Here is a 55,415-nt window from a genome sequence, read left to right as displayed (position 1 = left end):
TTCAGCCTGGCCGCCGGCTCCTATCGCTTCGTCCTGGCCGACCCTTCCACCAGCACCGAGCAGATCCTCGCCGCCCATGCCGCGCGCAGCTCCGGCGATGGCTCCTCGCCCCGCAGCATCTCCTTCGAGCTGCGGGATTAGTCGCTCCAGTTCAGGGCGGATTCCGGCAAGCCGCTGGAGGGGCCCCAGGCAGCCGCGATACGGCGCGCGTGGTCGAGCACTTCCCTGTCGGCATGGAGTTTCACCGGCCCCCGGCCGCGCTCGCGCACTTCCCTTCGAGCTTCGCGCAGCAAGGCGCGGGCGCGGTAAGCGGGCGCCGGCAACCGACCGGCCAGGCAACTCGTGCAAGGAAGGGTGAAGGCCTCGGTCACTGAGGGCCCGCGGCGCTGGCGGGTGATCTGCCCGAGGCAGAACTCGGTCAAAGGCAGCAGGCGATGGCGCGCCCGGTCGGCGGCCAGGGCCTCAGCCAGAGCCTGACTGACCGCATGACGCGATGCCGCCAGTCGCATGTCGATGAAGTCGATCACGATCAGGCCGGCGAGATTGCGCAGGACGATCTCCCGTGCGGCAGCGCGAGCGGCCTCCAGGTTGGTGCGCAGCGCGGTCTGCTCCAGGTCGCCCTGGTCCATGTCGTGTCCCGAGTTGACGTCGACGGTCACCATCGCCTCGGTGCGCTGGATCACCAGTCTCCCGCCGCCGGGGAGTTCGGCCTGGCTCTCCAGGCAGTGGGCCAGGGCACGGTCGAGGCCGAAAGCCTCCACTGCAGGAACAGGGCCCTCGTGCAAGCGCAACACCGGCGCCTTGCCCACCGGCTCGGAGGCGAGAAAAGCCTTGATCGTCGCCAGGGCATCCTCGTCATCGGCGATGATCTCCATCTCGCCTCCGGCCAGGCGATCCCGGACGAAGCGCAACACGCGGTCTTCTCCCGGCTCCACCAGGGCGGGGCAGCCGAGGCTCTCGGCGCGCCGGCCCAACCGCTCCCATTTCTCGACCAGGTGCTGCAGCGCCTCGGCGATCTCCTCCCGGCTCGCCCCACCCGCTGCCGTGCGCAGGATCACTCCATGCTCGGCGGGAGCCACCTCCTCGAGCACCGCCCTCAGCCGCTCCCGCTCCGCGGCGTCCAGGCGGCGACTGATCCCGCGGTGACGCCCACCAGGCGCGAGGATGGCCAGGGTGCCGGCCAGGGAGATCTCGACGGTGGCCCGGTGTCCCTTGCCCGCCGCCGCCTCGCGAACGAGCTGGACCAGCACACCCTGTCCCACCCTGGGCAGCGGGGTCACCTCCCCCCGCGTCGTCGGTGCCACCAGGAGCAGATCCCGGGCCAGACCCACGTCGACGAAGACGGCGTTCATTCCCGAAGCGCTTCGAACCACGCGCCCCTTGAAGATCGCCCCCCCCAGGCTGTCGTCGCCCAGGGGCGCGACCCGCACTTCCGCCACATGGTCGTCCTCGAGGCGAGCGAGCCAGCGCTCTCCCAAGTCGGTAGCCACCACCAGGCGGGAGCGGTGACAGGAGTCTTCTCTCACCGCCCACCTCCTCTCAGGCCGAGCGGGGCAGGCCCTGGCGGCCCGCGACCAGCGGTGAAACATCCAGGTGCCCCACGCGAGCCACCTGGCGGGTACGCAGGATCTCCGCCTCCTCGAGCGCATCTTCACCGACAATGGCGGCGATCACCTCGCGGGGGCGGGCCGATCCCCGCTCGGTGAACCGAATCTCGAACTCCAGCTCGCCGGCGGCGCCGACCCCGGCCCAGGCCACCAGCGGCCGCAAATCGATCCGGCGCAGCTTGCCCTTGCGCAGCCGCTCGACGACGACGGTCTGGCGACCGAGAAAGGCTGCCACCCGGCGCCGAACCTCCTCGCCGCCGATTCCCGGCAGAAAGGCCCGGTAGCCGGCCCGAACGATGTCCTCCTGCAGCGAACGCGATCCGGGGGCCAGGCCCACCAGGGCCCGAATCGTCAGCCCCTCGGAAAGGTGGCGATTGATCCAGGCGAGGGATTCGCCGCCGGCCAGCGGCGTGTGGGTTTCCAGGTCGGCGTACTCTGCCACCGAAGCTATGCCCAGGGCCAGGGCCGGGCCGAGAGAGATCTTCGGCCGGGGCTTGAACCCCTGGGAGTAGGCCAGCTGAATGCCGGCGCGGCGCAGACCGTGAAGCAGGGCCCGCACCAGGTCCAGGTGACCGAGAAAACGGGCCCGGGAGAGCTTCTCGAAGTGGATCCGGTAGCGATAGACGGGCCGCGGCGGTGGCTCCTCCTCACCTTCGGCAGCACCGGATCCCGCGGCAGGCTCTCGCGCCACCACAGCCCGCGGCGCCACCTCGAGCCCATTCCAGTGCTGTTCGGCGACGATGCCCTTGATGCACTCCCGGGCGAAGGGGCCGCAGGCCGTGCAGGCGGTGGACGAGCAGGGCACGACGGTGGCCACCCGGCAGGCCTTCTCGTATTCCCGCTCGAGCCAGCGGCGACGGATCAGCGGATCGACAACCTCCCAGGGCAACTCGGCCTTCAACGGCAACTCCCTGGTGGCCAGATGGTCCGCGTCGATCCCCTGGCCGGCGAAGGCTTCGCGCCAGACCTCCACCCGAAAATGCTCCGTCCAGCCATCGAGCACCGCACCCCGCCTCCAGGCCTCGTAGATCGCGGGGGCCACGGAGCGATCGGCCCGGGAGAGCACGCCCTCGAGCCAGGATTCTCCGTGATGGTGATGGCGGAACTGCACGCCCCGGGGCACCCGGCGACGGATCAGTTCCTGCTTGGCCATGAACGCTTTTTCGCTCTGCATGCCAAACCACTGAAAAGGTGTGAACACCTTGGGCACGAACGTGGAGGCCGAGAGAGTGACCTTGACCCGCTTGCCGCCGATGCGCCTTCCCTGCTCGAGGATGCGCTCGGCCAAGTCCACCTGGGCTTCCACGTCCTCGGTGGTCTCGGTAGGCAAGCCGATCATGAAATAGAGCTTGATGGTGGTCCATCCCGCTTCGAAGGCCAGTCGCGTCGCCTCGAGAATCTGGGCTTCGGTGAGGTTCTTGTTGATCACGTCCCGCAGGCGCTGGGAACCTGCCTCGGGGGCGATGGTGAAGCCCGTCTTGCGCACCCGGCGGACCTGGGCGGCAAGGTTCTCGGTCATGGTCGACGCGTGTAACGAAGAAAGGCCGACGGAGACCGAGCGCGGCTCCATCTCGTCCATCAACTGCGTCAGCAGCGGCTCGATCGCCCCGTACTCACCCGTGTTCAGTGAAGTCAGGGAGAACTCGTCGTAGCCGGTGGCCTCGATGGAACGCCGTACGCCCTCGCGCACCTGGGCCGGATCTCTCTCCCGCGTCGGTCGATAGATATATCCAGCCTGGCAGAAACGACAGCCCACCGGACAACCCCGCTGGATCTCCCAGGACACCCGATCGTGCACGATATCGCCGTGGGGCACGACGATCTTCTCCGGAAAGGGCACGGAGTTGAGATCGTAGAGAATGCGTCGGCGCACCTTTTCCGGCGCGCCGCCGCCCGGCCGGGGTCGCGGGATGAGCTGCCCGGTCAGCGGCTCCGGCTCGAGGTCGTAGAGGGCCGGAACATACCACCCCTCGAGATCTGCGATAGCCGAAAGGATCTCCCCGCGGCTGCGTCCTTCGGCCCGCAGTCTACGATAGAGAGTGATCATCTCGCCGAAAGCCTCCTCCCCCTCTCCAATCAGGATCAGGTCGAAGAAGTCGGCGAAGGGCTCCGGGTTGACCAGCACCGGCCCGCCCCCCAGCACCAGGGGATGGCTTTCCTCCCGGTCGGCGGACCGGGGGGGTATGCCGCCCAGATCGAGCATCGTCAGCACGTTGGTGATGGTCAGCTCGTATTGCATGGAAAAGCCCACCAGGTCGAAGCGTCCCAGGGGCTTGCGGCTCTCGAGAGTGGTCAGGGGAAGGTCCCGCCGGCGAAGCTCGGTGAGCATGTCGATCCAGGGCATGAAAGCCCGCTCGGCGGCCACCCCCGGCATGGCGTTGAGCAGCGCGTAGAGAATACGGAACCCCAGGTGGGACATGCCGATCTCGTAGAGGTCGGGAAAGGCCAGCACCACGGACACGTCCACTTCCGCGGCCGGCTTGACTACCGAATTCCACTCTCCGCCGATGTAGCGGGTGGGCTTTTCGACCCGCGTCAGCAGGGCGTCGAGGCGGCGCAACAGATCGCTGCGCCCCCCATCGGGTCCATCCATCGGCTTACCTCCAGTGCCGAGTGAAGCATATCCGCCCTCCCCCCGTGGCTCAAACGCCCGCCCGGCGGGCACTTCGCCGGCCCGACCGAAACCACGCCCGGAGGGCTACAATGGCCGGAGACGCTGAACGCCGGAGATCGACGATGAAGGCCATGGTGCTCGAACAACCGGGACTGCCCCTGGCCCTCCGCGAGGTGGACGATCCCCATCCCGGACCGGGCCAGGTGCTGCTGCGGGTGAGAGCCTGTGCGGTCTGCCGCACGGACCTGCATATCGTCGACGGTGATCTCGAGGCGCCCTCCGGTCCCCGGATCCCCGGTCACGAGATCGTCGGTGAGGTCATCGCCTGCGGTAGCGGGGTCAGGGACCTTCGGCCCGGCCAGCGGGCGGGCGTCGGCTGGCTGGGCTGGACCTGCGGGAGCTGCGCGTTTTGCAGCCGCGGGCAGGAGAACCTCTGCGATGAAGCCCGCTACACCGGCTACCACCTCCAGGGGGGCTACGCGGAGTTGGCAGTGGCCGACGCCCGCTACTGTTTTCCGATCCCCGACGCCTACTCCGACGTGGAAGCCGCGCCCCTGCTCTGCGCGGGACTGATCGGTTACCGCTGTCTGACGATGACCGGCGACGCCCGGCGGCTGGGACTCTACGGCTTCGGCGCCGCGGCCCACATCGTCGCCCAGATCGCCCGCTACCAGGGTCGTTCCGTGCTGGCTTTCACCCGGCCCGGAGACCGGCAGGCCCAGGACTTCGCCCGTAGCCTGGGCGCCGAGTGGGCCGGCGACTCGGATCGATCGCCTCCCGCCCCCCTGGACGCAGCGATCCTCTTCGCCCCCGTGGGCGACCTGGTGCCGCTGGCCCTCGGAGCGGTACGCAAGGGCGGTGTGGTGGTCTGCGGGGGCATCCACATGAGCGATGTCCCCTCGTTTTCCTACACCCTGCTCTGGGGAGAACGCATCCTGCGCTCGGTGGCCAACCTGACCCGCACCGACGGACACGGCCTGCTCGCGCTGGCTGCCGAGGCGAAGGTCCGAACCCGCACCACCGTATTTCGGCTCGAGCAGGCCAACGAGGCCCTCGACAGCCTCCGCGCGGGTCGCCATGAAGGCGCGGCGGTTCTCGCGCCGACGGCGGACTGAGAGGCTCCCGCCGGCCCGGCCCCGGCGAAGCCCCGAACCGCGTCACGGCAGGCAACCGCCGGAAGGCCCAGGCTCTGTCCATCCCGGCGTCGCCGCCGGGGAGAGGAGAACGACGATGAAGACCAACGTAGGCACCCTCGATCGCATCCTCCGCGTGCTCATCGGCCTCGGCCTGGGCTCGCTCTTCTTCCTGCTCGAGGGCCCGATCCACTTCGTCGGGCTGATCGGCATCGTCCCGCTGGGAACGGCGGTTCTCGGCTCCTGCCCGCTCTACGCGCTGTTGGGCCTGAGCACCTGCCCGCTCGACAAGCAGTAGCCCCAAACCTCAGAGAGCGTCGAGGGCCTGGCCCAGGTCGTGCTCGAGATCCGCCGTCGACTCGCAACCCACCGCCAGGCGCACCAGGGCCGGGCTGATGCCGGTGGCTTCCAATTCGGCCTCCGAGAGCCCGGCGTGCGTCATCGAGGCCGGGTGTTCGATCAGGGTCTCCACACCACCGAGGGAGACCGCCAGCGTCGCCAGGCGCACGCGGGTCATCAACGCCTTGCCCGCCTCGTAGCCCCCGGTCAGTTCGAAGGCGATCATGCTGCCGGGACCTTCCATCTGGCGGGAAGCCAGCACCCGCTGGGGATGGCTGGCCAGCCCGGGGTAGATCACCCGCGAGACGGCCGGGTGGTCTTCGAGCAGGCGCGCCAGGCGCTGGGCGCTGTCCTGGGCGGCCCGCACCCGCAGGGGAAGGGTTTTCAACCCACGCAGAACCAGCCAGGACTGGTGCGGATCCATCGAGGCGCCGAAGTAGATCCGCGCATGCAACAGCTTCTCGTGCAGTTCGGGAGTCCGGGTCACGATCACCCCCCCGACCACGTCGCCATGCCCGTTGATGTACTTGGTGGTGGAGTGCATCACGATATCGGCACCCAACGCGATGGGCCGCTGCAGCACCGGCGAGGCGAAGGTGTTGTCCACCACCATCAGCGCCCCCGCCCGGTGGCAGGCCTCGGCGCAGGCGGCCAGATCGCTCAGCCGGAGAGTGGGGTTGGTCGGTGTCTCGATGAACACCAGCCGCGTGTGGGGCCGCATGGCCCGGGCCAGGTTTTCGGTCTCGCTGGTATCCGCGAAAGTCGCCTCGACACCGAAACGAGCCAGGTCGTGCTCGAGCAAGAGTCGGCTCGGCCCGTAGACCGTATCGGTCATCACCACGTGATCGCCCCGGCCGAGCAAACCGAGGAAGATCGTCGAGACGGCTCCCATGCCGCTGGCCACGGCGATGCCCCCATGCCCGCCTTCGAGGGACGCCACGCAGTCCTCGAGCATCTTCGTCGTGGGATTCGCCAGGCGGGAATAGATGTAGCCCTCCTCCTCCCCGGCGAAACGCCGCGCCCCCTGTTCGGGGGACGAAAACGCAAAAGTGGAAGTCTGGTAGATCGGCGGCGCGACGGCCCCATATACCGGATCCGGCGCCTGGCCGGCATGAATCGCCCGCGTCTCGATGCCACTGTTCCGGGGAAGGTGCGCAGAATCCTTGTGCTCGGCGTCTTGGGACATTGGGTCTGGGGCTCCTGGGCGGCATTTCCGCGGAGAACGCGGCGGGGGGGAAGGGGCTGTGCCTACCGGCAGTATAACCCGGGCGGACCGACGCGGCTTGACACCCGGTAGAGGATGACGGAGCCTTCGTTCCCCACGGATTTCCCCCCCCCAGCCGGAGCCCAGCATCATGCGCCAAGCCGTCGTCCTGATCACCGGAGCCGCGGGTGAGATCGGCCACGCCCTGATCACCCGGATCGCCGAGCAGAAGGCGGAAATTCTGACCCTCGATCTGCAGGCCCTGCCCCCGGCACTCGAAGAACGGGTGACCCAGCACTTCGTCGGTTCGATCCTCGACGACGAGGTGCTCGACCGGATCCTCGCCCGCTACGAGGTGGACACGGTCTTTCACCTCGCCGCCCTGCTCTCCACGCGCAGCGAGTTCACACCGCTCACCGCGCACCAGGTCAACGTGGAAGGTACGATCCGCCTGTTGCGCTTCGCCCAGGCCCAAGGCCTGAGTCACGGTCGAACGGTACGGTTCTTCTACCCCAGCTCGATCGCCGCCTACGGTCTGCCCGACCTGGCCGCCAAGGCCGCGGCCGGCGCCGTGCGCGAAGAGGACTGGGGGCGGCCGATCACCATGTACGGCATCAACAAGCTCTATTGCGAGCAGCTCGGCCGCTACTTTCAATGGCATTACAAGCAGCTCGACGCGGAGCCCCAGGCCCGGCGTATCGATTTTCGGGGCATCCGCTTCCCCGGGCTGATCAGTGCCGAGACGGTGCCTTCGGGAGGCACCAGCGACTTCGTCCCCGAGATGATCCACGCCGCAGCCCAGGGGCGGCCCTACGCCTGCTTCGTCCGCGAAGACGCGCGCATTCCCTTCATGACCATGCCCGACGCTGTCGATGCCATCTTCGCCCTGATGGGCGCCGATGCCGCGCGGCTGCGCAAGAACGTCTACAACATCGCCGCCTTCAACCCCTCGGCGGGAGAGGTGAGCGAAATCGTCACCCGCCACTTCCCGGCCGCCGAGATCCGCTTCGAACCGGATCTCAAGCGCCAGGCCATCGTCGATTCCTGGCCCGCCGCCGTGGACGACGGGGCAGCCCGGGAAGACTGGGGCTTCGATCCCCGCCACGACCTGGAAACGGCTTTCGAGGCCTACCTGCTCCCGCGCATCCGCCAGCGCTACAGTTGAGTCAGGCGTTGACCAGGCGCCGGAGACGGACGGAGGCGACCAGGCCGAAGGCCAGGAAAGTCGCCACCAGGGACGACCCGCCGAAAGAGAGAATCGGCAGCGGTACGCCGATGGTGGGCAGGATCCCGGTCACCATACCCACGTTGATGAAGATCTGCCCCGCCCAGATGCTGGCGATACCCACGCACAGGAAGGTGCCCAGGGCGTCCTGGGCGATGGCCGCCGTCCGCAGGGTGCGCAACAGCAGCGCGAGGTAGAGAGAGAGCACGGTGATCACGCCGATCCACCCCACCTCCTCGGCCACCACCGCGAGAATGAAGTCGGTCTGGCGGGCCGGCAGGAAATTCAACCGCGACTGGCTGCCGCGAAACAGCCCCTTGCCGGCCACCCCGCCCGAACCGACGGCGATGCGGGACTGGATCACCTGGTAGCCGGTGCCGGAAGGATCCCGGCCAGGATCGAAGACCGTCAGAATCCGCTCCTTCTGGTAAGGCTTGAGGACCACGAACCAGACGATGGGAGCGGCCAGCGCGGCGATCAGGGCCAGGCTGACCAGCACGCGGGGGCGAATACCGGCGAGCCAGGAGACTCCGAGGAAAAGCGGGACGAAGGTCAGCGCCGTGCCCATGTCCGGCTGAATGGCGATCAGGGTCATGGGCGCGCCCACCACCACCCCCAGGAGCAGCAGCCTCGAAAGGCTGAGCTTGCCCCGGCTCCCGCAAGCGAAGGCCGCCACGGCCAGGGCGACTACGGGCTTCATCGGCTCCGAAGGTTGCAAGCGCACCGGCCCCAGTTCCAGCCAGGAGCGGGCCCCGGAGATGGGACGTGCCACCAGCGGCAGGGCCGCGAGCAGCAGCAGCCCGGCACCGTAGAAGAACGGCCACAACTCGGCCCAGTCGTGATAGTCCACCCGCTGCACCAGCAGGAAGACGGCCACGCCCACCACCAGGTAGAGCACCTGGCGGGTGGCGGCGGGAGTCCAGAGAGCCGCCTCGTCGCCGTGGGTCGCCGAGGCCACGGCGATCACGGAAATCAGACCCAGCAGTACGAGCTGGAGCAGGGTGGTGGTGTCGGTGCGCTCTTCAAAGGCCGCCATCGCCCCCCCTCCGGACGACCCGACGCGGCTGCGCCGGTGCCCATTCCCCCCTGCGCTGGAGGTATCCGCGTACCACCTCCCGCACGATGGGAGCCGACAGCTCACCTCCATGCCCACCGTGTTCGACGACCACCGCCCAGGCCAGTTCGGGATCGGGCACGGGACCAAAACCGATGAACAGGGCATGGTCCCCGGGATCATGCTCCGCGTCGAGGGCGACCACCTGGGCGGTGCCGGTCTTGCCGGCCAGCACGACTCCCGGAATCTGCGCCTTGCGGGCGGTCCCCCCCGCACCCTGTACCACCGCCACCATCGCCCGGGTCAACTCCCGGATCACCGCCGGCGAGAGTCCCGTGGGCTCGGGGGCGGCACCTTCGCGCCGACGCAGGAAGGGCCGCACCCGCCATCCCCCGTTGGCGATCACCGCCGCCTGTACCGCCAACTGGATCGGCGTGACATTGAGAGGTCCCTGGCCGATCGCCACCGAAATGGTCTCGCCCGGGAACCAGGACTCGCCCCGGGTACGCAGCTTCCACTCCTCCGACGGCACCAACCCGCTGACCTCCCCCCCCAGGTCCAGGCCCGTGACCGTCCCCAGGCCGAAGCGTCGCGCCCACTTCTCGATGGCTTCGATGCCCAGCCGTTGGCCGAGAGTATAGAAAAAGATGTTGCACGACCGCTCGATGGCCTCCTGCAAGCCGATCTCGCCGTGCCCCCAGCGGCGATGGCAGTGGCGCACCTGGCCGTAGAAACGTGCCTGTCCCCCGCAGAAGATCTTCTCTCCGGGCGCGAGCACGCCTTCTTCGAGAGCCGCCGCCGCGACGATCAGCTTGAAAGTCGAGCCCGGCGAGTAGACACCGGCCACGGCGCGATTCTGGAGGGGACGACGAGGGTCCTCCCGCAGCGCCTTCCAGGTGGCGGCCGACACACGACCGGCGAAGAGGTTCGGGTCATAGGCCGGGGCGGAGTAGAGGGCACGCACCGCGCCGTTACGGGGGTCGATGAACACCGCCGCGCCGGCATGGTCTCCGAACGCTCGGGCCAGGTCGGCCTGCATCGCCGCGTCGAGAGTGGTGGTCAGGGTCTGGCCGTGCCGGGCGGGCCGTTTGGTGGCCACCACCATCAGGGGGCGCCCGCTGGCGTTGACTTCCTCGAGCACCAGGCCGTGACGACCACGGAGGAAGTCGTCCCAGGCCCGCTCGACACCGATCCGCCCCACCCGGTCTCCAGGCAGCAGTTCCAGTGTGTGCCGCCTGACCTCGTCTCGCGTGGCCTCCCCTGTGTAGCCCAGCACATGGGCCGCCGCCGCGCCGAGAGGATAGTAGCGCTTGGCCTCCACCACGACCTCCACGGCGGGAAGCTCCACGCTTCGGGCCTCGATGCGCGCGGCCGTCTCGAGCCCCACGTCCGGCATCAGCAACACGGGGAGAAAGCGGGGCCGGTCCTTCTGCCGCTCATAGAGTTCGAGGATCGGTCCGGGATCGACGCCGAGTCGATCCGCCAGGCGTTCGATCACCGCGACGGGGTCCGCGCAACGCTGACGGTCGAGTCTCACCGAGAAAGAAGGACGGTTGGTCGCCAGCAGTACGCCGTGGCTGTCGCGGATCGTTCCGCGCACGGGACGCAGGATCTGCTGGCGCAGGCGATTCTCTTCGGCCTTGCGACGGTACTCCCCCCCCTGAACCACCTGCAGGTACCAGAAAACACTGCCGTAAAGGACGAATCCGGCCACGATCAGCAGCTTGAGCACGAGCAGGCGACGGCCGAGCATCCGCGAGTACTGGTAGTCGCGGTAAGGCTTGAGATGGCGGTAGTCGAGCCTCAAGTCTCGAACCCTTTCCATCGGATCGCCAGGGCCCGCGCCAGCAGCCCGAGCGCCGTGTTGAGCAGGATCGCAACGATCCACATCCCCACCCCCGGGATCTGGGCGGCAGGCCGATCGAAGGCCGCGGCGAGACCGAGTTGGAGTCCCCAGCTCGCCGCCGTGGCGGCGGCCAGGGCCAGCATGGTGGAAAAAGGCTGCACCAGGTCCACCCAGCCGGCGAGCAGGGAGAGGAAGAACACCACCACCAGGTAGATGAAGGCGAATTCGCCGTACCAGCGTCCAAGCCAGGCGTCCTGAAGGACGCCGGCGAAGAGGGCCGCGCCCAGCGCCCTGTCCATTCTCCCCGGCAAGGCGGCGAGCACGGCCAGCACCAGCATCGGATCACCCGCCAGGGCCGGAGTCGGCCACAGGCCGAGTCCCGCGCGCAACACCACGCCGCCACCCGCCAGCACCAGCAGGGCCTTGAGCCTCATCGGGCTCCTCCCTCGACCGCCTCGCCGGATCGAGCCTCACGTCCGGCGGCGCCGACGGGAGGCAGCAGCAGAACTTCCTCGAGCCGCGACGCGTCGAAAGCGGGCTCCACCGCCACGCTCCAGGTCAACGGGGAACTCTCCTCGAGGCTCCGAACCCACCCCACCAGCAAACCGGGGGGATAGAGGCCATCGAGGCCGGAGGTGACCACCTCGTCCCCCACGGCGATGGGCTTGTCCTTGGGCACGTACTCGAGGGGCAACCAGTGAGCCGGCCCCCGGTTGCCGCCTCGCAGAATGCCGGCAAAGCGCTCGTCCTGGTGCCGGACGGCGACGCCGCTGTCCGGGTCGGAGATCAGCATCAGTTCGGAGAGACGGCTGCCGGCATGGACGATCCGCCCCACCACTGCGGGGCCCTGAAGAGCGATCCAGTCTTCGCTGACGCCCCACCGGCGCCCGCGGTCGACCACCACGGCCCGGCTGAGGGGGCCTTCGCTGACGTAGGAGACGACACGGGCCACCACACCACCCCGGAAAGGGTCGACCTGTCGCAGATCCAGCAGGGCCTGGAGCCGACGGATCCGCCTCGCCTGGTCTTCCCGACGGGCCAGCCGGGCGCGGAGCAGGGCTATTTCCCGTCGCAGTCGACGGTTTTCTTCCTCCGCCCCCCGCAAGGCCACATAGCCCCGCCAGGCGCCGGACAGGGAACTACCGGTCCAGGCGACGGCGCCGACCACCGGCGCGGTCAGGGCGCGCACGACGTTGCCCAGCGCGCTGCGGGAATCCTCTCTCTGCACCTGGGCCGCCATCAGCGCCAGCAGGACCAGTGCCGTGGCGAGATAGAGGAGGGTGACCTGCCGCTGGGTCATACATGCCGCTCAATCGATGCAGACTTTCCGGAGAAGATCGAAGTCGGTGAGCATCCGCCCGATGCCCAGGGCCACCGAGGCCAGGGGTTCCTCGGCCAGGCTGACCGGCAGCCCGGTTTCTTCCCGCAGCCTCTTGTCCAGGTTACGCAGCAGCGCCCCGCCTCCCGCGAGGATGATACCCCGGTCTCCGATGTCCGCCGAGAGTTCCGGCGGAATCTGCTCGAGGGCCACGCGGGTGGCGTCCACGATCACGGAAGCGGTGTCCGCCAGAGCCTCGCGAATTTCCTCGTCGCTGATGGCGAGAGTCTTGGGGATCCCTTCGACCAGGTCCCGCCCGCGGATCTCCATGCTCATCTCCTCGTCGAGGGGGAAGGCCGAACCGATCTTGATCTTGATCTCTTCGGCGGTCCGCTCCCCGATCAGGAGATTGTGCTTCTTGCGGATGTACTGAATGATCGCCTCGTCCATCTCGTTGCCGGCAACCCGTACGGAGCGGCTGTAGACGATCCCCGCCATGGAGATCACCGCGATGTCCGTGGTGCCGCCGCCGATGTCGATGATCATGTTGCCGGTGGGCTCGGTGATGGGCAGGCCCGCACCGATGGCGGCCATCATCGCCTGTTCGACCAGGTAGACCTCGGTGGCCTTGGCCTTGTAGGCCGAATCACGCACCGCCCGCTTCTCGACCTGGGTGATCTCGGAGGGCACGCCGATGACGATCCGGGGCCGGACGCCCAGTCGGCGGTTGTGGGCCCGGCGAATGAAGTACTCGAGCATCCTCTCGGTGTGCTCGAAATCGGCGATCACGCCGTCCTTCATCGGCCGAATGGCCATGATGTTGCCCGGCGTCCTGCCGAGCATCTCCTTCGCCTCGCGCCCGACGGCCTCGACCCGGCCCGTCTTCTGGTTGACGGCGACGATGGAGGGTTCATTGACGACGATTCCCTTGCCCCGGGCGAACACGATGGTGTTGGCCGTGCCGAGATCGATCGCCAGATCGTTGGAAAACAAGGAAAGCAACGAACGAGGCCAGAATGCCAACCCGGTTCCTCCCCGGAAAGCCCCGCCCGGGCGGGGAAAGGAGCCCTTAGCGGGCCCAAGCGAGTGTCCTGGACGGGTCCTGCCCCATCGGGTGGAAGCGCCCGGGCGCCATCGAAGGTCGCCACCGCGCCGGCTCCCGGGCCAGCAGAGACCGGATACAGCGGCACATCGCGGCCTCCAGCGAACAAATGCTAGCGGCAGCGACGTTTCGGCACAACATGATCAGGTGGGGACGAGCACGGTTTTCCCGCTTTCACCGGCCACGTGCACTCCATCCTTGCCTGAATTCTTCACGTGGTACATGGCTGCATCGGCAGCCGCCAGCAGAGTGGCCGCCGTCGGGCCGTTTTCGGGCCAGGAGCCCACGCCGATGCTCGCCGAGAGCCTCACCTCCAGGTCCATCTCCCTCAGGAAGACCTTCTGCCGGATCTTCTCGCAAATTCTGTCGGCCATGACGCGCGCCCCGGCGGCGTCGGTTTCGGGCAACACCACGGTGAACTCGTCGCCCCCCCAGCGGGCCACCACGTCGATCTCCCTGACGTTTTCCCGCAGCACCTGGCCCACTTCCACCAGGGTCCGGGATCCGGCCATGTGACCATGGATGTCGTTGACCTGCTTGAATCCGTCCAGATCGAGGAAGAGCATCGCCACCGGGTGGCCGTAGCGGGCAGCCCGCTTGGTTTCCCGGCGCAGGTAGTTCTCCATGAAGCGGGCGTTGTAGAGCCCTGTCAGGTCGTCGGTTACCGTCCGCTCCTCGAGCTTGCGGAAGAGTTGGGCGTTGTCCAGGGCGATCGCCGCCGGCTCCATCAGGGTCTGCACCAGTTCCACCGAGTAGGGCAGAAAGCGACCCTCGGCCGGGTCGGCGAACTCGGCCACGCCGATCACCCGCCCCCGGCTCGAAAGAGGCGCGGCCAGGACCCGGTGAGGCAGCTCCCCCGGCCACTCCCGGGCCCATTCGCCGGCCGGGCAGGGTCCCGGAGGCCGGAATTCGAGAACTCTCCGGGAGCGGGCGGCCCGGGAAGCCAGGCCCTGGTCGAAGCTGCACTCCGCAGCCGGAGCCGGCCGCGAGGGGTCGTCACGCCAGGCATCGAGGCGTAGCAGGGATCCCCCCTCGTCGACGCGATAGAGCCGCCAGCGCTCGCTCCCCACCCGCTCGGCGGCCCGTTCCATGATGTAAGACGAGACCATCGAGGGGTCGAGCAACGAACCGGCGGCCTGGATCGTGTCGGAAAGCAGGACGAGCCGCTCTTCGAGCCGTTCGATCCGCCCCGCGTCACGGGCCGCCCCGCGGCGCAGGCGGATCCGCTCGGCAGCCTGTCCGGAGAGCAGGGCCAGCACCCCCCGGCCCAGGGGAGCTTCGACCTGGGGCAGGTCCGCGGACCGCCGGGTCCACTGCCGGCCCGCCGAGGCGTCCGCGGGCACGACGACCCACTGCCGCTCCCGGTAGCGCCGCCGGAGAGCCGTGAGCCGTCGGAGATGGTCGGCCGTGGGTTCTCCGGCCACCAGGACGAGAGGCGCGGCGGGCAGCGCAGGCAGGGCACCTTCCGCGGAGAGCCGAACCTGGACCACCTGCCGCGCCGCCGCGCGGGAAAGCGCGGCGAAAGCACGACCCGGCCCCCTGAGGAGCACGGCGAGAGGACGGCTGGTGGTTTCAGTAGACATCGACGTAGGCGTACCCCACCCGATTCGTCTCGTTGCCGGCCGCATCCTGGGCCTGGAAGCGGATCCGATTCTCTCCATCGTGGTGCAGCTTGATCACCCAGGTGAAGCGACCGTCGTCATCCACATCCACGCGCTCGCCGGAGATCCAGACCAGGGCGCCGGGCTCGGAGCGCCCCGAAATGATCGCGTTGCTGCCCACTACGAGGATCTCCGACACCTCGAGGGGCGGCGGCTGGGTGTCGTCGGGGTCCTGGAACTTCTCGCCGAGCACCCGAAACTTGCGCGTATCGGACCACCGACCCGGGTCACCATCGCCGTCGACGGCCGCAATGCGCCAGTAAAAGGTCCCTTCGGGCAAGGCAGGCAGGTCGCAACGGGCTTCGACGACCTGCTTTTCCTGCAGGATCGTGCCGAAAGCCGGGTGCCGGGAGAGCTGCACGCGGTAGCTCTCGGCTCCATCGACGGCGAACCAGTCGAGTTGGATGCGCCGGCTCTGCGGAGCGAGGAAGGTCCGCGCATCCGGCGGGTTCTTCGGCAGAGGGGGCTCGAGGATCTTCTTGCTGTCCACGATGCGTCCCTGCTGGATCGAGACCCGGGTCAGGGGGGCGAGCGGGACCTGTTGATCACCGGCCCGCAGACTCACCTCGCCGTCGAGAGCCACGAACTCGGAGGTGCCCTTCTCACGGTCATGGGCCACCCGGAATTCAGACTCGGTCCGAGCCTCGAGGGCAGCGCTGGCGGTGGACACCTCGTGCACCGAGTCGACCCCTTCACTTTCGTGGGTCGAACCATGAACCCGGCCCCAGGCGAGACGCTCGGAAACCCGCTGCACCCCCTGGGATTCGTCCCGGAACAGTTCCCGGATCTCGAGCAAGGTGCCCGGCTGGACGGTGAGCAGGGTGCCGTCGAAGAAGACGAGCCGGGCCCGGCCACGGGTACCGGTGCGAATCTGGTCCCCCATGGCGAGCAGTGCCCGTTCGCTGGCGGACTCCCACATGAACTGCCCGGCCCGCTTGATCCGCACGTCCCCGTCCACGCGGGTGATCCGGACCCCCGGCTGCCCCCCCTCTTCCGCCGGCCCGAGAATCTGCACCGCCAGATCCCGCGCCGTACCCGCCTCGGTCAGGGCCTCCCCGTACACCTCGTCGACCAGCGCCCGGCGCGCCAGGTCCAGGTGGCGCTGGGCCCGGGTCAGCAACTCGCCCCCGGAGACCTTTTCCCGGGCCTGGCCGACGGCCTCCTCGGCGACGGCCACGGCTCGAGCCGCCCGCTGGGCCAGGGGCAGGCCGTCGCGCCCGAACCACCACCAGGCCCCGCCCCCCCCCGCGGCCAGCACGACGAGCACCAGGGCGATCAGCGTCCGGGTCCGTACGTAGACCCAATCCACCGCCACGCGGGGGGTTGCCCGGCCAGGATCGGGAATCGACGTCATGGGCTTCCTCTCCGCGGGTCGCCGAACACGATGGCCCGGATCCGTTCCCCATCGTGCGAAAACGCCTGCCGCGCGCCGGCACGCCGGCGCATCGGGGACCGCCGGCGCCCGGGCCCGTCCCGGGCGCCTCGAAGTTAACTTGGTTCCGCAGGCCAGGGCGCGCAAATCCGCTCAGATCAAGGCAAGTTGCCGCTGCCCGAGGGGTGCGGTAGGCTTCGCGGCGGCCAAGGGCTCGCCCGGCCGGAACGGGGATTCTTACTGTGCTCAACATCTTCAGGTCGAAATTCAGCCGGCTGAAATGGGTTCTTTGGCTGGTAGTCATTTCTTTCGTGCTCTTCTTCGGAGTGTCCTGGTGGCAGCCGGCGGACCCGCGCACCCAGCGATGGGTCGCCACTGTCAACGGCGAGGAAATCTCGCCCCAGCTCTGGTACGACCAGGCCCAGAGCCTCGAACGCCAGTACCGGCAGATGTTCGGCGCCCGCTACGAGGAGGTCGCGAAAAACTTCAACGTCCGCGCCCAGGTCGCCGAGCAACTGATCCAGCGTCGGCTGGTGGTCCAGGATGCACAGCGGATGGGCCTGGCCGTCTCCCAGGCGGAGTTGGCCAGCGTGATCCGTTCGACTCCGGTCTTTCAGAACGAAGACGGCGTCTTCGTCGGCAAAGAAGAGTACGAGCGCCGGGTGCGGCGTATCTCCTCCTACAAGACGGCCGCGGAATACGAGGCCTTCCTGCGGGAGGAACTGCTGGTTCGCAAATGGCGCAACCTGCTGCTGGCTTCCATCGACGTCTCGCCCGAGGAAATCGAAAAGGAATACCGCCGTCGTCACGAGCGGGTGGGCTTCGACTTCGTCGCCCTCGACTACTCCCGCTACGAGAAAGATCTCAACCCCTCCCCCGCAGAGCTGGCCGCCTGGTACGAGGCCCATCGTGACCGGTACAGCCAGGGCGAGGGGCGGCGGGCGGTCTATCTCCTCTTCGACGACAGCGTCGTCGGGGACACCGTCTCGGTCAGCGACGAAGAGATCCGGAAATACTACGAAGAGAACCCCCAGCTCTTCACCCGTCCCGAGGAGCGGCGGGCGTCCCACATCCTGATCAAGGTCGAGCCGGACGCCGACGAAGCCACCGTGGAGAAGGCCCGCGCCCAGGCGGAAAGCCTGGCCGCCCGGGCCCGCTCCGGGGAGAGCTTCGCGACCCTGGCCGCGGCCCACTCCGACGATCCGGGGAGCAAGGCCCAGGGAGGCGATCTGGGGTGGTTCGCCCGGGGGCGGATGGTTCCCGAGTTCGACGACGCCGTCTTCGGCATGGAGAAGGGCGCCATCGAAGGCCCGGTCCGTACGGCCTTCGGCTTCCACGTGATCCAGCTCGTCGATGTGCGCGAGCCGGGTACGCGCCCCCTGGAAGAGGTCCGCGAGCAGATCGCCGCCCAACTGCGTTTCCCCCTGCTGCGGGAAGCCGAGAAAAAAGCCGCCGGGGAGTTCGCCGCGGCCGCCACGGATCTCGAGACCTTCCGCCGCGCGGCCGAGGCCAAGGGCCTCGAACTGCGGGACACCGGCGTGATCTCCCGCAGCGGCACGATCCCGGGCATGGGGCCGGTGCCGGAGATGGTCAAGGCCCTGTTCGCGCTCGAACCCGGGCAGGTCAGCGAGGTTCTCTCGCTGCCCCGCGGCGAGGTGATCCTGGCCCTCCAGGACGTGGTCGACGACTACGTGCCGCCCCTCGAGTCCCAGCGCGAGCGGATCCTGGCCGACTTTCGGCGGGACAAGGGCCGCGCCCTGGCGATCGAGGCCCTGCGTCGGGCCGCCGAGAGATCCGGGGGGGATCTGGCCGGGGTGGCCCGTCGACTGAAGGTGGAGCTGCAGAAGATCGATCCGCCCATGATCCGGGGAGCGGAGATGCCCGTCTTGGGACGGGACGACCAGGTCGAGAGCGCCGCCTTCAATGCTCCCGAAGGCGAGATCACCGGCCCGGTGGAAGGCTCGAAGGCTGCCGTGCTGCTGCGGGTGACCCGGCGGGAAGAGCCGGACATGGCCAAGCTGGCCGACGAGCGGGACGCGATTCGCGCCTCGCTGATGACCCCCCTCGGAGAGCGGCTGATCCAGCAGCGCATCGTCGCCCTGCGGGAGGGCGCGGACGTGCAGCAGAACCCCGCCATCTTCCGCTCCGAGGGCTGAATCCCGCTCCCGTCGGGGATCCCCGCAGAGCGCCGGCCCGGGCTTACGATTCCGAAACCACGCTTGCGAAACAAGGCGTGGAGCCTGGCCCGTCGCAGGTCTAGATTGGGTGTCGGGAGGAATCCATGGCCGAACACCCGAGTTTCGATACCCTGCAGCGCGCCACCCGGGCCTGGACCAGCGGCCGGCGCAAGGAAGCCCTGGCCCTGGCCGAGGCCGCCTGGCACATGGTCCAGGAGATCCCCGGCGCCCCACCCCAGGCCGCCCTCGTGGAATCCTGGTACGGCTACCTGCAGGCTCGGGTGGAAGGCAAGACGGCGGAGGGGCTGGAGCGGGTGCGCCAGGCGGCCAAGACGGCCTTCTGGGAGCCCCAGACCTTCGTCCACCTGGCGGAACTGGAGCTGCTGGCGGGATCGCGGCGGCGCAGCCTGGCCGCCATCCGCCGCGGCCTGGCCCTTTCCCCGGACAACAAGGACCTGGTCCGCCTGCGCAAGGGCCTCGGCTTACGCCGCCGCCCCCCGCTGGGCTTTCTCGACCGGGCCCACCCGCTCAACCGCCTTCTCGGCCAGCTCCGCCATCGGGGAGAGATCTCCGCCGGCTGACGCGCACCGGCCGTCAGGGCAGGGTATGATCACCGGTCCCGCAACCGGACCGAGCCGACCCACCCGGTCGAGGAGCATCCCTGGCCATGGCATTCCAGACTTGGGAGAGCGTACTGGTCGCCCTGCTGGTGCTGATCGCGGCGACGTCTTTCCTCCGCGATCTGTGGGGCAAGCTGGCCCTGATCCGCAAGGGCGACTCGGATCGGCCCCGCACGGACCACCTCGGAAGCCGCCTGGCCCGGGTGTTCAAGGAAGTGCTGCTGCAAAGCCGGGTGATCGGCGGCCGCCCCGTGGTGGGAGCGATGCACGCCGCGGTCTTCGGCGGCTTTCTCTTCTTCGGTCTCGAAACCCTGGACCACTTCCTCGAGCCCTTCGGCCTGCACCTGCTCGACACGCTGCTGGGCCCGGCGGTTCCCGCATTCAAGGCCCTGCTCTCGCTGTGGGCGGTGGTCGTGATCGCGGGCATCACGGGCCTGGCCTTGCGCCGTTTCGTCTTCGTCCGCTTCTCCCCCGATCCCAAGTCCTATTCCTCCGGCCTGGTGGCCGCCCTGATCGTCCTGCTGATGGCCACCTTCCTCTATGGACAGACGGACCCGGGCGAAAGCGCGGCAAAGGCCAACTGGTGGGCCCACGCCCTGGGCATCCTGGTCTTTCCCGGGCTGATCCTGCGCTCCAAGCACTTCCACATCGTCATGGCTCCCTTCTGCGTCTTCTTCCGCACCGAGCGCCTGGCGGAGATCCTGCCCCTCGACCTGGACATGGAAGCACTCGAGGAATCCGGCGAAGCCTTCAGCCTGGGGCTCGAGACGCTCGGCGACCTGAGCTGGAAGCAGCGCATGGACTTCCTGACCTGCGTCGAGTGTCGCCGCTGCACCGATCACTGCCCGGCGGCCCTGGCCGGCCAGGCCCTCGATCCGCGGGGCTTCATCCTCCAGGGCCGGCAAGCCATCTCGGCCGGGGACGACGGCCAGCCGGTGATCGGTCCGGTGATCAGCGAGACCGCCCTGGGGCAGTGCACCTCCTGCGGCGCCTGCGAGAGCATCTGCCCGGTGGGGGTCGAGCACCTGCAAGTCCTGACGGGAGCCAAACGGGCCCAGGCCCTGGCCAGCGGCACGGGCATGGTGGCCGCCGAGTTTCTCAACGAGGTGGAGCGGACGGGCAACGCCCTGGGGGCCCCACGATCCGACCGGCGGCGCCTGCTCGAGGAGGAACGCCTGCCGGTCTACGAGCCCCGCCGCAGCGAGGTCCTGCTCTGGATGGGCTGCATCTGGAATTACAACCCCCAGGCCAAGAGCGCCGTGCGGGCCATGGCCAAGGTGCTCGACGCCGCCGGGGTGCGCTGGGGCGTGCTGGAGAGCGAAAAGTGCTCGGGCCATCACAGCCGCCGCCAGGGGGAGGAGATGCAGTTCCAGACCCTCGCCGGCGAAAACATCGAGGCCATCCGCAGCGCCGGCGTCCGGCACATCGTCGCCCCCTGCCCCCACTGCGTACACACCCTCTCCCGGGAATACCCTCAGCTCGACGAGGGCTTCCAGCCCCGCGTCCAGCACCACAGCCAGTTCCTCAGGGAACTGGTCGACCAGCGCCGTCTGCGTCTCGACCCGGCCGCCGGGGCCGCCCGCCGGGCGACCTACCACGACCCCTGCTTCCTCGGGCGCTACGAGGGGGTCTTCGAAGCGCCTCGCCAGTTGATCCACGCCACGGGGCTGGACCTGGTCGAGATGGAGCGTCACCGCTCGCGGGCCGTGTGCTGTGGCGGCGGCAACGCGGGTTTCGTGCGGGAGCAATCGGTGGAGACGCGCATCGACCAGGTGCGCGCCCGGCACGTGGCGGACACCGGTGCCGAGCTGCTGGTCACCTCCTGCCCCGAATGCATGATGATGCTCTCTCCGGCCACCCGGGAAAACCTGGACCTGGTGGAAGTCGTCGCCTCGGCCCTGATCCAGGAGTCCTGACGCCCGAGACCGCCCGCCGCCTGGCCCGACGGGTCATCAGTCCTCGATGCAGGGCGACACTCCCACCACCCCGAAAGGGTCGGCAGCCAGGCAGATGCGACAGCCCACACAGCGCTCGGCCTCGATCACCACGCCCTGGCCGGACGGGGCGGGGCGGAACACGTCGGCGGGACAGAAGGACAGGCAAGGCGCCGGCCGGTCGCGGGTGCAGTACCGGCGGCACTGCTCGGCATCGATCAACCAGGCTCGCGCCGCGGCGCCGCCGGCGCGAACGCTGAAGGTCTCTTCCCGGGGCAGCTCCGGCACCGCCACGGGGAAGTCCGCGCCCCCCAGCCGCGGATCCCGCCGGGGGGTCAGGGGCTCGAGCAGCCTGGCCGTCGCCAGGGCCATCGCACCGCGGGCGGCGAGGGGAGCGAAACGGCGGCCGGCGAAGAGTTGCTGTCCCACCACCGAGTCCTTGACCTGGCGGTCGTAGGCCATCAGCCGCGCCGCCGCGCACTCCCCCTCCGCCACGGCTCCCCTCAGGGTACGGCCCGCCCGCGCGCCGGAGAGCAGGGCCAGGTCGGCCCCTTCCAGCGTCCAGGGGTCGAAGAGTCCCCCCGCCGAACCGGCCAGGACGGCGCCCGCTGCGGCCAACCGGGGCAGGCTCCAGTAGCCGCCAAGGGGCAGCAAACCGGCACGGCGGGCCAGCAGTTCGGCGCCCTCGAGCCGACCGGCGACCACCGGATGACGGCGCCAGCGGCCATGGAGCGCCCAGGGATCGATCCCCGCGGCTCGCGGCCCGACTTCCACGAGGAAGCGGACGGTCACCCGGTCGGCGCCCTCGATGACGACGCCCCCTCCGAAAAGACCCCGGGGCGCCGGCCAGCCGAAGCTCCGCAGCACCTGGCCGGAGCCGGGCTGACGCTCCGACCGGCGCCAGGTTTCCTCGATCAGGCCACCCCAGGTCGGCGCGCCCTTGCCCTCGCCGAGCCGAGCCGCGTCGAACAAGGCCCGGGAGAGTGAGCCGGCGCTGCCGTCGGCGATACAGGTCCCGGCAGCCCGGAGGGGGTCGCGCCGAAGGCCGGCGGCGGACCCCACCACCGCCCCCACGACCCGCTCGCCACGGAAGAGCAACGACAGGGCGCGGGCCCCGGGATGCGTTTCCACCCCCTGCTCCCGGGCGGTCGCCTCCAGGGCGGCGAGCAACCGGTCACGATCGTAGACGCGGTGGTCGCGCCGCGGGCCGCTGCCCTTCCAGGGCAGCCGGCGCCAGCGCCGCGGGCCGGCCCACAGGGCCTGGTCCGATTCCACGGCCCATCCGTCGGGCATCCTGTCGCCCAGCAATCCGCGGGCCTCCCGCTGCGCTTCGGGAGAGAACAGGACCAGGGGGCCCGGCGCGCCCCCCCTCCCGCCACCGACCAGGTGCACCCTCAGGCGGCGTTCTCCCGGCCTGGAGGAACAGGCGACGGCGGCGGCCAGGCCTGCCAGGCCGCCGCCGATCACCAGGATGTCCGCCTCGACGGCGGTGCTGCGCCTTTTCCTCTTGCCCAAGCCCGGCACCTCCTCCCGCGGGGCGCGATCATCCGCGTATTCGACTCTCCCCGTCAACGACACCCCGACCGGCGAGTTGCGCCCCGGCCTCGGGGCGGCGACAATCCGGCCGCGCGAGCAACCGGCCGCAGGGCCGGGCGCGGCCGCGAAGAGCGAGGCTCGAGTCGACGATGAAGCGCTCCCTGATGATCCTGGCGGCAACCCTGCCGGTGACACTGGCCCTGCTGACGGCGGGCTGCAACGACGACGTCCTCGTCGATCCCGGCGAACAGCGCATCGTGGTGGGCATCACCCCGACCCAGGTCTGCCCGGATCCCGAAACCCAACTCGGCCAGGCCACCGCCGTGGCCACGATCTTCGCCGACGACGGCCAGGTGGTGGGCAACGCCGCGGTGACCTTCTCCTCCGACAGCGGCGGTTCCTTCGACCCCGCCACGGCCGTCACCGCCGAGATCAGCGGCCAGGCGACCTCGGTCTTCTCCGTCGAGCGCCTGGACGGACGGGCCATCGTCGTCACGGGAACGCTCGACGCGACGGGTGAGTCGGATACCGCCGAGCTGCTGGTACCCGGCCCGACCTTCGCCCGCTTCGCCCGCATCGTCCTGGTGGACCCGCCCCAGATCGATCCCCCCCTGGTGGCTCCACGCTCGGCGAGCCTGGCCCTCGAGGTCTCGCCCTCGTGCAACCTCGCGGAGATGGAGTTCACCCTGAGCTGGGATCCGGCCATCGCCGCCCTGTCCACCTTTCCCCCCGGACACGCCCAGGAAGGCGAGCCCTACATCCTGACGGACTCACTCTTCGACCAGGCGGACTTCAGCACGCCGGAGAAGGAAACGACCCTCGAAGTCACCTCCTCTCCCGGCCAGGTCCACGTGCGCTACTACCGCAGCGACACGCCCCAGACCGGATTGACCTTCGGAGGCGCCCGGCAGTACCTGATCCTGGTTTTCGACGGCCTCGCCGAAGGCACAGCCGACATCCGTCTCGACTCGTTGAGGCTGGCGCCCTCCTTCGGGCCCGACTATCCATTGCCCGCCGACATCAGCGTCGATCCCCTGGTCTTCGTCGACAGGCCATGAAGACCGGGCCCGGCCGACAAGATCCGGCCCGTGGCCGCAGCCTGGCAGATCGCGGTTCGCTCTCGCCACGGGAGGACCTGAGCGCCGCCGAGATCCTCCGCCAGCCCCTGCCCTACGGGCACCGGCCGCTGGGTCGCGTTCTCGCCCGCCTGGTGCTGGCCTCGTTCCGCGAGCGGATCCTCCACGTCGAAGGCCTCGAACACCTGGCCCCGCACCAGGATCCCCTGATCCTGGTGCTCAACCACAGCCAGCGCGTGGAGGCGGTGCTGATCCCCACGCTGCTGATCGTCGCGCGGGCGGGGAAACTGGTGCACTTCCTGGCAGACTGGAACTTCCGCCTCTACCCCGGGTTGAACCTGATCTTCCGCCTGTCCGAGACGATCACGGTGGTCCGCAAGGACGCGCGCCCCCGCTTCCTCAACCTGCTCAAGCCCCTCTACCGGCCGGACCACCCCCCCCTGGTGGAGGCCCGCCGGCGGTTGGAGGCGGGCGCGGCGGTGGGCATCTTTCCGGAAGGAACGGTCAACCGCGATCCGGGCCGGCTGCTCGCCGGACACCCCGGCGCCGCCCGCCTCTCCCTCGAGACCGGGGTCAAGGTGGTCCCGGCCGGCATCCGTTTTCCGGAACATCCACCGGACCGGCCGATCTCCGACAAGGCCCGGCTGGCGCTCCATGTGGGCGCCCCCCTTCATCCTCCCACCGAACACGTGGGGCGGCGGGCACCGGCAGCGGCGGTCAGATCATGGCATCATCGGCTGATGTCCGAGCTGGCCCGACTCTCCGGCAAGACCTGGCAGCCTCGGGCCACGGGAGGCGCGTGATGGCACTCAAGGATCGGATCGCGGTTTTTCGCGTGGAGTCCGCCGAACAGCGGGAGCAGGCCCTCGAGGTGCTGGCCTCGACCTACCGCGACGAGAAGCGTTGGGTCGGCGACGAACACACCCAACTCCCCGAAGCCGACCTGAGCCGAGACGACATTTCCTGGTTCACCGTCACGGTCGATCGACGCCCGGTAGGGGTGCTGCGCGTCCTCTACGATCCGCCGCTCGAACTCTACGCCAAGTACGGCTTCGAATTGATCGGCAAGGACCTGGACGTGGAGCAGTTCGTCCGTGATCACCGGATCGCCGAGATCGGCCGTTTCGCCGTCCTTCCCGAGTACCGCAAGTTCATCATCGTCGTCGCGGCCCTGATGAAGGCGGCGAGCACGGAGACGGTGACCAAGGGCTACACCCATTACATCACCGATGTCTTCGAGGACGACCCCCACAGCCCCTACCAGTTCCACACCCGGGTGATGGGCTTCGAACCCGTCGCCACCCACGAAGTGGGCGAACTCAACTCCCGTTCCCGCCGCATCACCCTCGTGCTCGATCTGAAAGCCTCCTACATGCGGCTGAAGAAGCGTGGCGGGTGGATCTTCCGGCTGTTCACCGGCGATTGGGACGAGACGCTGCACAGCCAGATGACGTCCTGAACCGGCGCGGCAGCCGGCCGGAAAGCGGGGAGGCGCCTTGAGCCGCAGCCTGACCAGCCTGGCCGACACCCTCGCGATCGCCTGGACCTGGGCCCGCCGTATTTTCATCTTCGCCCTGGTGGCCGGCCTGTCGGTCTTCGTCCTCGAATGGCTGCATCTCCACGCCTTGCTGGCAGGCATCCACCCCGCCCTGGCGTGGAGCGTGACGGGCCTGCTGATGGCGGCGACGGTCGTTCTCGCCGGCTCCCTGGCCTGGCGCTGGTGGTCGGTGCCCCGGGTGTTGATGCCCCCCGAACTGCCTCCGCCCGCGGAAGGCTGGACTCCCCGCCAGGCCAGGGCCTACCTCCGCTTCGCCCGCCAGTACCTGGAACGACAAAGCGCCAACCCCGCCCTGGACCCTCAAGCGGCGACCGGGATCGGACCGGCCCTCGACCGGATCGCCGCCCTCGATGCGGACCTTCCGGCCGGGGAACTGGTCCAGGCCGTGGAAAACCAGGTCGACCTGGCACTCGAGCCCCTCGACCGCAAGGCCCGCCAGGAGGTCTGGCAGGCGGCCTGCCAGGTGGCGGCCCTGACGGCGATCAACCCTTCCTCCCTGCTGGATGTGCTGATCACCCTCCTGCGCAACCTCGACCTGATGGCACGCCTGGCGACGCTCTACGGGGGACGCCCGGGCCTGGTGTCCAGCCTGCGGATCGTGCGCGACGTGCTGGCCTCGGCCGCCACGGCGGGGCTGCTCGACCGCCTGGCGGAGAGCGCCTCGTCGGTCGCCGCCGAGATGGTCGGTTCGTGGACCACGCGCCTGGCGGGGCCCGTGGGCCAGGGCCTGGTCAACGGCTTGCTCACCGTGCGCCTGGGAGACGCCGCCGTGGCCCGTTGCCGCTCCCTGCGCAGCCGGCGCGTGGGCATCAAGCCCTGGTCCGCCGCCACCTGGCGGGAGATGGCCCGGCGCCTTTCGGCGATGGTCTCCCGGACCCTCGCCCCGGAGATGTCCCGGGCCTTCAAGGAGGCCGCCCGCAGCGCCACCACCCGCAGCGGCGGCGCCCTTCGCCGGGCCTGGCAGTGGATGCGCGGCTCGGGGTCCGTGCCGGACGACCCGCCCCTGTCCTGAGCCGGGCTGTCAGCCTGCCCTGTTCACGACTTCACGCCTCCCGGCGGATCACCGTCTCGGGTCCCACCGTCTTGAGGTACATGTAGTAGAGCAGCGGGATCACCACCAGGGTCAGCAGGGTGGCGACGATCACGCCGGCGATCAACGCCACCGCCAGCCCCTGGAAGATCGGGTCGAGGTAGATCACCAGTCCGCCCACAACCAGGGCGGCGGCCGTCAACACGATGGGGCGGAAGCGCACGGCGCCGGCCCGCAACACGGCGCTTTCGAGAGACTCGCCGGCCTCCAGTTCGAGGTCGATGAAGTCCACCAGCAGGATCGAGTTGCGGACGATGATCCCCGCCAGGGCGATGAAACCGATCATCGAAGTGGCGGTGAAGAAGACACCCAGCAGGCCGTGGGCGGGCAGAATGCCGATCAGGGTCAGGGGGATCGGCGCCATGATGATGAAGGGCGTGATGAACGAGCGGAACCAGCCCACCACCAGTACGTAGATGAAGACCATCACCACCGCGAAGGCGATGCCCATGTCTCGGAAGACTTCGTAGGTGATCTGCCACTCACCGTCCCACTTCATCATGTAGCGCGAGCGGTCCTCGGGCAGGTGGGTGGAAATCACCGGCAACTTCTCGCCGAGAGGCGTGACGATCTCCCCGATCGCGTCTGCCATGTTGGCGATGGCGTAGACCGGAGACTCGGCCTCACCCGCCACCTCCCCGATGACATAGGTCACCGGCTGAAGGTTCTTGTGGTAGCGGAACATCTCACGGGTCGTGCTGTGGACCTCGACGAGTTCGGACAGCGGCACCATCTGCCCCTCGGCACCATGAACCGTCAGTTGCAGCAGATCGCCGACCCGGGCCCGCTGGGCGCGGTCCAGGCGCAGGACGATGGGCACCGCCTCGCGCGCGGTTTCCACATGGGCCAGGCCCGCCTCGGCACCGGCCAGGGCGACCCGCAGGGTGCGCACCACCTGCTCGGGCGTGACGCCGGAGCGGGAGGCCTTCTCCCGGTCCACGCGGACCTCCCAGCGCGGAGCCGGTTGTTCGACATACCAGTCCACGTCGGTCACGCCCTCGGTGCTTTCGAAGACCCGCCGCACCTGGCGGGCGATTTCCAGCCGCCCCTCGAGACTCGGACCGTAGATCTCGGCCACCAGCGTCGAGAGCACCGGTGGACCGGGGGGGACCTCCGTGACCTTGACATTGACGCCCAGCCGACGGCCGATGGGCAGGAGCTTCTCCCGGATCTGCTTGGCCAGCGGATGAGACTTGGTGTCCCGAGCGTGCTTGTCCACCAGGTTGATCTGGATGTCCGCCACGTTGGCTCCGCGGCGCAGGAAGTAATGGCGGACCAAGCCGTTGAAGTTGAAGGGTGCGGACGTGCCCACGTAAACCTGGTAGTCGGTGACTTCGGGAATCTCCTGAAACACGGAGGCGAGCTCCCGGGCCACGGCGTTGGTCTGCTCGAGGGTGAATCCCTCGGGGGCGTCGATCATCACCTGCAATTCCGACTTGTTGTCGTAGGGCAGCATCTTCACCGTCACGAAACGAGTCGGTACGGTGACGGTCGAGAGCAGGAGCAAGGCGACCACGGCGAACAGAAAACCGTAGCGCAGCCAGCGGGAGCGCAGCATCGGGCTCATCAGCCGGGCATAGATCCGGTGCAGGCGACCTTCCTGCTCGGTCTCGTCCTCCTGCGACGCGCTCCCGCCCGCCGCCATGTGTTCGGCCGTGCGGTGGAAGAGCTTGTAGGTCAACCAGGGGGAAATGATGAAGGCCACCAGCAGCGAGAAGAGCATCGCCGCCGAAGCGTTGATCGGAATCGGCCGCATGTAGGGCCCCATCAGGCCCGAAACGAAGGCCAGGGGCATCAACGCGGCAACCACCGTGAAGGTGGCCAGGATGGTGGGGTTGCCCACCTCGTCGACCGCGTAGACCGTCGTCAGGCGCGGGTGGGCCCAGCCCAACTTGTAGTGCCGGTGGATATTCTCCACCACGACGATCGCGTCATCGACAAGGATGCCGATGGCGAAGATCAGCGCGAACAGGGTGACCCGGTTGAGCGTGTAGCCGAAGAAATAGGAGGCCGCCAGGGTCAGCGCCAGGGTCACGGGCACGGCGACGGCGACCACGAGGCCCTCGCGGCGCCCCAGGGCGAAGACCATGAAGATCACCACCGCGAAAGTGGCGATCAGCATGTGTTCGATCAGTTCGGTGGATTTCTCGTTGGCCGTGAAGCCATAGTCGCGGGTCTTGGTGATGCGGACATCCGAAGGCACCAGTTTGCCTTCGAGGCCGCCGAGCAGTCGATCCAGGTCCCGCACCAGTTCCACGGCGTTGGTCCCCGCCTTCTTGGCCACGGCGAGGGTCACCGCGGGCGCGTCGAGACCGGCATGCTCGATGCCCTTTTCGCGGGCCGCGGGCCCGGAGCCCATCCAGACATAGGTCTGCGGCTCTTCCGGACCGTCGAGGATCCGGGCCACGTCCTGCAGGTAGACGGGCCGTCCGCCGTAGACACCCACGACCACGTCGCCGATCTCGTCCGCGTCACGAAGGAAGGCTCCCACATCCACCGGTATCTCCTGGTTCAGGTTCACCGTATGGCCCGCGGGCAGGCGCCAGTTGAAACCCTGGAGCGCCTGGTACGCCTGGAGCATGGAGACGTTGAACGCGCCCAGCTTCTCCCGGTCGAAATCCACCCGCACCACGCGGCGCTGACCACCGAGCACCCAGACCTGGGCCACCCGCGGATGGCGGGTCAGCTCGACCTTGAGTTCCTCGGCCACCCGACGCAGCTCCAGCGGCGTGGCCGTCTCGCTCCACAGGGTGTAGGCCACCGCGGGCACGTCGTCGATGCTCCGGGGCTTGACGACGGGCCTCATGACTCCCGCGGGCAGCCCGTCGAGGGCCGACTGGATCTTGGCGTGGACCCGCAACACGGCTTGGTCCGGGTCGGTGCCGACCAGGAAACGCACGATGATCATCCCGCCGGAAGGCTGGGAGGTGGAGTAGATGTAATCGACGTTCTCGATCTCGTAGAGCAGCTTCTCGAGCGGTGTGATGACGCGGTGTTCGACTTCCTCGGCGGTGGCGCCGGGAAAACCCACCATCACGTCGATCATCGGCACCTTGATCTGGGGTTCCTCCTCCCGCGGCGTGATCATCACGGCAAAAGCGCCGAGCAGCAGGGAGAAGACCACCATCAGGGGCGTGAGCTTGGATTCCAGGAAGGCCTTGGCAATCCGTCCCGACGCACCGAGGGGCCTGCGGGTCATCTTCTTTCGCAGGGCCTCCCGGCCGGCAGAGTCCTGATCGCTCATCGCAACACCTCCACGGGGGTTCCGTCGGCCAGGGGCCCGGGAGCGTCGAGTACCACCTGCATCCCCTCACCCAGGCCGGAGAGGATTTCGACACGCTGCCCATCGACCCTCGCGCCGGTGGTCACGGCCCGAGTCCGGGCGCGTCCCTCCTCGTCCCGCACCACCACCAGCTCGAGTCCACCCCGCCGATGCACGGCGGCCTGGTCGAGGACCAGCGCGTCGCTCACCGGGCCGGGCAGCCAGGCCCGTCCGGAGATGCCGGAAGGCACGGCCAGCCCCTCGAGCCCGATCTTGACGGTGAAGGTGTGGGTCGCCGGGTCCGCCGCCGGCAGGATCTCGTCCACCACCCCCTCGACCTTACCCAGGTCGGCACGGGAGTCGAAGGCCACCGGCAGCCGGTCACCGAGCTGAATACGGGCGATGTCGCTCTCCCGCACGCTCAGCCAGAGCTGAGACCCCGACAGGGACTCCACCCGCACCAGGGGACGGCCGGGTGCCGCAAGGTCTCCCACCTCCACCAGGGTGTCGACCACCCGGGCGTCGAAGGGGGCGCGAATGACGGCGTCCTGGGCCACCGCCCGGGCGGCCTCGACCGCCCCGCGCGCCTGCTGCACGGCGCCCTGAGCCTGCTCGTAGTGCATGCGCGCCATGTCCAGTTCCACGTCGGAGGCGGCCTTCTTCTCGTGCAGTCGCTCGAAGCGAAGGAAGTTTTTCTCGGCCATCGCGAAGGCGGCTTCCGCCTGGGCCAGGGCTCCGCGGGCCTGAGCCACCTGGCCCTCGATGGCCTGGGGCTGGATGACCACCAGTTCGTCACCCTTGGCCACCCGCTGGCCCGCGTCGACCTTCACCGCCACCACGGGACCCACGACCCGGCCCGAGAGGAAGGACTGCCGGCCCGGCTGTACCAACCCGTAGACCTCGATCTGCTCCTGTCGGCTCAAGCGCTCGACGGGAACGATGTGGGCCCGGACCGGCTCGAAGGCGGCCTCCGCCTTTTCAGGCGTCTTCTTGCTGCAGCCGGCCAACAGGGCCAGCAGGGCAACGAGGCTCAGTGCAACTGCGCTGCGGGTCTTCATCGGCACTCCTCCGAAAGATGCTCGGCTTCGAACAGGGACAGCCCGGATGCATGCAGCAACCGGTACGTGGCCAGCGTCGTGTCGTAACGGGCCACCAGCTCGCGCACCGAGGCCTCGCGAAGCTGAGTTTCGGCGTCGAGCAGGTCGATCATCTTGTCCAGCCCCTGCCGGAAGCGCTCTTCGCGCACCCGCAGGGACTCCTCCGCCGCCGCCAGCGAGGCCAGGGCGGTCTCGCGGCGGGCGCGGGCGGTGAGCAGTTCCTGCCAGGCCTGGCGCACTTGCAGGGTCACCCCCTCTTCGAAGCGCTGAACGTTGGACTCCCAGGCCGAGGCCTGGTGCCGTGCCGCCGCCCGCGCGGCCTTGTCGGCACCACCCCGGAAAAGGTTGATGCGCGCGACTCCCATCAACGTGGTGGACTTGCCGTGGTTGCCGAAGGCGACGTCGTCGTACCACTCGTAACGACCGATCAGGGCCACTTCCGGGCGATAGCCCGCCGTGGCGGCCTTGACCTCCAGCCGTCCCGCCTCGAGCTTGTGCCGGGCGGCTCCCAGATCACGCCGGGCGGCCAGGGCACGCTCGATCCACTGGTCCAGGTCGCCCTCGATCGTCGGAGTCGGCGGCAGGGGCGCCAGTTCGTGACTGGTGGACTGGGGCAACCCCATGTGAAAATTCAACGCGGCGGCGGCGAGTTCGGCGCCGCTGCGGGCCTGCTCGACCAACTCGCCCATCTTGGCCAGGTAGACCCGGGCCTTGAGCAACTCGGCTTCGACGATCAACCCCTCTTCGGCATAGTCCTCGGCCAGGGCCACGTGCTCGGCGGTGGTGTTGCGGGCCTTTTCGAGCAGCCCCAGGTACTCCCGCGCCTTGGCCAGGTTCGTATAGGCGGTGATGGTTTCGAAGGTCACCTGCTCGAGGGTGTGCCGGCTCCCGAGAGCCTCGGCCTGACTGAACAGGGAGGCCTGGGCGATCCGCGCCGAGAGCTTGCCGCCGGTGTAGATCGGCTGGACCACCTCGAGGCGGGAGATCCAGGTGGTGAGGGGATCCGGGTCGTTGGGATCCGACCCGAAGAAAGCCTGCATGTCGAAGCGTTCCTGGTTGAGTTGCAGGGCGAAGCTCTCCGCCGGACTGTCGGTCCGGTGGTAGACCTCCGAGAAGTCCACCTGGGGCAGCCGGTGGGCACGGGCCTGGCGGGCCCGCGCGGCGGCGGCCTTGGCGGAGGCATCGGCGGCCAGCACCGCGCGGCTGTTGGCCAGCGCGGTACAGGCGGCTCGTGAGAGCGTCAGGGGCGGGTCGGCCGCCAGGGTCCCACCCACGGTTAGCGCGGCGACAAAGGCCGCGGCCCACTGGACTCGCATCGGCTCAACCTCCTGCCTGCCCGGGGCAGGCGACGGGGACGGGTAAGTGACCGCGGGCGCCCCCCTGCGGAAGGGGCAGTCTATCCCGGTCGGACTCCGAGCGGGGGGGCGCCCGCGGTCCTTCCAAGGGATGCAATCGCCGCCGGCGGGATACACCCTCCGCCGGCGCCCCCCCTCCGGCCGACACCGCCCCCCGAACGGGGGTCAGAGATGATCCGCCAGGTAACGCCCGGTCCAGGACTCCCGCTGTGCCGCCAGCGTCTCGGGCGTCCCCTCGGCGACGATCCGCCCCCCCCCGGCGCCCCCCTCGGGACCCAGGTCCAGGACCCAGTCGGCGGTCTTGATCACGTCGAGATTGTGTTCGATGACCACGATGGTATTGCCCTCGTCGCGCAACCGTACGAGTACCTCCAGCAACTTGCGCACGTCCTCGAAGTGAAGTCCGGTGGTGGGCTCGTCGAGCAGGTAGAGGGTGCGGCCGGTACTGCGCCGGGAGAGCTCCTTGGCCAGCTTGACCCGCTGGGCCTCCCCGCCGGAAAGAGTCGTGGCCTGCTGGCCCAGGCGCAGGTAACCGAGCCCCACGTCGACCAGGGTGCTCAGCCGCCGCTCGACCTGGGGGACGGCGGAGAAAAACTCCAGGGCCTGGGCCACGGTCAGCTCGAGGATCTCGGCGATCGAGCGCCCCTTCCACCGCACCTCGAGAGTCTCCCGGTTGTAGCGCCGTCCGCGACATTCTTCGCAAGTCACGAAGACGTCCGGCAGGAAGTGCATCTCGATGCGGATCACTCCGCAACCTTCGCAGGCCTCGCAGCGCCCGCCTTTGACGTTGAAGGAAAAACGTCCGGGACGATAGCCTCGCGCCCGGGCTTCGGGGACCTGGGCCAGGAGCTCGCGGATCGGCGTGAGCAACCCCACGTAGGTCGCCGGGTTGCTGCGGGGCGTGCGACCGATCGGCGACTGGTCGATGTCCACGATCTTGTCGAAGTGCTCGAGACCTTCGATGGCGTCGTGCTCACCGGGGCGCTCGGAGAGCATGCCGAAATGGCGACGCATGGCCGGGTAGAGGGTCTGGTTGACCAGGGTCGACTTGCCGGAGCCGGAAACCCCCGTCACGCAGGTCAGCAGGCCCACGGGGAGACGGGCATCGATGTTCTGCAGGTTGTGCTGCCGGGCTCCCCGTACGGTCAGCCAGCGCCCGTCGGGCGCCTGCCGCCGCGCGGGCGTTTCGATCCGCCGTTTCCCGGAGAGGTACTGTCCGGTCAGGGAGCGCGGGCAGGCGGCGACCTGTTCCGGGGTGCCGGCGACGACGACCTCGCCACCGAGTTCTCCGGCGCCCGGACCCAGGTCGATCACGTGGTCGGCGCTGCGGATGGTCTCTTCGTCGTGTTCGACGACGATCACCGTGTTCCCCAGGTCCCGCATCGACATCAGGGTATCCAGCAGGCGGCGGTTGTCCCGCTGGTGCAGGCCGATGGAAGGCTCGTCGAGCACGTAGAGCACCCCGGTGAGCCGGGATCCGATCTGGGTCGCCAGCCGGATGCGCTGCCCTTCTCCACCGGAGAGGGTGGCCGCCGCCCGGTCGAGGGTCAGGTAGCCCAACCCCACGTTCTCGAGAAAGCCGAGGCGCTCGCGAATCTCCTTGAGAATCAGCCGGGCGATCTGACGCTCCCGGCGCGTCAGGCGCAGCGAGCGGAAATGCCGGCCCGCCTGCTCGACGGTCATGGCCGTCGCCTCGGCGATGTTCTTCGCCCCCACGGTGACCGCCAGGACTTCCGGGCGCAGCCGGGCGCCGTCACACTCCGAGCAGGGCGACGAGGACATGTAACGCTCGAGGTCCTCCCGCACGGATTCGGAAGAAGTCTCCTTCAAGCGGCGGAGCAGACGGGGGATCACTCCTTCAAAGGGCCGGCGGACGGCATAGCGCGACCGGTCGGAACGGAAGACGAAGTCGTACTCCTCCTTGCCCGAGCCGTACATCACGATGCGCTGTACCCGGCGCGGCAGATCTTTCCACTTGGTGTTGACCGGCACGCGGTGGGCCCGCAAGACCACCGCCACCATCTCACCGAGATAGGAATCCTGGCCCGACCACAGCTCGATGGCGCCCCGAACGACGGGCGCATCGGGGTCGACGACGATCTTCTCCGGGTCGAATTCCCGATCCACTCCCAGGCCGCTGCAGGCCGGACAGGCGCCGTAGGGCGAGTTGAAGGAGAAAGCCCGGGGGCTCATCTCGGGAATCGAAACGCCATGCTCCGGGCAGGAGTAATGCTCGGAGTAGAGCCGTTCCTCGGCGTCCGGACCGACGAGCACCCGCACCAGGCCCTCCCCCAGCTTGAGAGCCGTCTCCACCGAGTCGGTCAAGCGGCCGCGGATGTCGTCCCGCAGCACCAGGCGATCGACGATGATGTCGATGTCGTGGACCTTCTTCCGGTCCAGGTCCGGGGGCTGATCGAGGTCGATGATCTTGCCATCGACGCGCGCGCGGACGAAGCCCTGCCTGGCCCAGCCTTCGAGATCCCTGCGGTAATGCCCCTTGCGCGAGCGAACCACCGGGGCCAGCACCTGCACCCGGCTCTCTTCCGGCAGCTCGAGCACCGCGTCGACGATCTGCTGCACGGTGCGCCGGGTGATCTCCTTGCCGCAGTGCGGGCAGTGGGGCCGGCCGATCCGCGCGAAGAGCAGGCGCAGGTAGTCATAGATCTCGGTCACCGTCCCGACGGTGGAGCGAGGGTTGCGGGAGGTCGTCTTCTGTTCGATGGAGATCGCCGGTGAAAGTCCTTCGATGGACTCGACTTCGGGCTTCTGCATCATCTCGAGAAACTGCCGGGCGTAGGCCGAGAGGGACTCCACGTAGCGGCGCTGCCCCTCGGCGTAGATCGTGTCGAAGGCCAGCGAGGACTTCCCCGACCCACTGACGCCGGTGACCACCACCAGCCGGTGGCGGGGGATCCGCACGTCGATTTTTTTCAGGTTGTGCTCGGCGGCACCACGAACGTGGATGTAGGACTCCATCAGCGCTTCGGCTCCTAGCTTGGGCGAAACGATCATTCTATGCTGTCGGCGCCACGAGAGCCCGTCGGCGATCTGCGGACCGCCTCCGCGGCCGGGCTCGAGGAGGTCACGATGCGGAGGCTCCTGCTGCCGGTTCTGGTATGCGCCCTGCTGGGGAACTGCGCGGGCTCCAGGCCCCCCGCCGGCCCCTGGGTCATGGCCCCCCTCGACGCTCAGGGCCGGCCCCTCGCCCCCTCCTCCGTCGTGCGCTTCGACAGACCGGGACTGCACGTGGAGGTCCAGGCCCTGTCCGCCTCCGAGCGGGCGGCCTGGATCCGCCGGCGCTTCCCCGATACCGGCGACCCGCTCGCCGGGCGGCGCGATCGTCGCCGCTGGCTGACCCTGCGGCTGACCATCGCGGCCACCGGCGATCTGCCCGTCCATCTCGAGACCCAGAGCCTGCGGCTGTGGCCCGACAAGGGCCGGGTCAGCACCGCGCCGCTGGACTACACCCGGGCCTTCGAGTGGCTGCGACCCGACCGGGAGTCGGGGCCGGCCGCCTCGGAGGTGCGCCGGTTCATGCAGGGGCTCCTCGACGGCCCCGTGGACCTGGCCCCGGGAAGCCGCCGGGAAGGGCTGCTGATCTTCCCCGAACCCTCGCCGGAGGCCCGCCGGCTACTCCTCGAACTCCCCTTCGTCCAAGTGGGTTCCACCACCCACCGCATCCGCATTCCTTTCGACAAGGTACCGGTGGCCGCCCCGGCCGCCGCAGGAGAGCAACCGTGAGCGCCCGCATCCTCGACGGCAAAGCCCTGGCCGCCAAGATCCGACAACAGGTCGCCCGGGGCGTGGAAGACTTCGTCCGCCGGGTCGGCCATCCTCCGGGCCTGGGAGTGGTACTCGTGGGCCAGGACCCGGCCAGCGCGGTCTACGTGCGAAACAAGGAGAAGTCCGCGCTGGAAACCGGCATGCACTCGCAGATCCTGCGCCTGCCGGCCGAGGCCAGTCGCGCCCAGGTGCTCGACGCCATCGGCCGCATGGCCGACGATCCGCGTTTCCACGGCATCCTGGTCCAACTCCCCCTCCCCGACCACCTGGATGCGGAGGAGATCCAGCAGGCCGTACCGCCGGAAAAAGACGTCGACGGCTTCCATCCGGTTTCCGCGGGCAGACTCCTGCTCGGCCAGCAGGGCGGCTTCGTCCCCTGCACCCCGAAGGGCATCCTGGCCCAGCTGGACGAGGCGGGCACCTCGCTTCGCGGGGCCGAGGTGGTGATCGTCGGACGCTCCAACATCGTCGGCAAGCCGGCCGCCTTGCTGCTGCTCGCCCGCCACGCCACGGTGACCGTCTGTCACTCGCGGACCCGTGACCTGGAGGCCGTCTGCTCCCGGGCCGACGTCCTCGTCGCCTCGGTGGGCCGGCCCGGACTGATCCGCGGACGCCACATCAAGCCGGGCGCGGTGGTGATCGACGTGGGGATCAACCGCGTCGACGACCGGGAACTGGCCGAGGACCTGCTCAGCGGCCAGCCGCGCCGCTGGGAGCGCTTCCTCAAAAAGGGCCACACCCTGGTCGGCGACGTGCACTTCGGCGAAGCGCGGGAGCGGGCCGGGGCCGTGACACCGGTGCCGGGAGGCGTGGGTCCGCTGACCGTGGCGATGCTGCTGGAAAACACCCTCGAGGGAGCCCGCCGCAGCGCAGGATGGACGGGCTGACCATGCCCTCCCCCGCTCGGCACGGCGGCTGCCTGCTGGCGGGCCTGACCGGGGGCATCGCCACGGGCAAGACCACCGTGGCCGGGATCTTCGCCGACCTCGGCGCCGCGGTCATCGATGCCGACCCCATCGTTCACCAGCTCCTGGCTCCAGGAGGCGCGGGAGTCGCCCCCGTGCGCGAGCATTTCGGCGAAGAGGTCCTCGACCCGCGGGGGGGCGTCGACCGGAGCCGCCTGGGACGGCGCGTGTTCTCCGACCCGGCGGCCCGACGGCGGCTCGAAGCCCTGCTCCATCCACTCGTGATCGAGGTCAGCGAAGCCCGCATCGCCCGGATCCTCGAGCGCGATCCACCTCCCGGGGTACTGATCTACGAGGCGGCGCTGCTGGTGGAAACCGGGCGTCATACCCGCTTCGACCGACTGGTGGTGGTCACCGCCCCCCTGGAGGTCCGCGTGCGCCGCCTGGTGGAGCGGCGGGGGCTGTCGGTCGAAGAGGCCCGGCGACGGATCGGCGCCCAGATGCCGGAGGAGGAAAAAATCGCCCTGGCCGACCACGTCATCGACAACGGGCACGCCGTCGAGCAGACCCGGCGGCAGGTGGAACGGGTCTATCGGCTCCTGGGCGGACGGACCTGAGCCCTGCCACCCGGCGCCGCTTCGTGCATAATCCCTGCCCGTGGCGGGCACCACGCCAGGAAGGGAGCGATCCGAATGAAGGTGGGACTTCTGCGGCTGCTGCTGCTCGTCACCGCGACGAGCCTGGCCCTGACCTGCGGCTGCACGGCCCGGAACGAGGATGAACTCTCCTACGGCCGGCCGCTGGCGTCCATCGTCCAGCCGCCCCCCGCCAGCCCGCAGCCCGCCGACAAGGGGCAGCCGGGATCGTGGGAGAAGGCCCCCGGCGTCGAGCCCGCCGGCCGTCTCTTCGTCGTCGGCCCCGAAAACCAGAATGCCTCCCTGCACCCGCTGGTGCTCGTGCCCAGCCGCTGGGGGGTGAGCCCCGAGATCCGCGACCAGGCCCGCCGGCTGGCGGAAGCGGGGTTCCTCGTCGCGGTCCCCGACCTCTTCGACGGGGTCGAACCGCGGCATCGGCTGGCCGTCGAAGAACTCCAGAAGGGTGTGGCCGAACGGCGGGCCCTGGCCCTGCTGGATGCCGCCGCCCGGCGGCTGCGGGAAGATCCGCGCAGCGATGACCGGGGCGTGGCCCTCTTCGGCAGCGCCGTGGGAGGCTACTGGGCCTACACCTGGGCCCGGCGTCATGCCGAAGACGTTGCGGCGGTGGCCCTCGATTCCACCCTGCTCGAGTGGACTCCCGACGCTCTCGCGGGCTGCCGGGCCCCGGTGCTGCTGCTGGTGGGCGGGGCCAGCGGCGTCTTCCACCGGGCCCAGCGACAGGCCATCGCCGAGGCTTTCGAGGCCGCCGGTGTCACGGCCCGCGTGGAGGCGATCGAGGGCGCCGGAACCGATCTCTTCGACCCCCGGGCCAACGGCTGGAGCGAAGACGCCCAGGGCCGCGCCTTCAAGGTTCTGACCGCTTTCCTGCGCGGTGAGTGAGACGGGTCAGGGGGTATCGAGAGTGATCAGCTGGCCGTCTTCGAGCCGCAGGTTGGCCCAACCCCAGAACCACTGACCGCCCCGCCGGTCGAGCCGCACCTCGAGCCGGCCATCGGCGCGGGAGCCCTGGACCCAGAGCCGCAACTCGCACCATCCTCCGGCGCCATCGAGCTGACCGCCGGGCGGCCCGTAACCCTCGACGACACCCAGGTGTTGCATCACGAGGGGATGCCGGCCGGCCAGGGCCGTGGCGAGCCTGTAGGGCTCGCTGAACCTCAACCGCAGAGCCCCCGGAGAAGTCACGCCTGCCGCCCACAAGGCGCCACAGAGCGCCACGGAGAGAAACGCCGCCACGAAGGCCAACACGAAGAGTCGGGAGATCCCGGTATGCGGCCTGCGGCGGACGACGCCCTCGGTCTGCTCGATCACTGCCTGGGTCATGCCCCGCTCCTGCGCTCAGCCACGCAGCGGCAAAACTACGCTGGAAACAGGGCACTGAAAAGGCGATTCCTCACCCTCGACGCCTCCGGGCGTTCCCGGTGAGCGGCTCGGGGAGCCGGACGAAAGGCCCCGGGGGGTTCAGGTGGCGCTGGCCCCCGCCTCGAATCGGGCCAGTTCCGGGACCCGACGGCGCAGGGCCTCGGCCAGGGACCGCCCGCAGCGCCGCTCGAGGAAAGCGACCCACTCGGCGACGAAGGCCGCGGCCTGGTCGGCCCGCAGCCCGGCGGCCACCAGGCGCTCTTCGATGGCCTCTTCTCCGCGGACGGAGGCGCCGAACAGCTCCCGGCCTCCCTCCTGGAGAAACCCCCAGGTCTCGGGAATCCAGGAAACCAGGCTGACCTCCACCGAGTGGGGAAGGCGCTCGTGAATGGCACCGACGAGGGTCATCAGCGCGGCACTGACCGTCGCCTCGTCGAGGTCGAAGCGTTCGGCCAGGTGCTTTCTGAGTTCCCTGGATCGACTGGATCCGACGTTGGACTCGACCATAACTCAAACTCCGCGAGATCTGCTGCTTCCTGCCGGGAATCTAGTGCCTCGCAGCCGTTCCCGCCTCCCCCCGCTCGAAGCGCCCCTCCCGGTCGGGGGAGGGCCCGCGTTTCACAGGAGGGCGGCGCGGACCCGAGCGAGGGGGGACGCCGGGCGGGGCGTGGCCAGGTCCAGGCCATGCCTCTGGGCCAGGCGAGCACTCCACTCGCCGGCCCGACTCCAGGCGTCGTTGCCGTAGTAGCGGCGCACGTGGTCGTCGATCACCGCCATCGCGGTGAAGACCTCCTCGGCGCTCAGGCCGGCGGAAGCGAGCGCCGTCCAGCTCTGCTCGGCCGCCGGGGCCGCGGGCGCCAGGGCCCGCCAGGCGGTCATGGGATAGGGGCTCAGAGCGCGAAGAGGGGCGGTTTCCAAGTTCCGGCCCAGGACGTCGAGCAGGCGAGTCAAGGCTTCTCGCACCACGGGTGTCGGACGTCCGACGAGCCGGGTCAGTTCATCGAGGAGGTTCTCCTGGGCGCTTTCTCTGTACATTCGGCTTCCTTCCCTTTCTCCTTGGCGGCGAAAGGGTATGCAAGAGCCGTGCAAACAGGTAAGGTCACCTGGTTCAATGACTTACAAAGACGACAGTGACCCTCGCCGGCCCCGGGAGTCCGGCAAGCGGACAGGCTGTCCGGCCACTTCGGACCTGCGGGCCGTCAGGCCCCGGCGAGGAGTTCCCGGGCCGTGAAGAGAGCCCCGAAAGGGATCTTGGCCTCCGCCAGGGCTGCGGCGCCGCCCTCTTCCCGGTCCACGACCGCCAGAGCGCCGAGGATCTCGAGTCCGGCCTCCCGCACGCACGCGGCGGCATCGAGGGTGCTGCCGCCGGTGGTGACCACGTCCTCAACCAGCACCACGCCACCGGCGGCGGGCAGCTGCCCCTCGATGCGGCGCCGGGCGCCGTGGGCCTTGGCCTGCTTGCGGACGATGAAGGCGCCGACTCCCCGGCCTTCGAGTTGGGAGGCGATCGCCACCGCGGTCGCCACCGGGTCGGCGCCCAGGGTCAGGCCCCCGACGGCCGCGGCCTTCCAGCCCCGGCCGCAGATCTCCATCCAGAGCAGTCGCCCGACCAGCAGCGCCCCCTCCGGATGCAGAGTCGTCCGCCGACAATCCAGGTAGTAGTCGGAAGTCCTGCCACTGGCCAGCACGAAGTGCCCCCGCTCGAGGGAGTGCTCGCGCAGAACTTCTGCCAGGCGCTGCCGCATTTTTTGCCGATTCATGACTGCCCTGCCCTTTGCAAAGGTGTTCGAGTGTGTATCATCGTTTCCGCCGTGGCGCGAGGCGCGAAACCCGCCGGACGGGATTTATGAGCCAATCGGCTCTATCTTGGCTTGTGTGTCCAGCGCGCTTGTGTGTCCAGCGCCACGAGGCGCGTGTGATGGTAGCCGCTCCAGCCGCAGCCCGCAGGTGGGCCGCGCGATTGCTGGGAGGATCAGCGTTCCATGAATATCCCCATCCGCCGTAGTCTGACTGTTCTGCTGGCCGGGCTGGTCGCCTTGGGTCCGCTCTTCACCCTGGCCGAGCCCAGCGACGCCACCCACCCCCTTGCGGGCCGGGTCTTCGCCTCCGACCTCCGTACGCCCATGCCGGACGTTCTCGTCCAGGCGATTCCCGAGGGCGCCAAGGAAGCCGTGGCCCGCGCCACCACCGATCGCCGGGGCCGTTTCCGTTTCCGGGCCTTGCCGGACGGAGACTACACCCTGGTCCTCTTCGACGATCACGGCTCCCCCCTGGCCGCCGCCCCGATCAGCGCCTCGACGGCGGCCGCCGGAGAGGTAGCCTTGGCGTTGCCGGCCCTGCGGCCGGGTGAAAGCGGCACGGCCCCCGCCGCGGCCGGTGCGACGGCGGTCTGGCTCGCCACGCCCCTCGGCGCGACCGTCACCCTGCTGGCCTCCGCGATCATCATCGCGGTCGCCGCCGACGACGTCACCGGCGACAATCCCACCCGCAGAGATCTGCCGCCGCCGAGCCAGTCCGAGCCCTGATCCCCCCCGACAGGATGCCGAAAAGACCCGCCGCGCCCCGCGGCGGGTCTTTTCGTGGGGGACCCGGGAGCCTCTCGCCGGGCGGCCCCCGTGTGGCCAAACCGCGGGGAGGGGCTAAACTACGCCGCTGGTGGCTGTTGAGGCTTGAGCCTGGAGGGATTGAATGGGATCTGCGGCCCGCAGGGGGATCGTGGCGGTGCTGGGCCTGCTGGCCCTCGCCGTCGGCTTGTGTGGGGCTCAGACCCCGACCCGCGACGCTCCCTTCCCGGAGCTGACCGAGGCCCGACGCTGGGGCCCCTTCATGGTGGATCCGGGCTGGACCATCGACAACATCGGCTATGACGGCAACATCTACCTCGTCCCCTCCGGCGTCCCCAAGGAAACCGACTGGTTCATCCGAACGGGTCCCGACGTGCGGGCCCAGATCCGTTTCGGCCGGCGCATGGCATTGACGGTACGGGAGCGCTTCATCCTCGACCTCTACGCCAACCATTCCACCCTCAACCAGACCAGCAACGACTTCGAGGGCCAGTTCGATCTGCTCCTGGGGCCGGTGTTGCTCACCACCCGCGGGCACTGGACGACCTCTTTCGGCCGGCCCAACAGCGAGATCGACGAGCGGACCCGGCTGGATCGAATCACCCTCGAGGAGAAGGCCCGCCTGTTCATCGGATCGCGCACCGACATCTCGGCCTCGGCCAGCGTGGAGCGCCTGCGCTTCGACGACCCCGATTTCCGCTTCCGCGTGGCCCCCCCGGGCTCCGCAAACACCATCGAACTCTCCATCGAGTCGGCGCTCAACCGCGATCGCAAGCGCTTCGACGTGGAGTGGGGTTGGCGCCCTCGGGGTCGCACCCGGATCTTCCTGGCCTACTCCCTGCGCCGGGACGACTTCATCTCCGACACCCTCGGCCGGGACGTGGAGGAAAAGCGCCGCACCATCGGCCTCGAATTCGCACCGAGCGCCTTTCTCTCGGGCAAGTTCGAGTTCGGCATGTCGCGCCTCGAAAACCAGGACCCGGCCTTCGGCTACAAACCCTACGACGGCACGGTGAGCGACACGCAGCTCGTCTATCGGCCCACGGGCACCACCCGTTTCCTCGCCGACTTCGAGCGCAACGTTCGCTTCTCCACGTTCGACAACAACCTCTACTTCCGGGAGACGCTCAAGGGCCTGCGGCTCGAGAGCTACCTGGGCGGCACCTGGGGCGTGCAACTCGGAGGCAGCGTGCGCAACCTGGACTATCCCGAGAAAAACACCCTGACGCCGCCGATCGGCGAATTCCGCCGCGACGAGATCACCGATGTCTTCGCCGGTCTGCTGGTCCGCCTGCCTGGAGGGGTCAACTTCAGCCTCCGCGTGGGACGCCGGCAGCGACGCTCCAACGTGATCTTCGCCGAAGACGACCAGACCTACTTCTCGACATCGTCGACTTACCGCTTCTGATCCATGAAACCCGAATTGGGGAGGTCTCTCACCATGCGTCACACCCGACTCGTTGCCCTGCTCGCCCTGTTCCTGTTCAGCGCCGCTCCGGCCCAGAACTCGGCGCCCGTCACCCCGGGCAGCAACTCGACCAAGTACGACTACGTGATCGGAGCCTACGACCTGGTGGAGATTCAAGTCTTCGAACTCCAGCAACTGACGCGCAAGGTGCGTGTCGCCGAGGATGGGACGATCTCCCTGCCCCTGCTGGGCAAGATCACCATCGGCGGACTGACGCCCCAGGAAGCCGAGCAGCACATCGGCGACCTCCTGCGCGAGGGTGACCTGGTCCGCGAGCCCCAGGTGACGGTCTTCGTCGAAAAGATGGTCTCCCGGCAGATCACCATCCAGGGCGCGGTCAAGGATCCCGGCCCCTACCCGATTCTCGGACAAAAGACCCTGCTGGACATGATCGGTGAGGCGGGAGGACTGGTGAACCAGGCCGGCAACAAGATCATCATCCTCCGCCCGTTCGCCACGGGAGGGGAGGACCGGATCGAAATCGACGCCGAGAGGCTGGTGTTCGAAGGCGACCCCCTGACCAATATTCTCCTCCATCCGGGGGACATCGTGATGGTGCCCTACCTTCAGCAGGTGCGGATCTACGTCAACGGCGCGGTCCGCACGCCGGGTGCCAAGGAGTTCCCCAGTGACGAGTCCATCACCCTGCTGCAGGCGATCACGGCCGCCGGCGGCACCACCGACCGGGCCAACGAGCGGCGGGTGACGGTGATTCGCAGGCTGGAGGATGGCACGAAGCGGATGTTCAAGCTAAATCTTAAGAAGATCAAGAAAGGCCGGGCCGACGACATGGTCCTGGAGAAAAACGATATCGTCTACGTTCCGGAGTCGATCTTCTAGCCCGGAATCGTCCGCACGATATCGGACAGCACGTGGAGAGGGAAAACCATGAACGATGACAAGAAGCAGCAGGAGTTCCATCTCCGCGACTACTGGCAGGTCCTGGTCCGCCGTCGCTGGATCGTCGTCACCTGCGTGGTGGTGACCACCGTCGCCGCGGCGGTCTCGAGCTATCTCGCCACGCCCATCTACCGGGCCACGGCGAGAATCTCCATCGAGCGACAGGGCGTGCGCATCGTGCGACAAACCCTCACCTCGGCGGAGCCGAGCTGGATCGACTACCAGAACTTCTACAACACCCAGTACCAGTACATCTCCTCCAACGCCGTCCTTCAGATCGCGGCGGAGAAGCTCGACCTGGAAAACCGCGACGTGATGGCGCGTGACCGGGAAGAAAACCCCCTGATCGCCAAGCTCAGCGAGATCAAAAAGCGCGCCCTGGCGGTGATCTCCACCCCTGCGCCGCAAATCGAACCCGTCGACGACGAGCACATGCGGCCGTTCATCGAGTTCCTGCGCGGGGGGCTCGAGGTGGAGCCCGTGCGGGACAGCCACCTGGTCGATATTTCCTTCGTTTCCCCCGACCCGCGGTTCGCCGCCGAAGCGGCCAACGCGATCTGTGACGCCTACAAGGACTTCACCCTCAACGAGAAACTCGAAATCGCCCAGGCTTCCCAGGAGTTCTTCGCCGGCAGGATCAAGAAGCTCAAGGACGATGTCCATGAACTCGAGAAGAACCTCGAGGACTTCGCGCGGCAGAAGGGCATCGTGGCCCAGGCCGGCGGAAAAGACATCTCGATGGAGGAACTGGTCGACCTGCGCCAGAAATACACCGAGGCCAAGGCGCTGGTGAAAGAGAAGGAAGCCTCCCTCGAGCGGGTCCTCAAGACTCCAGCGGCCTCCCTCACCGAGGTGCGGCGCAACGCCACGATCCAGAACCTGCAAAACGAGATCAACCGCCTCGAGGGCGACTACCAGGAGGCCCTGGCCACCAAGGGCTCCGCGCTGCCCGAGGTGCGGCAGATCAAAGCCCAGCTCGACGTGGCCCTGAAATCTCTCGAGGAGCAGACCCTGGCCATCGCCGCCCGGGTGCGGGATGCGGCGCGGGCGGACCTTCGCGCCGCCAAGAGCCACGAGCAGGGCCTGGCCAACCTGTTCAACACGGCCAAGGAGCGCGTGCAGGATCTCCAGCAGGCGATCGCCGAATACGAGACGCTGCGGGCCCAGACCGAGCACAAGCGGCAAGCGCTCAACGACCTGCTGACCCGGCTCAACGACATGGACATCTCCGCCAGCCTCGGCGATACGGCGCACAACGTGCGGGTGATCGACCGGGCCTTCATGCCCCGCTCGATCTACAAGCCCAAAAAGCGACTGAACGTGGCCCTGGGCTTCCTCTTTGGCCTGTTCCTCGGCGTGGGCGCGGCGATTCTGCTCGAATACATCGACAACACCCTCAAGACCCCCGATGACGTGCGCAACGTGCTGGGCGTGTCGGTGCTCGGCCTGGTGCCGGCCTACGGCTCGCGGGGCAAGACCCGTTCCCGGCAGGCCCAGGGCGAGGAGGGTGCCGACGGAGCCCCCACGGACCCGGCCCTGGTCACCGCCCGGGCGCCGATGAGCCCCATCGCCGAATCCTACCGGGAGCTGCGCACGGCGCTGCTGCTGGCCGTCGCCGGCCATCCCCCGCGGGACATCGGCGTGACCTCCTGTCAACCCAGCGAGGGCAAGACCACCACGGCGATCAACCTCGCCACCGCCCTGGCCCAGCTCGGCAAGCGCGTCCTGCTGGTCGACGCGGACCTGCGCCGCCCACGCTGCCACCAGGTGCTCGACGTGACCGCCTCCCGCGGCGTGAGCCACTACCTGACCGGACACGACGACATCGAAAGCCTGGTCCAGACCACCGGCATCGAGCGGGTCAGCCTGCTCCCCGCCGGCCCGATCCCCCCCAACCCGGCGGAGTTGCTCGACTCCACACGCTTCGCCCAGCTCGTCGAGGCTCTGCGCGGGCGGGACGCCTACGACCACGTGATCTTCGACACCCCCCCGGTGCTCTCGGTGGTCGATCCCCTGCTGGTCGGACGCAAGCTGGAAGGGATGGTGCTGGTGATCCGCTCGGCCTTCACTTCCCGCGAGGCCGGCCGGCTGGGCAAGGAAAAGCTGGACACGGGACGGGTCAACCTGCTGGGCATCGTGCTCAACGCCGTCGAAACCGACCACGTGCCCTACCAGTATCGCTATTACCGCTACGGTTACTCCGAAGACTCCCGCCGGGGCAGGAAGAAGCCCGCCACCGCGGGGAAGTCGTGAGCCGCCCCACGCCGACCCACGGCTGAGAAGGCATGGCCTCGACCCCGACGGAAAAGAGCCTGGCCTGGCTGCTGGCGGGAGCCGTCCTGGCGACGGCCTTCCTCTTCGGCGGCACCCGGCTTCCCCTGGGGGCCGACCGCTACTCCCTCTACCACCTGGTTGCCGGCCTTTTCCTGGCCCTGGGAGGGCTCCTGCTGATCGTCGCCGAGCCCCGGCGCCGGCCCGGCCCGGGCTGGACGATGGCCGGCGCCGCCCTTCCCGCCTGGCTGCTGGTGCAGAGCCTGCCCCTGCCCGGCTCCCTGGTGCGCTGGCTTTCCCCCGCCACCGCCGCCTGGACGGAACGTTTCTGGCCCGGTGCCCTGGTGGGCTGCGCACCCCCGGCCCTCCTGGACGACGCCCCCGGGCAGTGGCTTACCTTCGCCCTCGACCCCGTCGCAGCGCGACAGTTCTTCTTCCACGTCGCCGCGGCCACCGTCGTCTTTCTCGCCACCCGCACTTTTTTCGCCGGATCGCCCGGCCAGCGAAGCCTGCTGCTGGTGGTCGTGGCGATCTTCACGGCGGGGGAAGCGGCCTACGGTATCAACCAGTGGCTGGGCCTGAGTGACCGCATCCTCTGGGCGACCAAGACGGCCTACCTGGACTGCGCGACGGGAACACTGGTCAACCGCAACCACTTCGCCCAGATGCTCTACCTGGGCCTGGGCTGCTCGCTGACCCTCCTCGCCGGCCGCCGGGACGAGGACCGGGGCCGCCTGTGGGCCGAGCGGGAAACCGCGATTCGCGTGGCCCTGATGCTGGTGGTGGCCCTGCAACTGGCCGGCATTCTGGCCAGCAAGTCCCGGGGCGGGCTGGGCGGTGCCCTGCTGGTGCTGCTTCCGAGCCTGCCCCTGCTGCTCCGAGGCCGGGCGGCGACACGCACCGCGATGGCGGCCATGCTGGCGATGGTGGCCGTGCCCACGTTGCTGCTGGTGGGCCCCGCGCTGATGGAGCGAGTCGGCGACCTGCCGATGGAGTGGACCTCGGCCCAGGGGCGGGGCGCCGTGGCCCGGACCAGCCTCTCCCTGCTGCGGGAATTCCCCCTGTTCGGCACCGGGGGAGGCAGCTTCGAATGGGTCTTCGCCACCCGCCGCCCCCCCGAGATCCTCGGCCGCTACAACTACGCCCACAACGACTACCTCCAGCTCCTGATCGAAGCCGGCCTGCTGGGCCTGGCGCTGGCCCTGGCACCGGTGCTCATGGGCCTGCGCGGACTGCTGCGAGGCTTCAGGGCCGGCCGCGGGCTGAAACGGATTCCCCTGCTGCTGGCTCTGCTGGCGGCCCTGCTCCACGAGCTGGTGGACTTCGGCTTCCAGATTCCGTCCAACGCGGTCCTCTTCGCGCTGCTGGCGGGGGCCACCCTCCCGGCGGACCCCGCGTCGACCGCGAAGGGCCCCGCCTCCGGCGGCCGGCGCTGGCCCGCACTGGTCGTGGCGGCGGCGGCGGTGGTGGCGGCGGTGCCGGCCATGCTGCACAGCATCGTTCTCTGGCCGGGCCTGGAAACCCGGCTTCCCTGGCCCCGGCACCCGGACGCCTATCACCAGGCGGCCAACGGGGCATGGAACGCCTGGCAGGCCGATCGGGAGCGGCCGGAAGCCCTCTGCCGCGCCCTCGAGTTGGAGTCCCGGGCCCAGGGATTGCGCCTCCTGTCGGCCTACCTGCCGGCCTCCCAGGCCCGGATGACCGTGGCCGGAATCACCCACGGCCTGCAGGGCACGGTGATCGCTCCCGAAGCCCGGGACCAGGTCGCCGCCCTCTGCGCCCGGGCCCGGCGACTCAATCCCTGGAACTCCGACATCCGCCAGCGGCTGATGCGCATCGCCCTGGCTACCGGGGACGTGGACCTGGCCATCGAAGACGCCCTGGCCGCCGCCCGCCGGTCACCGGCCCGCGCCCGCAGCGTGATCGCCACCCTGCTGCGAGCCGGCCTGCCCGCGCTGGGCCTGGCCCAAGCGCTTGAGGCCGAGCCCCTGCTCCAGCAGGCCCTGATCGACCATCTGCTCAATCGGCGCGACCTGGAGACGGCCCGGAAAGTCGTTCCCGTCGACATCCAGGCCGACGAGCAGAGCTGCTCGATCGGCAACCGTGTGCGCAACGTGCTCTGGCTGGCCCACGAAGTCTCCCCCCTGCCCTTTCTCGATGGCTGCCTGTCCCTCGCCCGGGCCCGGGGCGAGGCGTACCAGATCGAGCGGGTCCAGCTCTGGAGAGCCCACGCCTACATTCAGGAACGCAGGTGGGAGGAGGCCGCCGGCGTCCTCGCCGAGTTGCCCTCCTCGGCCCAGAAGAACCAGCTCCGGCTGAACCTGGCGTTCGCCACCCGCAACTGGAAGCGGGTGATCCGGACCGCCCGCACCGTGCTCGACCAGCGCCCGCCGATCCAGGATCCCCGTCGGGAAGCCCGCATTCGGGCTCAGCTGGCCGAAGCCTACTTTCGCGAGGGGCGCTTCGAGCAGGCTCTCAGGCAGGTCAAGCGGGCCGTCCGGCTCGACCCTTCCCACCCGGTCTACGCCAGGTGGCTCCAGCAGCTCCAGCAGGGCAACGATCCCTTCCCCAGGCGGCCATGAGCCCGGTCCCGGGCCCCGCCGTTTTGGGAGCGGCCTTCCTTCGGGTGTAGGATGACGGCCCTCGGCAGCTCTGGCGGTTTGCCGAACAGCCAACGGATGCGCGAAAGCGATTGCGGGAGTCCAGCGATGAAATCCCTCCGCCCCTTCCGATCTCCGGCCGCCGCGGTACTCGCCATCGGCCTGCTCCTCCTGCCCGCCATCGGCCCCACCGCCGCGGAAGAAGGAGCCGCCGGCGACCGACCCGGGACGACCGCCCCGGCGGGCAAGGCGCGGTTGAGCGGAGTCCTTCTCGACGAGCAGGGCCAGCCTGTCGGCGGAGCGCGGGTCCGGCTTTCTCCGATGCTGGGCGAGACCCTCCTCGAAACCACCACCGATGCCAGCGGCACGTTCCGTTTCGAGAATCTCGGCCACGGCTATTACCGGGTGGCCTTCGAAGTCGGTGGCCGCGGCTACCCCTCCAACCGCATCCTGCTGATCCCCCCCGAGGAAAAGATCGAGGTCACCTTCGACCTCGGCGGCTTCCTCCCCGAGGATCGGAGCCTGGGACTGGGGCCCGACCGGCCGGCCCCGCTGCTCGACAAGACCTCCGCGGGGGTCGCGCACCTCAGGGAGAAAATCGGCCCCAGCGGCTGGGCGTGGTTTCGAACAGGTCGCGGGGTGGCCGTTTTGATCGGCGGCGGTACGCTCTTCGTCGCCGGGCTGATCGCCCTGTCCGATTCGAGCGAGAATGTCGTCAGCCCCTCAAGTTTCTGAAAAACAAGCCTTTACGCCATGAAATGCCGGCCGACTGAAAGGAAAGACCGATATAAATCAAAACAGTGCGGGCGGCATCGATTTTCCCCACTTGATCCCGTGGTTTTTATGCATTAGTTTTAGGCTTCGACGTGAGAGGTGCGTCACGGGGGCTTCCCGTGTTGGCTGCGGTGGTGAGAGGACCAGGCGGCCATGAGGAGATGGGATGCATAGGCAGCTGAAGTGGGATATGGTGCGGCGCATCGTAGCAGGGGTGGTGATGGTTGGCTTGGCCTTGGGTCCCCAGGTCACGGTCTCCATGGCCGCGGGCCCTGCGGGTAACGTAGTCATCCGGGGAGTGGTCTTCTCCGGCGAGACCCAGGAACCGGTATTGGGCGCTCGCGTCTACGCGGTTCACCTGGACACCAAGCAGGTCTTTTCCTCGGCCCCATCCACAGCCACGGGAGAGTACCAGCTCACCGGACTGCCCTACGGCTACTACGATCTGGCCGTGGAAACGCCCGATGGGCTCTACCTGGCCAACCGGGTGATCAACGCTCCCGCCGGTGAGAAAGTCGAAATGTCAATGCTTCTCGGCTCGCCGCAGCCGGAAGACACCGAGTGGTGGTCCGCCGAGCCCGATCGCAGGATTCCCGGACTCGACCGGGTTCCCGACGGCGTCTCCCGAATCATCGAGGGGATTCCGCGCAAGTCGGCCCTGGCCGCCATCGCCTCCGGCAAGGCGGCGGCCGGTGGCGCCGCGGCGGCCGGAACGGGTGTTTCCACGGCGGCCGTGGCGGCTGGAACGGCCAGTTGGCTGATCCCCGTGCTCGCCGCCGGCGGTCTGGCTGCCCTCGCCGTGGTGGCTGACGACGACGACGACTCGGCCAAGGATCAGGGCGGCAGCCCCTTCGAATAACAGCCCCCTCCAACCTCAGGCCCCGGAAGAGGGCTTCGCCCGGCGCACACGACCGCGCCGGGCGATTGTTTTTCGGAACCGCTCAGCGGGGTTGCCCCACCCCGGCGGCGCGCAGGGAAGCCTCGTCGGGACCGCGCCCCGAACAGTCATCGGCCAGCTTGCCGTCCACGACGACCGCGGGAACGCTGCGGACCCCGAGCCGGGCCGCCCGCGCAGCGACCAAGGGGTCGCGCATGTTCAGCACGTCGACCTCGCAGGAAGGGCAAGCCAGGCGCCGAACCCGGTCCACAGCCTGATCGCAGGCCTGGCACCCGGCGCTGAAAATCTCGATTCTCCGTTTTTCGCTCAAGGTTCGACGCCTTTCGATGGGGGATCTGAAACCGTGGACACGCAGTGGGGACAGTTGCCGGCAGCGACCGCCTTCTTGGGCCAGGAATTCCAGGCAGATGCCGCGACCAGGCCGCCAAGACCGGCGTAGGCCGCCAGCGGAACGGGAATGGCGAATTTGAACACCAATGTCCAGCCCACGGCAGCCGCGCCGGCGATCAGGGGGCCGAAGCCCCGGCGGCTGGAAGCCCGGTAGGCGAGGGCTGCCAGAGCCAGGCCGAAGAAGGTCACCATCAACGGCAGCAGGTATCTCGACTCGAGCAGGAAGCCCATGCCGAAAGCACTGAGCAGCCCGGCGTAGGCCGGCCAGCAGGCGGGGCAGATGCCCACGGGCAGCAGGGCGGGCAACGAGGCCAGGGCCGCCACGGGAATTCCCCACCCGTTCCGCCAGCCATCGGCTCGCGGGACTCCTTCCCTCTCCGCCAGCAGAGTCGCCACGATCCGTTCTACGGGCGGCACGCCGCCCAGGTCGGAACTCCCGAAATAGATCCGGCAGCCATCGACCGGCGCCTGCGCCGCAACGCCGTCCACGTCCCGGCCATCAACGAGCACTGTCGGCGAACCGTAGCCCCGGACGAGCAGGGGCCTTGGGATCCTTCCTGTCCCACTCCACCCAGCGAGGCGACCGACCGACCCGATCGAGGGCCTGGCGCAAGGCGGCCCGAGCGGCGTCCGCATGGGGACAGTCCACGTCGTAGATAAGTTCCACCTTCACGACCGTTCAGGCTCCATGGCATCCAGGATCGGGCACTCGCTGGCCGGCCCCTCCTGGTCGGCGCACGCGGCGATCAAGCCACCGAGGGCTGAGCGCATCGCCTCGAGGGTACGGATCTTCTCGTCGATGACCTGCAACTTGGCTTCGGCTCGCCGGCGGACGTCAGCGCAACAGGCACCTGGCGCCGCCCGCAGGGCGAGCAACTCGCCGATCTCCTGGAGGGTGAATCCGAGTCCCTGGGCCCGTTTGATCAGGCGCACCCGGTCCACCGCGCCGGGCGGGTAGGCCCGGTAGCCTGCCTCGGTGCGGGGCGGAGCGGGAAGCAGGCCTCGCCGCTCGTAGTAGCGCAGGGTCTGGAGATGCACGCCCGCGCGGCGGGCCACCTCGCCCACGCGCAGCCAGGTTGGACGGGTCGGTTCCATCGCTCGCCTCCTCTGGCATGAGGATACGGCCTGTACCCAGGTACAGGGTCAAGGGCGAATCGACGGCAACCGGTTATTCCTTCTTCCGGGGAACCTGCGGGACGGCACCGAAGGCATGCTGGATCACGGCGCCGAGATCTTCGACGAAATCGAAGCGGATCTGCTCTCGCAGCTCGGGCTGGATATCCTCCAGGTCCTTCTCGTTGTGGCTCGGTAGCAGGATGCGCGTGACACCGGCCCGGCGGGCGGCGAGGACCTTCTCCTTGATGCCGCCCACCGGGAGCACCTTGCCGCGCAGGGTGATCTCTCCCGTCATCGCCAGCAGTGGCTCGACGCTCTGCCCGGTGAGCAGGGAGATCAGCGCCACAGCGATGGTCACGCCCGCCGAGGGTCCGTCCTTGGGAATCGCTCCCGCCGGCACGTGAACGTGGATCTCGCTCTTCTCGAAGGTCTCCGCCTCGATGCCGAATTCGTCGGCGTGGGTGCGGATCCAGGCCATGGCGGCCTGGGCCGACTCCCGCATCACCTCGCCCAGGCGTCCGGTGATCGTCAGCTTGCCCTTGCCCGGCATGCGCGTGGCTTCGATGAAGAGAATGTCACCCCCGGCCTGGGTCCAGGCCAGCCCGATGGCCACTCCGGGCACGTCGGCTCGCTCGACCAGTTCCCGGTAATAGCGGGGCGGACCGAGATAGGTGGGGACGTCGTCGGCATCCACCTTCACCGGTACCGGGTGCTTCTCGTCTTCCACCAGGGCCCGGGCGACCTTGCGGCAGAGGCTGGCCAGTTCCCGCTCCAGGTTGCGCAGACCGGCTTCCCGGGTGTAGTCGGCGATGATCCGTGCGATGGCGGCGTCGGTGAATGCGATCTCCTCGAGACTCAACCCGTTGGCCTCCACCTGGCGCGGGATCAGGTGCCTCCGGGCGATCTCGAGTTTCTCCTCCTCGGTGTAGCCGGGCAGGGAGAGCACCTCCATCCGGTCCCGCAAGGCCGGGGGAATGGTGTCGAGCACGTTGGCCGTGCAGATGAAGAAGACCTGACTGAGATCGAAGGCCACCTCCAGGTAGTGATCCGAGAACTGGTTGTTCTGCTCGGGGTCGAGCACCTCGAGCAGGGCGCTCGAGGGATCACCGCGGAAGTCGGCCCCCAGCTTGTCGATCTCGTCGAGAACGAAGACCGGGTTGTGGGTCCCGGCCCGCTTGAGCCCCTGGATGATGCGTCCGGGCAGAGCGCCCACGTAAGTCCGACGGTGGCCGCGAATCTCGGCTTCGTCCCGCACACCGCCCAGCGAAGCGCGCACGAACGTACGCCCCATCGATTCGGCGATCGAGCGGCCGAGGGATGTCTTGCCCGTGCCGGGAGGGCCGACGAAGCAGAGGATCGGCCCCTTGAGATCCGGTTTGCGCTTGCGCACCGCCAGGTATTCGAGGATGCGGTCCTTGACCTTCTCCAGGTCGTAGTGATCGCCGTCGAGAATCTCCCGGGTGCGGGCCAGGTCGATCTTGTCCTCGGTCGCATGGGACCAGGGCAGACTGGCCAACCAGTCCAGGTAGGTCCGCGCCACGGTGTACTCGGCGGATGCGGGGGACATACCGGCCAGTCGGTCGAGTTCTTTCTCGGCGATTTCCCGGGCTTCTTCGGGAAGCCCGGCCTCTTCGATCCGCTTGCGGAATTCCTCCACTTCGCGGGTTCGATCGTCACCCTCACCCAGCTCCCGCTGGATCGCCTTCATCTGCTCGCGCAGGTAGAACTGCCGCTGGGTCTTGCCCACTTCGTCCATCACCCGGCTCTGAATCTGGCTGCCCAATTCAGTGACCTGGGTCTCACGCACCACCCGGTGGGTGATCCGCTCCAGGCGATCACGCAGGGAGAGCACGGGCAGAAGTTCCATCTTGTCCGCCACCGGTACGGGCAGCACGGAAGCCACCAGGTCCGCCAGGCGGTCCGGATCGTCCTCGGGCAGGGTCAGCTCGGAGATGTCACCGGAGAGGTTGGGATGAATCTCGACCAACTTGCGGAATTGCAGCGCCAGATTGCGCGCCAGGGCTTCGACTTCCAGGCCGCGGTCACGGATGGCGGGCAGGTGGACGACCTCCGCGGCGAGGAAGGGCTCCTGTTCGATGAAGCGCTCGACACGCACCCGCCCGAGCCCCTGGATGATCAGGTTGATATTGCCGCCGCCGACTCGAATCGCCTTGAGAATGCGGGCCTTGGTGCCGATCGAGTAGAGGTCCTCCGGCTCGGGATCGTCGACCGCGGCTTCCTTCTGACTGACCACGGCGATCGCCACGTCCTTCTCGAGGGCGTTTTCGATCAGGGCCAGGGTCTTGCGCCGCCCGACGGAGATCGGCATCACGGCATAGGGAAACAGCACGCTGTTCCGCAGCGGCAGGATGCCGATGATCTCCCGGCGAACCTCGGAGGAGGGCTGCTGAGGATCGCCCGCTCCGGAGTCCTGCTCGTCTTCGAAGACGCCGTCGATCCTGGATTCGCCCATGGATCCATTCTCCCCTTGTCGGTGGTTGATGGCTCGCTGCGGAGTCTGCCACGGCCCTCGGCCGGTCGCCAGATCCCCGGCACCCCCTGCCGGGCCCCTCGACTAGAAAAGGTTGTGGTCCCGCTCGACGATGTTTTCGGGCACCGGCCGGTAGTCGAAGGGCTCGAGAGAGAAGCTGCCACGCCCCTGGGTCAGGCTCCGGACGTGGGTCGAGTAGCCGAACATTTCGGCCAGGGGCACGAAACCCCGAACAACGGTCAGGGTGCCCTGAATGGCCGTCTCGCGGATCTCCGCCCGTCGCGAACCGAGGTCCTTGACCACGGCTCCCAGGAAATCCTCCGGCACCCGGACCTCGAGCCGCATGATGGGCTCGAGCACCACCATCCGCGAAGACTGGAAGGCATGGCGCAGGGCCATGGAAACCGCGGCGCCGGCCGGGACGCCGGGGTCGGCGGCCTCGCCCACTTCGAGGCGGGTCAGGCGCACCCGCACGTCCACCACCGGGTAGCCGAAGGCGCCGCCGGCCCCGCAACCGCTGAGCAAGGTCTGCTCGAGTTCGTGGACCTGGCTCGGGCTCATGCCCAACGTCGCCGAGCCGAGATCCACCTCCACGGGAACCAGGGTGCGATCACCGGGAGGGCGCTGACGAGGTTCGACCTGCAACTCCGCCCTCGCGTAGACCTGGGTCTCCCCGATGCGGTTGTCGAACACCCCCTCGCCGCAGACCGGCTCGGCCACCGTCTCCCGGAACGACACACGCGGCCGGCCGAAGCGAGCGGCCACGCGAAAATCGCGTTCCATGCGATTGCGAATCACCTCGAGGTGCAGTTCGCCCATGCCCGAGAGGATCAGTTGGCCCGTCTCCTCGTCCACGTGGGAACGGAAGGTCGGATCCTCCCGCTTCAGACGTTCGACCAGTTCGATCAGGCGGTCCCGATCGGCCGAGGTGCGGGCCTCCACGGCCACCGAGACGACGGTTTCGGGGAAGTGAATTTCCTCGTAACTGATCGGCGCCTCGGGATCGCAGAGAGTGTCGCCGGTGACCACGTCTTTGAGACCCACCGCGGCGACGATGTCA

Annotated in this window: 46 protein-coding genes (1 of these 46 cut by a window edge); 21 read left to right on the top strand and 25 right to left on the bottom strand. The window is 68.8% G+C overall.

Annotation, left to right across the window (positions count from 1 at the left end; genetic code table 11):
* Positions 1-137: 137 nt before the first annotated feature.
* Both Q9Q40_04600 and Q9Q40_04595 read right to left on the bottom strand, forming a co-directional pair.
* On the bottom strand, positions 138-1,526 hold the full coding sequence (locus tag Q9Q40_04600) for a ribonuclease E/G (protein MDQ7006490.1): 1,389 nt from the start codon (positions 1,524-1,526) through the stop codon (positions 138-140).
* A gap of 13 nt (positions 1,527-1,539) precedes the next feature.
* On the bottom strand, positions 1,540-4,200 hold the full coding sequence (locus Q9Q40_04595; GenBank protein ID MDQ7006489.1) for a TIGR03960 family B12-binding radical SAM protein: 2,661 nt from the start codon (positions 4,198-4,200) through the stop codon (positions 1,540-1,542).
* Between the two features lie 143 nt (positions 4,201-4,343).
* On the opposite strand from Q9Q40_04595, the gene Q9Q40_04590 reads away from it, so the two are divergent.
* Together Q9Q40_04590 and Q9Q40_04585 are read left to right on the top strand one after the other, a co-directional pair.
* Entirely contained in the window at positions 4,344-5,336 is a 993-nt protein-coding gene (locus Q9Q40_04590) for a zinc-dependent alcohol dehydrogenase family protein (protein ID MDQ7006488.1), read from the top strand.
* A 115-nt stretch (positions 5,337-5,451) separates the two neighbouring features.
* A complete protein-coding gene (locus Q9Q40_04585; GenBank protein MDQ7006487.1) occupies positions 5,452-5,652 on the top strand; it encodes a DUF2892 domain-containing protein in 201 nt (66 codons plus the stop codon).
* 9 nt (positions 5,653-5,661) lie between these two features.
* On the opposite strand, the gene Q9Q40_04580 is transcribed toward Q9Q40_04585, so the two are convergent.
* On the bottom strand, positions 5,662-6,879 hold the full coding sequence (locus Q9Q40_04580) for a PLP-dependent aspartate aminotransferase family protein (protein MDQ7006486.1): 1,218 nt from the start codon (positions 6,877-6,879) through the stop codon (positions 5,662-5,664).
* 169 nt (positions 6,880-7,048) lie between these two features.
* On the opposite strand from Q9Q40_04580, the gene Q9Q40_04575 reads away from it, so the two are divergent.
* A complete protein-coding gene (locus Q9Q40_04575) occupies positions 7,049-8,062 on the top strand; it encodes an NAD-dependent epimerase/dehydratase family protein (GenBank protein ID MDQ7006485.1) in 1,014 nt (337 codons plus the stop codon).
* A gap of 1 nt (position 8,063) precedes the next feature.
* Here Q9Q40_04575 and rodA read toward each other — a convergent pair whose 3' ends face one another.
* From rodA to Q9Q40_04540, 7 genes are all read right to left on the bottom strand, one after another.
* Positions 8,064-9,158: a rod shape-determining protein RodA gene (gene rodA, locus Q9Q40_04570; protein MDQ7006484.1), complete on the bottom strand. Its 1,095-nt coding sequence runs from the start codon at positions 9,156-9,158 to the stop codon at positions 8,064-8,066.
* The gene (gene mrdA / locus Q9Q40_04565; protein ID MDQ7006483.1) at positions 9,145-10,983 is read right to left on the bottom strand and encodes a penicillin-binding protein 2; all 1,839 of its coding nucleotides are present in this window, start codon (positions 10,981-10,983) and stop codon (positions 9,145-9,147) included. Before mrdA ends, rodA begins: the two co-directional genes overlap by 14 nt.
* Positions 10,980-11,456 carry a hypothetical protein gene (locus Q9Q40_04560; protein MDQ7006482.1) on the bottom strand — a complete coding sequence of 159 codons (477 nt, stop codon included), beginning with the start codon at positions 11,454-11,456 and terminating at the stop codon, positions 10,980-10,982. The genes mrdA and Q9Q40_04560 overlap by 4 nt, the downstream gene beginning before the upstream one ends.
* Positions 11,453-12,322, bottom strand: a complete 870-nt coding sequence (mreC, locus tag Q9Q40_04555) for a rod shape-determining protein MreC (protein MDQ7006481.1) — start codon at positions 12,320-12,322, stop codon at positions 11,453-11,455. The genes Q9Q40_04560 and mreC overlap by 4 nt, the downstream gene beginning before the upstream one ends.
* A gap of 9 nt (positions 12,323-12,331) precedes the next feature.
* A complete protein-coding gene (locus Q9Q40_04550) occupies positions 12,332-13,363 on the bottom strand; it encodes a rod shape-determining protein (protein ID MDQ7006480.1) in 1,032 nt (343 codons plus the stop codon).
* Between the two features lie 222 nt (positions 13,364-13,585).
* Entirely contained in the window at positions 13,586-15,025 is a 1,440-nt protein-coding gene (locus tag Q9Q40_04545; GenBank protein ID MDQ7006479.1) for a sensor domain-containing diguanylate cyclase, read from the bottom strand.
* Entirely contained in the window at positions 15,015-16,457 is a 1,443-nt protein-coding gene (locus Q9Q40_04540; GenBank protein ID MDQ7006478.1) for a FecR domain-containing protein, read from the bottom strand. The genes Q9Q40_04545 and Q9Q40_04540 overlap by 11 nt, the downstream gene beginning before the upstream one ends.
* Positions 16,458-16,717: 260 nt before the next feature.
* Here Q9Q40_04540 and Q9Q40_04535 point away from each other — a divergent pair, with 260 nt between their 5' ends.
* From Q9Q40_04535 to Q9Q40_04525, 3 genes are all read left to right on the top strand, one after another.
* Positions 16,718-18,631 carry a peptidyl-prolyl cis-trans isomerase gene (locus tag Q9Q40_04535; GenBank protein ID MDQ7006477.1) on the top strand — a complete coding sequence of 638 codons (1,914 nt, stop codon included), beginning with the start codon at positions 16,718-16,720 and terminating at the stop codon, positions 18,629-18,631.
* A gap of 125 nt (positions 18,632-18,756) precedes the next feature.
* Positions 18,757-19,233: a hypothetical protein gene (locus tag Q9Q40_04530; GenBank protein MDQ7006476.1), complete on the top strand. Its 477-nt coding sequence runs from the start codon at positions 18,757-18,759 to the stop codon at positions 19,231-19,233.
* Positions 19,234-19,319: 86 nt separating this feature from the next.
* Positions 19,320-21,188 carry a (Fe-S)-binding protein gene (locus Q9Q40_04525; GenBank protein ID MDQ7006475.1) on the top strand — a complete coding sequence of 623 codons (1,869 nt, stop codon included), beginning with the start codon at positions 19,320-19,322 and terminating at the stop codon, positions 21,186-21,188.
* Positions 21,189-21,224: 36 nt separating this feature from the next.
* On the opposite strand, the gene Q9Q40_04520 is transcribed toward Q9Q40_04525, so the two are convergent.
* Positions 21,225-22,721 carry an FAD-binding protein gene (locus Q9Q40_04520; protein MDQ7006474.1) on the bottom strand — a complete coding sequence of 499 codons (1,497 nt, stop codon included), beginning with the start codon at positions 22,719-22,721 and terminating at the stop codon, positions 21,225-21,227.
* A gap of 170 nt (positions 22,722-22,891) precedes the next feature.
* Here Q9Q40_04520 and Q9Q40_04515 point away from each other — a divergent pair, with 170 nt between their 5' ends.
* The 4 genes from Q9Q40_04515 to Q9Q40_04500 are packed head-to-tail and all read left to right on the top strand — an operon-like array spanning position 22,892 to position 26,388.
* Positions 22,892-23,800 carry a hypothetical protein gene (locus tag Q9Q40_04515; protein MDQ7006473.1) on the top strand — a complete coding sequence of 303 codons (909 nt, stop codon included), beginning with the start codon at positions 22,892-22,894 and terminating at the stop codon, positions 23,798-23,800.
* Positions 23,797-24,621: a lysophospholipid acyltransferase family protein gene (locus tag Q9Q40_04510; protein ID MDQ7006472.1), complete on the top strand. Its 825-nt coding sequence runs from the start codon at positions 23,797-23,799 to the stop codon at positions 24,619-24,621. The genes Q9Q40_04515 and Q9Q40_04510 overlap by 4 nt, the downstream gene beginning before the upstream one ends.
* Complete coding sequence (locus tag Q9Q40_04505) at positions 24,621-25,277, top strand: GNAT family N-acetyltransferase (GenBank protein MDQ7006471.1); 657 nt, start codon at positions 24,621-24,623, stop codon at positions 25,275-25,277. The genes Q9Q40_04510 and Q9Q40_04505 overlap by 1 nt, the downstream gene beginning before the upstream one ends.
* Before the next feature lie 37 nt (positions 25,278-25,314).
* Complete coding sequence (locus Q9Q40_04500) at positions 25,315-26,388, top strand: YcjF family protein (GenBank protein ID MDQ7006470.1); 1,074 nt, start codon at positions 25,315-25,317, stop codon at positions 26,386-26,388.
* A gap of 31 nt (positions 26,389-26,419) precedes the next feature.
* On the opposite strand, the gene Q9Q40_04495 is transcribed toward Q9Q40_04500, so the two are convergent.
* The 4 genes from Q9Q40_04495 to uvrA all read right to left on the bottom strand — a co-directional run bounded on the left by Q9Q40_04495 (position 26,420) and on the right by uvrA (position 35,156).
* Positions 26,420-29,710, bottom strand: a complete 3,291-nt coding sequence (locus Q9Q40_04495) for an efflux RND transporter permease subunit (protein MDQ7006469.1) — start codon at positions 29,708-29,710, stop codon at positions 26,420-26,422.
* Positions 29,707-30,786, bottom strand: coding sequence for an efflux RND transporter periplasmic adaptor subunit (locus tag Q9Q40_04490; protein MDQ7006468.1), 1,080 nt, complete (start codon positions 30,784-30,786; stop codon positions 29,707-29,709). The genes Q9Q40_04495 and Q9Q40_04490 overlap by 4 nt, the downstream gene beginning before the upstream one ends.
* Positions 30,783-32,141, bottom strand: a complete 1,359-nt coding sequence (locus Q9Q40_04485; GenBank protein ID MDQ7006467.1) for a TolC family protein — start codon at positions 32,139-32,141, stop codon at positions 30,783-30,785. Before Q9Q40_04485 ends, Q9Q40_04490 begins: the two co-directional genes overlap by 4 nt.
* 204 nt (positions 32,142-32,345) lie before the next feature.
* Complete coding sequence (uvrA, locus tag Q9Q40_04480; protein MDQ7006466.1) at positions 32,346-35,156, bottom strand: excinuclease ABC subunit UvrA; 2,811 nt, start codon at positions 35,154-35,156, stop codon at positions 32,346-32,348.
* Positions 35,157-35,267: 111 nt separating this feature from the next.
* Between uvrA and Q9Q40_04475 the strand changes: the two genes are divergently transcribed.
* The 4 genes from Q9Q40_04475 to Q9Q40_04460 all read left to right on the top strand — a co-directional run bounded on the left by Q9Q40_04475 (position 35,268) and on the right by Q9Q40_04460 (position 38,403).
* Entirely contained in the window at positions 35,268-35,921 is a 654-nt protein-coding gene (locus Q9Q40_04475; protein ID MDQ7006465.1) for a hypothetical protein, read from the top strand.
* Positions 35,918-36,850, top strand: coding sequence for a bifunctional 5,10-methylenetetrahydrofolate dehydrogenase/5,10-methenyltetrahydrofolate cyclohydrolase (locus tag Q9Q40_04470; protein ID MDQ7006464.1), 933 nt, complete (start codon positions 35,918-35,920; stop codon positions 36,848-36,850). The genes Q9Q40_04475 and Q9Q40_04470 overlap by 4 nt, the downstream gene beginning before the upstream one ends.
* Positions 36,851-36,852: 2 nt before the next feature.
* Positions 36,853-37,485, top strand: a complete 633-nt coding sequence (gene coaE / locus Q9Q40_04465; protein ID MDQ7006463.1) for a dephospho-CoA kinase — start codon at positions 36,853-36,855, stop codon at positions 37,483-37,485.
* Positions 37,486-37,560: 75 nt separating this feature from the next.
* Positions 37,561-38,403 (top strand): dienelactone hydrolase family protein, encoded by an 843-nt coding sequence (locus Q9Q40_04460; GenBank protein ID MDQ7006462.1) that lies wholly within the window; start codon positions 37,561-37,563, stop codon positions 38,401-38,403.
* 6 nt (positions 38,404-38,409) lie between these two features.
* On the opposite strand, the gene Q9Q40_04455 is transcribed toward Q9Q40_04460, so the two are convergent.
* From Q9Q40_04455 to pyrE, 4 genes are all read right to left on the bottom strand, one after another.
* Positions 38,410-38,844, bottom strand: a complete 435-nt coding sequence (locus tag Q9Q40_04455) for a cytochrome c oxidase assembly factor Coa1 family protein (GenBank protein ID MDQ7006461.1) — start codon at positions 38,842-38,844, stop codon at positions 38,410-38,412.
* A gap of 138 nt (positions 38,845-38,982) precedes the next feature.
* On the bottom strand, positions 38,983-39,390 hold the full coding sequence (locus Q9Q40_04450; protein ID MDQ7006460.1) for a hypothetical protein: 408 nt from the start codon (positions 39,388-39,390) through the stop codon (positions 38,983-38,985).
* 111 nt (positions 39,391-39,501) lie between these two features.
* Entirely contained in the window at positions 39,502-39,918 is a 417-nt protein-coding gene (locus Q9Q40_04445; protein ID MDQ7006459.1) for a hypothetical protein, read from the bottom strand.
* Positions 39,919-40,082: 164 nt separating this feature from the next.
* Positions 40,083-40,643, bottom strand: coding sequence for an orotate phosphoribosyltransferase (gene pyrE, locus Q9Q40_04440; protein ID MDQ7006458.1), 561 nt, complete (start codon positions 40,641-40,643; stop codon positions 40,083-40,085).
* A 222-nt stretch (positions 40,644-40,865) separates the two neighbouring features.
* Between pyrE and Q9Q40_04435 the strand changes: the two genes are divergently transcribed.
* The 7 genes from Q9Q40_04435 (at position 40,866) to Q9Q40_04405 (ending at position 50,319) form a co-directional block, all read left to right on the top strand.
* Positions 40,866-41,408, top strand: a complete 543-nt coding sequence (locus Q9Q40_04435) for a carboxypeptidase-like regulatory domain-containing protein (GenBank protein ID MDQ7006457.1) — start codon at positions 40,866-40,868, stop codon at positions 41,406-41,408.
* Between the two features lie 163 nt (positions 41,409-41,571).
* Entirely contained in the window at positions 41,572-42,855 is a 1,284-nt protein-coding gene (locus Q9Q40_04430; GenBank protein ID MDQ7006456.1) for an outer membrane beta-barrel protein, read from the top strand.
* Between the two features lie 33 nt (positions 42,856-42,888).
* Positions 42,889-43,755, top strand: a complete 867-nt coding sequence (locus Q9Q40_04425) for a polysaccharide biosynthesis/export family protein (GenBank protein MDQ7006455.1) — start codon at positions 42,889-42,891, stop codon at positions 43,753-43,755.
* Positions 43,756-43,803: 48 nt separating this feature from the next.
* A complete protein-coding gene (locus tag Q9Q40_04420) occupies positions 43,804-46,068 on the top strand; it encodes a polysaccharide biosynthesis tyrosine autokinase (GenBank protein ID MDQ7006454.1) in 2,265 nt (754 codons plus the stop codon).
* Positions 46,069-46,100: 32 nt separating this feature from the next.
* Positions 46,101-48,668: an O-antigen ligase family protein gene (locus Q9Q40_04415; GenBank protein MDQ7006453.1), complete on the top strand. Its 2,568-nt coding sequence runs from the start codon at positions 46,101-46,103 to the stop codon at positions 48,666-48,668.
* Positions 48,669-48,794: 126 nt separating this feature from the next.
* Positions 48,795-49,421 (top strand): carboxypeptidase-like regulatory domain-containing protein, encoded by a 627-nt coding sequence (locus Q9Q40_04410; protein MDQ7006452.1) that lies wholly within the window; start codon positions 48,795-48,797, stop codon positions 49,419-49,421.
* 205 nt (positions 49,422-49,626) lie between these two features.
* Positions 49,627-50,319, top strand: coding sequence for a carboxypeptidase-like regulatory domain-containing protein (locus tag Q9Q40_04405; GenBank protein MDQ7006451.1), 693 nt, complete (start codon positions 49,627-49,629; stop codon positions 50,317-50,319).
* Positions 50,320-50,401: 82 nt separating this feature from the next.
* On the opposite strand, the gene Q9Q40_04400 is transcribed toward Q9Q40_04405, so the two are convergent.
* The 6 genes from Q9Q40_04400 to fusA form a co-directional block, all read right to left on the bottom strand.
* Positions 50,402-50,668 (bottom strand): thioredoxin family protein, encoded by a 267-nt coding sequence (locus Q9Q40_04400; protein MDQ7006450.1) that lies wholly within the window; start codon positions 50,666-50,668, stop codon positions 50,402-50,404.
* Positions 50,665-51,258, bottom strand: coding sequence for a hypothetical protein (locus tag Q9Q40_04395; protein ID MDQ7006449.1), 594 nt, complete (start codon positions 51,256-51,258; stop codon positions 50,665-50,667). Before Q9Q40_04395 ends, Q9Q40_04400 begins: the two co-directional genes overlap by 4 nt.
* Positions 51,248-51,421 (bottom strand): hypothetical protein, encoded by a 174-nt coding sequence (locus tag Q9Q40_04390; protein ID MDQ7006448.1) that lies wholly within the window; start codon positions 51,419-51,421, stop codon positions 51,248-51,250. The genes Q9Q40_04395 and Q9Q40_04390 overlap by 11 nt, the downstream gene beginning before the upstream one ends.
* Positions 51,418-51,843, bottom strand: a complete 426-nt coding sequence (locus Q9Q40_04385; GenBank protein ID MDQ7006447.1) for a heavy metal-responsive transcriptional regulator — start codon at positions 51,841-51,843, stop codon at positions 51,418-51,420. Before Q9Q40_04385 ends, Q9Q40_04390 begins: the two co-directional genes overlap by 4 nt.
* 73 nt (positions 51,844-51,916) lie before the next feature.
* Positions 51,917-54,337 (bottom strand): endopeptidase La, encoded by a 2,421-nt coding sequence (lon, locus tag Q9Q40_04380; GenBank protein MDQ7006446.1) that lies wholly within the window; start codon positions 54,335-54,337, stop codon positions 51,917-51,919.
* A 102-nt stretch (positions 54,338-54,439) separates the two neighbouring features.
* Positions 54,440-55,415, bottom strand: partial view of an elongation factor G gene (gene fusA, locus Q9Q40_04375; GenBank protein ID MDQ7006445.1) — the end only. 1,109 nt of this gene lie beyond the right edge of the window; the window shows 976 of its 2,085 coding nt (coding positions 1,110-2,085); its start codon lies beyond the right edge, outside the window; its stop codon occupies positions 54,440-54,442.

It is taken from the genome of Acidobacteriota bacterium (assembly GCA_030949985.1).
Taxonomy (GTDB): Bacteria; Acidobacteriota; Polarisedimenticolia; order J045; family J045; genus JALTMS01.
Note: the sequence above shows the minus strand (reverse complement) of the source record. Positions and strands in the feature narration are given on the sequence as shown.

Coding starts and splice junctions, on each gene's coding strand:
- Q9Q40_04595 (MDQ7006489.1), bottom strand. CDS start 4,200: ATGGATGGACCCGATGGGGGGCGCAGCGATCTGTTGCGCCGCCTCGAC.
- Q9Q40_04590 (MDQ7006488.1), top strand. CDS start 4,344: ATGAAGGCCATGGTGCTCGAACAACCGGGACTGCCCCTGGCCCTCCGC.
- Q9Q40_04585 (MDQ7006487.1), top strand. CDS start 5,452: ATGAAGACCAACGTAGGCACCCTCGATCGCATCCTCCGCGTGCTCATC.
- Q9Q40_04580 (MDQ7006486.1), bottom strand. CDS start 6,879: ATGTCCCAAGACGCCGAGCACAAGGATTCTGCGCACCTTCCCCGGAAC.
- Q9Q40_04575 (MDQ7006485.1), top strand. CDS start 7,049: ATGCGCCAAGCCGTCGTCCTGATCACCGGAGCCGCGGGTGAGATCGGC.
- rodA (MDQ7006484.1), bottom strand. CDS start 9,158: ATGGCGGCCTTTGAAGAGCGCACCGACACCACCACCCTGCTCCAGCTC.
- Q9Q40_04560 (MDQ7006482.1), bottom strand. CDS start 11,456: ATGAGGCTCAAGGCCCTGCTGGTGCTGGCGGGTGGCGGCGTGGTGTTG.
- mreC (MDQ7006481.1), bottom strand. CDS start 12,322: ATGACCCAGCGGCAGGTCACCCTCCTCTATCTCGCCACGGCACTGGTC.
- Q9Q40_04545 (MDQ7006479.1), bottom strand. CDS start 15,025: ATGTCTACTGAAACCACCAGCCGTCCTCTCGCCGTGCTCCTCAGGGGG.
- Q9Q40_04540 (MDQ7006478.1), bottom strand. CDS start 16,457: ATGACGTCGATTCCCGATCCTGGCCGGGCAACCCCCCGCGTGGCGGTG.
- Q9Q40_04530 (MDQ7006476.1), top strand. CDS start 18,757: ATGGCCGAACACCCGAGTTTCGATACCCTGCAGCGCGCCACCCGGGCC.
- Q9Q40_04525 (MDQ7006475.1), top strand. CDS start 19,320: ATGGCATTCCAGACTTGGGAGAGCGTACTGGTCGCCCTGCTGGTGCTG.
- Q9Q40_04515 (MDQ7006473.1), top strand. CDS start 22,892: ATGAAGCGCTCCCTGATGATCCTGGCGGCAACCCTGCCGGTGACACTG.
- Q9Q40_04510 (MDQ7006472.1), top strand. CDS start 23,797: ATGAAGACCGGGCCCGGCCGACAAGATCCGGCCCGTGGCCGCAGCCTG.
- Q9Q40_04505 (MDQ7006471.1), top strand. CDS start 24,621: ATGGCACTCAAGGATCGGATCGCGGTTTTTCGCGTGGAGTCCGCCGAA.
- Q9Q40_04495 (MDQ7006469.1), bottom strand. CDS start 29,710: ATGAGCGATCAGGACTCTGCCGGCCGGGAGGCCCTGCGAAAGAAGATG.
- Q9Q40_04490 (MDQ7006468.1), bottom strand. CDS start 30,786: ATGAAGACCCGCAGCGCAGTTGCACTGAGCCTCGTTGCCCTGCTGGCC.
- Q9Q40_04485 (MDQ7006467.1), bottom strand. CDS start 32,141: ATGCGAGTCCAGTGGGCCGCGGCCTTTGTCGCCGCGCTAACCGTGGGT.
- uvrA (MDQ7006466.1), bottom strand. CDS start 35,156: ATGGAGTCCTACATCCACGTTCGTGGTGCCGCCGAGCACAACCTGAAA.
- Q9Q40_04475 (MDQ7006465.1), top strand. CDS start 35,268: ATGCGGAGGCTCCTGCTGCCGGTTCTGGTATGCGCCCTGCTGGGGAAC.
- coaE (MDQ7006463.1), top strand. CDS start 36,853: ATGCCCTCCCCCGCTCGGCACGGCGGCTGCCTGCTGGCGGGCCTGACC.
- Q9Q40_04460 (MDQ7006462.1), top strand. CDS start 37,561: ATGAAGGTGGGACTTCTGCGGCTGCTGCTGCTCGTCACCGCGACGAGC.
- Q9Q40_04455 (MDQ7006461.1), bottom strand. CDS start 38,844: ATGACCCAGGCAGTGATCGAGCAGACCGAGGGCGTCGTCCGCCGCAGG.
- Q9Q40_04450 (MDQ7006460.1), bottom strand. CDS start 39,390: ATGGTCGAGTCCAACGTCGGATCCAGTCGATCCAGGGAACTCAGAAAG.
- Q9Q40_04445 (MDQ7006459.1), bottom strand. CDS start 39,918: ATGTACAGAGAAAGCGCCCAGGAGAACCTCCTCGATGAACTGACCCGG.
- pyrE (MDQ7006458.1), bottom strand. CDS start 40,643: ATGAATCGGCAAAAAATGCGGCAGCGCCTGGCAGAAGTTCTGCGCGAG.
- Q9Q40_04435 (MDQ7006457.1), top strand. CDS start 40,866: ATGAATATCCCCATCCGCCGTAGTCTGACTGTTCTGCTGGCCGGGCTG.
- Q9Q40_04430 (MDQ7006456.1), top strand. CDS start 41,572: ATGGGATCTGCGGCCCGCAGGGGGATCGTGGCGGTGCTGGGCCTGCTG.
- Q9Q40_04425 (MDQ7006455.1), top strand. CDS start 42,889: ATGCGTCACACCCGACTCGTTGCCCTGCTCGCCCTGTTCCTGTTCAGC.
- Q9Q40_04420 (MDQ7006454.1), top strand. CDS start 43,804: ATGAACGATGACAAGAAGCAGCAGGAGTTCCATCTCCGCGACTACTGG.
- Q9Q40_04415 (MDQ7006453.1), top strand. CDS start 46,101: ATGGCCTCGACCCCGACGGAAAAGAGCCTGGCCTGGCTGCTGGCGGGA.
- Q9Q40_04410 (MDQ7006452.1), top strand. CDS start 48,795: ATGAAATCCCTCCGCCCCTTCCGATCTCCGGCCGCCGCGGTACTCGCC.
- Q9Q40_04405 (MDQ7006451.1), top strand. CDS start 49,627: ATGCATAGGCAGCTGAAGTGGGATATGGTGCGGCGCATCGTAGCAGGG.
- Q9Q40_04385 (MDQ7006447.1), bottom strand. CDS start 51,843: ATGGAACCGACCCGTCCAACCTGGCTGCGCGTGGGCGAGGTGGCCCGC.
- lon (MDQ7006446.1), bottom strand. CDS start 54,337: ATGGGCGAATCCAGGATCGACGGCGTCTTCGAAGACGAGCAGGACTCC.